This is a genomic window from Rathayibacter sp. AC182 (assembly GCF_979253875.1).
This window is the reverse complement of sequence record NZ_CEEDEK010000005.1, coordinates 2,106,684-2,164,354: the sequence shown is the minus strand read 5'-3', so window position 1 is coordinate 2,164,354 and position 57,671 is coordinate 2,106,684. Positions and strand designations below refer to the sequence as shown.

Sequence of the window (57,671 nt, the reverse complement as noted above, 5' to 3'; positions counted from 1 at the left end):
GGTCGCGCGGGAACCCGTCGCGAGGCCGTCGAGCGAGGCGTCGTCCGGGGCGACCACGACGAGCTGCAGAACGGGCGCGGCGAGCGCCGAGGCCAGCGCGAGCACGGCGCCGAAGCCCATCGGCTGCCCGAGGGCGCCCGGAGCCACCGCGGCGACCACCGCCTCGGCCGCCTCGCGGTAGCGCCGCTCCCCCGTCAGCAGGAAGAGCTCGTGCGCGGCGCGCGCCGTCGCCGAGAGGCCGGAGGGGTACGCACCCTCGGACGGATCCGCCGCGAGCAGCAGTCCGCGCGCGGCGAGCGCCAGGTCGCCGCCGCCGGGGAGCGCGAAGGGCGGCCATCCCGAGGCGGCGTCGAGCGCGCCGTCGAGGAGCGACCGGGCGGCCTGCGCGTAGCGGGGCGTGCCGCCGGCGAGTGCCAGCTGCAGGAGTCCGCCGGCGAGCATGCCGAGGTCCTCGAGCGCCGGGCGGGCGGTCGAGACGCGGTCGTCGAGCGAGGCGCGGACGACGAGGACCCCGTCGACGACATGGCGGGAGAGCAGGAAGTCGGCGGCGCGGCGGGCGGCGTCGAGCCACTCCGGCCGTCCGAGGACACGACCGGCGCGCGCGAGCGCCTGGATCGCGAGGCCGTTCCATCCGGTGACGACCTTCTCGTCGAGCGCGGGCGGCTCGAGGCCCGAGCGGTCCTCGGCGAGGTAGTAGCCGCCCTCGGAGCGCCGGCCGTCGACGATGCTCTCCGGAGTCCTGCGCGCTCGCGAAGCCGCCGCCGGGGCGCTGCAGGGTGGTGATCAGGAAGGAGGCGATGCCGTCCGCGACGCCCGCCAGGGCGTCCCGGTCCCGGACGTCGGAGCGGCCGAGCAGCAGGGCGGCGACGTCGAGCAGCTGCGCGTTGTCGTAGAGCATCCGCTCGTAGTGCGGCTCGCTCCAGTCTCCTCGGGTCGCGTAGCGGAAGAAGCCGCCGTCGCGATCGCGCAGCGGCGAGGCGGCGACGGTCAGGAGAGTGCGCTCGGCGAGCTCCGCACCGCTCGCCCGCGAGGCGAGGAAGCCGAGGACGGGGGCCACCGGGAACTTCGGCGCCCCGCCGAAGCCGCCGTGCTCGCGGTCCTCCTCGGCGGCGAGGCGTGCGACGGCGGCATCGAGCGCGCCGTCGTCCGGCAGCGCGCTCGCGGTGGGCAGCGCGGCGGTCGCCTCGCGCAGCGCGTTCGCCAGCGAGCCCGCCGTGGCGTGCACCTCGTCGCGCCGCAGCCGCCAGGCCTCGCCGACCGCGTCGAGGACGTCCGAGAACGCGGGGACCCCGCCGACCGCACGGGGCGGGAAGTAAGTACCGGCGTAGAACGGCTCGCCGGCCGGAGTCGTGAAGACCGTGAGCGGCCAGCCGAGGTTCCGCGTGAACGCACTCGCCGCGGTGAGGTAGGCCGTGTCGACGTCCGGGTGCTCCTCGCGGTCGACCTTCACGGCGACGAATCCGCCGTTCAGGCGCTCGGCGAGCACGGGGTCCGAGAACGACTCGCGGGCCATGACGTGGCACCAGTGGCAGGTCGCGTAGCCGATCGACACGAGCACCGGCACGTCCCGCCGCTCGGCCTCGGCGAACGCCTCCTCACCCCAGGGGAACCAGTCGACGGGATTGTCCGCGTGGGAGCGGAGGTAGGGGCTGACACTCGAGCGCAGTCGTTCGGCCATGGCTCCACGCTAGACGCGAGCCCCGGCACGGTCACGGGGTTGCAGAAGCTCCGCCGGGAGGCGCGCTCGGCCACGATCGTCGCCGGCGCGCCCTCTCCAGCTCGGGTTCTGCTCCTCCACCGCCCGCGACGGCACGAGCGGCAGCTGCCAGGGCGGGCGTCAGCGCCACGATAGCGAAGGCGAGCGGATAGCCGACCAGGCCGATCAGCGCGCCGACAGCCGGCGCCGCGATCGCCGCCGCCGCGAACTGCCCGGTGTTCTGCGCCCCGAGCGCGCGGCCCGACCAGAAGGGCCCGGCGATCTCGGCGACGGAGGTGAAGGCGAGCCCGTTGTCGGCGACCGAGATCGTCGTCGCCGCGACGAACAGGACCGCGGCGACGGCCACCGCCCCGTCGACCGCGCTCGTGGCGGCCAGGAGGAGCAGCGCCGCGACTCCGGCCACCGCGACCCAGCGCAGTGGACGCAGCCGCGACCCGACGCGGTCGCTCAGCACCCCGACTCCGATGCGGCCGAACGCGCCGGCGAACTGCGCGACGGCCACCAGGACGCCGGCCGCCCACGGTTCCCAGCCCTGGTCGGCGATCAGCCAGACCAGGCCGAAGGTCGAGAGGGTGAACTGCGGCACGACCAGCAGGGCTGAGACGCCGTGGATCCGCCAGAGCGCGGCACCCGAGCGGTAGGGGTTCTGCACCGGAGCCGAGGCCCCGGTCCGGGGCGGACGGGGCGGATCGACGATGCCGATCGCGCAGGCGACGGCGAGCACGGCGAGCAGGACGACGGGCAGGGCCAGGGCGGCGGGCACCCCGCGGCACTCGCGAGCGGCGGCACCGTGAGCGAGGCGACCGCGACTCCGAGCGGCTGGCTCATCTGCCGGATGCCCATGGCGAGCCCGCGGCGATTCCGGGGGAACCAGCCGATCACGACGCGGCCGCTCGCCGCGTTGACGCTGCCGGACGCCATGCCTCCGAGGAGCAGGAAGACCCCGAGGAGCACGAGATCGCCCGTGAGCATCGCCCCGACGCCCGCGAGCGCCGTCGCGGCGACACCGGTGGCGAGGACGATCCGCTCGCCGTACCGATCGGCGAGAGCGCCCCACGCGACGAGGGTGAGCACGAGCCCCACGTTCGGCGCCGCGGCGAGCAGTCCCGCCTCGGCGAGCGAGTAGCCGTACTGCGTGTGCAGGAGGGGGATCAGGAACGGCGGCACGGACACGAACACGGTCGTCGCGGCCTGCGCGGCCACTCCGATCGCGAGCATCAGCCAGGGGCGGGGAGTGCGGGGCACGGTGCTCCAGGGATCACGGGCGGGACGGTGCCCAGGAGGCTACCGGTGCGACCAGGTGCGGCGAGGCGGGAGTCGCTCCGCGTCAGCGCTCGAAGAACCAGCCGCTCGGTCGCTGCGGCCCGCTCGGTGAGGCACCGCCTCCGATCCGCCCGCCCCGGCGGCCGAGGACCAGGTACGCGATGCTCCCGACGAACGGCGCGATCACGATGAAGGCGACCCAGCCCACCTTGCCGACCCGGCCGAGGCGCGGGTTCGCCAGCACGCCCTGGATCGCGAACAGCAGCAGCACGATGTTCACGACCACGAGCAGGGACTGCGGATTCACGGCCGTGCTCTCCGCTCGGGGTCTGCACCCTCCGGCGGATCTCGCGGGGGGACCTGGGCATTGTGCCACGGCGCCGTAGGATGGAGGGCTCATGTCAGACGTCCTCAGCATCCACTACCCGCCCGAACTCCCCGTTTCGGGACGGCGCGACGACATCGCCGCCGCGATCCGCGATCACCAGGTCGTCATCGTCGCCGGAGCGACCGGGTCGAGCAAGACCACCCAGCTCCCCAAGATCTGCCTGGAGCTGGGACGCGAGAGCATCGCGCACACGCAGCCGCGGCGGATCGCCGCGCGCACGATCGCCGAGCGCATCGCGGAGGAGCTCGACGACGAGGTCGGCGGCCTCGTCGGCTACCAGGTCCGCTTCACCGACAAGGCGAGCGCGTCGACGCGGATCAAGCTGATGACCGACGGCATCCTGCTCAACGAGATGAACCACGACCGGCTGCTCGGCCGGTACGACACGATCATCATCGACGAGGCGCACGAGCGCAGCCTCAACATCGACTTCCTGCTCGGCTACCTGCACCGTCTGCTGCCGCAGCGGCCGGACCTCAAGGTGATCATCACCTCCGCGACCATCGACCCGCTCAGCTTCGCCGCTCACTTCGCCGACGCCGAGGGGAAGCCGGCTCCGATCATCGAGGTCTCGGGGCGCACCTTCCCGGTCGAGGTCCGCTACCGCCCCCTCGTGGCCGAGGAGCCGGAGGAGGACGACGACACCGACACCCCGGACGCCACCGCGGGCAGCCGCGACCTGATGACCGGCATCGCCGACGCGCTCGCCGAGCTCGCCCGCGAGGATCCGGGCGACGTGCTGGTGTTCCTCTCGGGCGAGAACGAGATCCGCGACGCCGAGGACGCGATCCGCGGGCTCGCCCTGCCGGGCACCGAGGTGCTGCCGCTCTACGGGCGGCTGTCGGCCGCCGATCAGCACCGCGTCTTCGAGCGCTCGCGCACCCCGGGCGTCCGCCGCGCGTCGTGCTCGCGACCAACGTCGCCGAGACGAGCCTGACGGTGCCGGGCATCCGCTACGTCATCGACGGAGGAACGGCGCGCATCTCGCGCTACAGCGCGCGCTCGAAGGTGCAGCGGCTGCCGATCGAGGCGGTGTCGCAGGCGTCGGCGAACCAGCGCTCCGGCCGCTCGGGCCGCACCAGCGACGGCATCGCGATCCGCCTCTACTCGGAGGAGGACTACCTCCGCCGTCCGGAGTTCACCGACCCCGAGATCCTGCGCACGGGTCTCGCGGCGGTCATCCTGCAGATGATCTCGCTGGGCCTCGGCGACATCGCCGAGTTCCCCTTCCTCACTCCGCCCGACTCGCGCGGGATCAAGGACGGCCTCGACCTGCTGACCGAGCTCGGCGCGATCCGCACGCCCGGCGCGCCCTCCTCCGATGCCGCCTCCTCGGGCGCCCCCTCGCGAGATGCCACTCCGGTCCGCAACACTCGGCAGAAGGCGAGCCGGAGTGGCATCCCGCGGAAGGAGCAGGGCCCGCAGCTTCACCCGCATCGGCCGCGACCTCGCCCGCCTGCCCATCGATCCGCGGTTCGCCCGCATGGTGATCGAGTCGCGGACGCACCACACGAGCCGCGAGGTCATGGCGATCGTCGCCGGCCTCACGATCCAGGACGTCCGCGAGCGCCCGCTCGAGCGCCGCGCACAGGCCGACCAGCAGCACGCGCGCTTCGTCGACCCGACCAGCGACTTCCTCACGCTGCTCAACCTCTGGAACTACGTGGAGGAGAAGCGGCAGGAGCTCTCCTCCAGCGCCTTCCGCCGGCTGTGCAAGGCCGAGTACCTCAACTACCTGCGGGTGCGGGAGTGGCAGGACGTGTTCCGCCAGCTCCGCCAGCTCGCGAAGCCGCTGCGCCTGGAGCTCGGCGAGCCGCGCGTGGACCCCGACGGGATCCACCGCTCGATCCTGGCCGGGCTGCTCTCGCACATCGGCGTGAAGGACACGACCTCCCAGCAGGCGCAACGAGCCGCCAAGAGCCGCGAGCGCCAGAACGTGCAGTACGTCAGGGCCCGCAACGCCAAGTTCTCGATCTTCCCCGGCAGCGCGCTCGCGAAGAAGCTGCCGGATGCGGTGATGAGCGCCGAGCTCGTCGAGACGAGCCGCCTGTTCGCGCGCTCGAACGCCGCCATCGACCCGGCGTGGGCCGAGGCGATCGCAGGCGACCTCGTGAAGCGGCAGTTCAGCGAGCCGCACTGGGAGAAGGCGCAGGGCGCGGCCGTCGCCTACGAGCGCGTCACCCTCTACGGGGTCCCGCTCGTCGCCCCGTCGCCGTGTGCAGTTCTCGCGGATCGATCCGTCCTACGCCCGCGAGCTCTTCCTCCGCCACGCTCTTCGTCGAGGGCGACTGGGAGTCGCGGCACGCGTTCGACCGCAAGAACCGGGCCCTGCGCGCCGAGCTCGAGCGCCTCGAGGAGCGCACCCGCCGCCGCGACCTCCTCGTCGACGACGAGGCCGTGTTCGACTTCTACGACCGGCGCATCCCGCGCGACGTCACCTCGGTCCGCTCCTTCGACTCCTGGTGGAAGACGAAGCAGCACGACGAGCCCGACCTGCTGACCATGACGCAGCAGACGCTCCTGCCCGAGGACGCGGAGGAGATCGACGAGACCGCGTTCCCCACGCAGTGGCGCCAGGGCGACCAGCGCTTCCGCCTCTCGTACCGGTTCGAGCCGGGCACGGAGGAGGACGGCGTGACCGTGCACGTGCCGCTCGCGCTCCTGCCGCGCGTCACTCCGCTGGGCTTCGACTGGCTGGTGCCCGGCCTGCGTGCCGAGCTCGTGACCGCGATGATCAAGGCGCTGCCCAAGCACCTGCGCCGGAACGTCGTCCCCGCGAACGACTGGGCGAAGCGGCTCACCGCCTCGCTGCCGCAGGACGTGCCGAACCCGCCGACGGAGTCGTTCGCGGCGACGCTCGCCGGTGCGATCCGCCGCGAGGCGGGCGTGGTGATCGACGCCTCCGACTTCGACCTCGAGCGGATCCCGGCGCATCTCCGGGTCACCTTCGCCATCGCCGACGAGCGCGGCCGCACGATCGCCGCCGGCAAGGAGCTGGCCCCGCTGGCCGAGCGCCTGCGCGGACGGGTGCGCGACGAGGTCGCCCGCGTGGTCGAGGCCCGCGTGCCGGACGCGCTGGAGCGCCGGGGCCTGAAGACCTGGGACATGCCCGAGCTGCCGCGCACCACCGACACCCGTCAGGGCGGCAGCACCATCCGCGCGTACCCCGCGCTGATCGACGACGGCGACTCGGTCTCGATCCGCCTGATGGCGACACCCGAGGACCAGGCCCGCGAGCACCCTCGCGGCGTCCGGCGGCTCCTGCTGCTCGCGACGCCGAGCCCGGTCGCCTACGTGCAGCAGCACCTCAGCTCGAACGAGAAGCTCGTGCTCGCGCAGAGCCCGTACCAGAACACGACGGCCCTCTTCACGGACTGCCTGCTGGCCTGCGTCGACGCGGTGCTCTGGCGGATGAAGCCCGACGGCATGCTGTTCCTCCGCGCCGAGTTCGACGCCGTGCGCGACCGGGTGTCGGCGAGCGTCATGGACTCGATGTTCGAGACGGTCAAGACCGTGACCACGGTGCTCACGACCGCTCGGGCGGCCGAGAAGGCGCTGAAGAACTCGACCAGCATGGCGCTGCTGCCGGCGCTGACCGACGCGCGCGAGCAGCTGTCGGCCCTCGTGCATCCGGGCTTCGTCTCGGCGACGGGGCTCGAGCGGCTGCGGCACCTGCCGCGCTACCTCGCCGCGATCACCGAGCGCTTCGGCAAGATCGCCGAGAACGTGGGGCGCGACCGCGTCTGGCTGAACGAGGTGCAGGCGGCGCTCGAGCTCTACCGCTCGGCGGGCGGCGTCCTGCCGCTGCCGCCGCACTCCCCGAGAACCTGCAGCGGGCCCGGTGGATGATCGAGGAGCTGCGCGTGAGCTTCTTCGCGCAGTCGCTCGGCACCGCCGAGAGCGTCTCCCTCCAGCGCATCCGCAAGGTGCTCGCGGGCTGACGCCCGTCCTGCGCCGAGGAACCCCGACCCGTCGAGGGAGCCTGCGGAAGCGGGTTCCCCGGACCGTCCGGGGTTCCCTCGCGGGGCGCTAGTGTCGTCCGGTGGGCAGCTACACCGAACTCCTCAGAACCCCCGGGGTGGGGCGCATCATCGCCGCGCAGCTCACCGCGCGCTTCCCGTTCGGGATGCTGTCGCTGGCCTTCCTGCTCCACGTCGAGCACGTGCACGACTCCTACGCGGCCGCAGGGCTCGTGCTCGGCTCGATGTCGATCGGGCAGGCGATCGCCGGGCCGCTGACCAGCCGCCTGATGGGCCGGCTGGGCATGCGCCGCGTGCTCACGCTCACCCTGATCGTCTGCGCCGTCGCGATCATCGCGATGGCGGTGCTCCCTCGAGATCTGGCAGTTCGTCGCCGTCGCCTTCCTCGCGGGCCTCAGCATGCCGCCGGTGCAGCCGGCGGTCCGCACCATCTACCCCAAGATGGTGCCGAGCTCGCAGCTCACCCCGCTCTTCTCGCTCGACGCCTCCGCGCAGGAGATCATCTGGGTGCTGGGACCCGTGCTCACGACGTTCGTGTCGATCCAGATCTCGACGGTGGCCGGCATCCTGACCGCCGCGGTGTTCCTCATCGGCGGCGGCATCTGGTTCATCGCCTCGCCCGAGGTCGGTCGCGTCCGCATCCCGCGCTCCCGGCGCAGGCTCGGCGTCGTGCTGACGAAGCCGCCGGTACTGCTGGCGACCGTGGTCGGCTTCCTGCTGGTGGGCGCGTGCGCCGCGCTCGAGGCCGGCGTCGTGGCGGTGTTCGGCGAGGGCGGAGTGGAGTCGGGCGTCGTGCTCGCGATCTTCGCGGCCGGCTCCCTCGTCGGCGGTCTGACCCTCGGGCACATCCCGATCAGCCGCTGGGCGACCGCCCGCCGCATGCTGATCGTGACCGTCGGCATGGCGCTGGCCGCCTTCTCGACCGACTTCTGGTGGCTCTCGATCACGCTGTTCCTGGCCGGCGTGGGTATCGCTCCGGCGCTCGCGGCGCTCTTCACGATCACCGCCGCCAGCGTCAAGTTCTCGGACACCGCCGAGGCCTACGGCTGGGTCGGCACCGGCCAGCTGATCGGAGCGGCGCTGGGCTCGGCGATCGCGGGCGTCCAGATCGACGGCAACGGCCCGACCGCCGCCGTCGTGGTCGCCGCGGTGTTCTCCTTCGTCGGCTTCGTGGTCCCCGCGCTCGGCCGCCGCTACCACCCCGACCTCCGCGGCCGCGACGCGAGCCCGCTGCCGGACACCGAGCCGGTGCAGCTGCCCACCTGATCCTTCCCAGCCGCCGTCGAGCGGGCATCCAGCGCCGCAGCCGTAGGGTGGGCCGCACCCGACCGGGAGCGAGGCGACCATGGGACTGCGCGAGGACGCCGAGGAGCTCGTCCGAGCCCACCGGCGTGCCGCCGAGCGGGCCGAGCGGACGGACCCCTGGTCGGATCCCGAGACGCCGGAGTGGTGCGGGGAGCTCACCGCGGCGCTGTGGCAGGGCTCGTACCGGCCGAGTCCCGTGTACTACCGGGCCGAGGACCTGTCGCACGCCTGGCGCGGACCGCATCCGGTGCGCCTGAACCACCTCGGCTTCGGCTGGCAGATCACGGCGCGGCGGATGCACGAGGGCGCTCTCGCGTCGAGCACGGCCGTCGTCCTCGAGACGGGATCGCTGTGGCTCGGCCTCGGACCCGGTCGACGGCCGCACCGCGGCCTCCTCGCGCTCGCCGACTCCGAGAGCGTCGAGGGTCTCCAGCCGGGTCACGACCACTACTTCGCCGTCCGCCGCTTCCCCGACGCCGACGAGGAGCAGGCCGCCGAGCGGCGCCTGCTGTTCGGAGTCGCGGGGCTCGCCGCGCTGATCGAGGACGCCGTCGCGATCGGTCCGCAGGGCGAGCTCGAGTGGACCGTCTGAGCGGACCCTCCGCAGGGACCCTCGGGACGGTGCCCCCAGGACCGCATGCCAGCATGGAGGGCATGAGCGTCCCCCTGATCCCCCTGAACGACGGCCGCGCGATCCCGCAGATCGGGCTCGGGGTCTACAAGGTCGACGACGACGAGGCCGCGCGCACCGTCGCGACGGCTCTCGAGGCGGGCTACCGCCACGTCGACACCGCCACGCTCTACGCCAACGAGCGCGGCGTCGGCGAGGGGATCCGTGCCAGCGGGATCCCCCGCGAGCAGGTGTTCGTGACCACCAAGGTCTGGAACGACGACCACGGCTTCGACGAGACGCTCGAGGCGTTCGACCGCAGCCTCGACCTGCTCGGGACCGACTACGTCGACCTCTACCTCGTGCACTGGCCGATCCCCTCCCGCGACCGCTACGTCGAGACCTACCGCGCCCTCGAGAGGCTGCAGCAGGAGGGCAGGGCGCGGTCGATCGGCGTGTCGAACTTCGCCGTCGAGCACCTCGAGCGCCTCTCGGCCGAGACCGCGGTGGTGCCCGCGGTGAACCAGGTCGAGCTGCACCCGCGCCTGCCGCAGGAGGAGCTGCGCGCGTTCGGCGACGCCCACGGCATCGTCACCGAGGCCTGGTCGCCGCTCGCGCGCGGCCGTCTGCTGCAGGAGCCGGTGCTCGAGCGGATCGCCGCGCGGCACGGCGTCTCCGCCGCGCAGGTCGTCCTCCGCTGGCACGTGCAGAACGGGGTCGTCGTGATCCCCAAGTCGGTCACCCCCGAGCGGATCCGGGAGAACATCGACGTCTTCGGCTTCGTGCTCGACGACGAGGATCTGGCGGGAATCCGCGCTCTCGCGACCGGCGAGCGCACGGGTCGCGACCCCGCCTGGACTGACCCGCCCGAGGGCCTGACGAACACGATCTCGCGTGCTCGACAGGCCCTACCCTGGCCGCATGACGACGCGCACCGCTCTCCTCCTGCACGGCCTCGGCGGCTCCTCCGGCACCTGGTGGCGCGTCGCCGAGGCGCTGGGCAGTGCGGGATGGAGCGTCACCGTCCCGGATCTGCGGGGCACGGCGCAGGAACGCGCGGCGGAGCGTCCGGTCACGACGACTACGCCGACGACGCACTGGCTCTGCGCCCCGACTCCGGCGCGTGGGACCTCGTCGTCGGGCACTCGCTCGGCGGGGCGATCGCCGTGCGCGCCGCCGCCCGCGACGGCGGCTGGGCGACGCGGCTGGCACTGCTGGATCCGGTCCTGCGCCTCGAGGACGGGCAGCGGACCGGGATCCGCGCCGGGGAGCTGGCCGATCTGGAGACCTCGGCCGAGGAGCTGGCCGCGGGGACCCCGCACTGGTCGGAGCGGGACCGGCGGGAGAAGCTGCACGCGGCACGCGCCGCGGATCCGCAGGCCGTCGCCGCGACGATCGACGCGAACGACCCGTGGGATGTGCTCGAGGACGTGCCGCGGCTGAGCGCCCGGGTGCTGGTGCTGGCCGGCGATCCCGGAGTCGTCACGCTGTTCCCGCCCCGGCACGCCGCCGCCGCGCTGCGGGCGAACCCGCTCGTGCGCTACGCGGTGGTGTCCGGAGCCGGCCACAGCCCGCACCGGGATCGGCCGGACGAGACCCTCGCCATGCTGCGCGAGTGGGCCGAGAGCGACGCGACGGCCTAGGACCTGGTGAACACGATCTCGCGTGCTCGCGACGGCGATCTCCTGTTCAGCAGGCTCTCGGCGGGCACCCCTGAGGCGCGGCCGTGGCAGCCGCCGCTCCGTGTTTCGCAGTTGTGAAATCGGCCCCGGAAGGGTGTCCTTCCGCGTCTCCTGAGAATAGCCTCGCCAGAAGCGCCGCCCGTTCACAGGAGTTCGGGAGCGCCGGTCGCCGTTCCCGGCGGCCTCTGTCATCGACGAAGGGACACCCCTGTGGCGAACAGCACCTCAGGAGCACCAGGCGCACGGCGCCGCCGCTCACTCCTCGGCACCAGCGCGATGATCGGAGCAGGCGCGCTCGTCGCCGGCTTCCGCATTCGCACCGACGGCCAGCGCCGTCGAAGCCTCCGACTTCGCCGATGCCGTCACGGTCGACGGCATCATGGAGCACCTCGAGGCGTTCCAGGCGATCGCCGACGCGAACGGCGGCAACCGCGCCATCGGCACCGAAGGCTACGAGCTCAGCGGCCAGTACGTCGAGGCGGTCCTGAAGGCCGCCGGCTACGAGACCGAGCGCCAGGACTTCACGACCACCACCCAGACCATCGACGAGTTCTCGCTCACCACGACCCCCGCGGTCGAGGGCATCCCGATGTCGTTCACGCCCTCCACACCCGAGGGCGGGGTGACCGGCGAGCTCATCCAGCCCGCCGACCCGCTCGGCTGCACGGCGGACGCCTGGGCCGGACTCGACGCGACCGGCAAGGTCGCCCTCGTCAGCCGCGGCACCTGCTCCTTCTCGGAGAAGAGCGCGGCGGCCGGCGCCGCGGGCGCCTCGGCGATCCTGATCTACAACAACGTTCCCGGTGAGGCCCTGAACGGAACGCTCGGCGCTCCGGACGACAGCTACATCCCGTCGGTCGGCATCACCCTCGAGGAGGGGCAGGCGCTCATGCGGCGCTGCCGACGACGGCGACGCTGGTCCTCGAGCAGACGACCACCGACACCGAGACCTTCAACATCATCACCGAGACCGAGGGCGGCGACCACGACAACGTGGTCATGCTCGGCGCGCACCTCGACGGTGTGCCGGAGGGTCCCGGCATCAACGACAACGGCTCCGGATCGGCGACGCTCCTCGAGACCGCCGTCGAGCTCGCCGAGGCCGGCGAGACCACCAACGCCGTGCGCTTCGCCTGGTGGGGCGCCGAGGAGGTCGGCCTGGTCGGCTCCTACGAGTACGTCGACTCCCTGACCCAGGAGGAGGCCGACAAGATCGCGACCTACATGAACTTCGACATGGTCGCCTCGCCGAACTACGTCATCTCGGTCTACGACGCGAACGAGTCGACCTACGAGGCCCCCGTCGAGGTGCCCGCCGGCTCCATCGCCACGGAGAAGGCGTTCACGGACTACTTCGACTCCATCGGCCAGCCGTGGATCGACACCGCGTTCGACGGACGCAGCGACTACGACGGCTTCATCTCGGTCGGCATCCTCCTCGGGTGTCTTCACCGGCGCCGACGACATCAAGACGGAGGAGGAGGCCGCGCTCTTCGGCGGCACCGTCGGCATCCCGCACGACCCGAACTACCACTCGGAGGGCGACGACCTGGCGAACATCAACCAGGAGGCGCTCGGCATCACCTCGAAGGCGATCGCGTACGTGACCGCCTCCTTCGCCGAGGACACCTCGGCGATCGACGAGGAGAAGAACCCGACCCCGCCGTCGCCGACCCCGACGCCGATCACGCTCCCGACGCGGGCCGAGGTGCTGCGACTGCTGACCTCCGGTCTGTCGTACCGCGAGATCGCCGCTGAGCTCGGAGTCACCGGCGACAACGCCGAGCAGTACCTCGACGCCGTCCTCGACGAGGTCGGCATCAGCCGCGCCACCGCGGAGCGCCTGGTGCGCGAGTACCTCGACGACCGCGGACTGCTGACGGGAGCCGCGCTCTAGCGCACGACCGTCTCGTCCAGGAACCCAGGGACGTCGAGACCCCCGCTGCTGCGGGCTCCCTCGACGGACCGGGGTTCCCTCGCGTGGAGGGGGGTCCTCGCGTGAAGGGGGTGCCGCGTCAGGCGCGGCGGGCGCGGCGGGCGCGGTCGAACGCCTCCTCGACGTCCTCCTCCGGATCGGCGAGGAGGCGGAGGGTGGCCAGGGCGTGGATCCGCCGCGGCTCCTCGGCGGACAGCGCGGCCGCCTCAAGGGGGCGGCCGCGGACTCGCCGAGCATCAGCAGGGCGCGGGTGAGGCTCTTCTGCACCGGCCGGTCGCCGTCGCCCAGGTGCTCGGCGAGCTGCCGGGCGAGCGCGGGCCGCTCGTGCTCGGGAGCGAGGCGGGCGGCGGTCCGCCACGCGGCCAGCGCCACCTCGAGGTGCTCGTCGTGCAGCAGCGCGGGAGTGATGGCGGGCCACGCCCTCGCATCGCCCACCTTCGAGAGCGTGTGCAGCGCCTGGCTGCGCGCCTGCGGCACCTCCGACACCAGCTCGGGCAGGAGCAGATCGACCGTGCGCGACGGGTCGTGGCGGATCAGCGCCCAGGTGAGCATCTCGCGCACGCCGAAGTCGGGTTCGACGCGGCAGCGCTCGATCAGGACGGGGATGTACTCGTCGGCCGGGCGGGTGCCCGCGCTCATCGCGGACCGCAGCCTCGAGGAGGCGTCCGAAGCGTGCAGCGCCGCGCGGAGCCTGTCGGCCGGCTGTGTCAGGTCGCTCATGCGGCCATCACACACCACGCCGCCGGGAGGACGGCGAGAGCGCGAGCGGCACCGGGAGCCCGCAAGGGCTTCCCGCGATGCGGCCGTCGGTGTTCACTGGTGCCCATGCGAGCGATCTGGAAAGGCGCGATCACCTTCGGCCTCGTCAACGTGCCGGTGAAGATCTACAGCGCCACCGAGGACCACGACATCGCGCTGCACCAGGTGCACGACCGCGACGGCGGGCGGATCCGGTACCAGCGCAAGTGCGAGGTGTGCGGCGAGGTGGTCTCCTTCGACCACATCGACAAGGCCTACGACGACGGCGAGCACACGGTGGTGCTTACCAAGGACGAGCTGAAGGCGCTGCCCGAGGAGCGCGACCGCGAGATCGACGTGGTGCAGTTCGTGCCGAGCGAGCAGGTCGACCCCATCATGTTCGACCGCGCCTACATCCTCGAGCCCGACTCCTCCTCCCCCAAGGCGTACGTGCTGCTGCGCCGGACGCTCGAGCAGACCGACCGCACGGCGATCGTCGAGTTCGCCCTGCGCCAGAAGACGCGGCTCGCCGCACTGCGCGTGCGCGGCAAGCTGCTGATGCTGCAGACGCTGCTCTGGGCCGACGAGGTGCGCGAGGTCGAGTTCCCCTCCCTCGAGGGCACCACCCGCATCGCCGCCCGCGAGCTCGAGATGTCCTCGCACCTGGTCGACTCCTACTCCGAGGACTTCGACGCGTCCAAGTTCACCGACGCGTACCAGGAGGAGCTGCGGACCCTCATCGACGCGAAGATCGAGCAGGGCGACGCCCTCGACACGGCGGCCACCTTCGGCGAGAAGCCCGAGGCGGAGGGCGGCGGCGAGGTGCTCGACCTGATGGAGGCGCTCAAGCGCTCCGTCGAGCGCAGCCGCGGGGCGAAGGGGCGGCGCCGAAGGACGACGAGGCTCCGAAGCGGAAGCCCGCCGCGAAGAAGGCATCGGCGAAGAAGAGCGTCGCCGAGGAGGCCGAGCCGGAGGCGGAGAAGCCCGCCGCGAAGAAGAAGACGGCCGCGCAGAAGAAGGCTCCCGCGACGAAGACCGCCGCGGAGAAACCTGCGGCGAAGCGCTCGAAGGCCGAGGACGCACCGGCCGAGAAGGCCGCGTCCTGACGGTCGGACGGCTCAGACGAGCTCGTCGACGTCGTCGAGATCGACCGACAGCGAGCTGACCAGCGCGAGGAGCGCCTCGGCGTAGGCGTTCTCGGCGACCTCGTCCTCGAAGACGCGCGTCGCTCCGGCCAGCTCGATCTCGACCGCGTAGCGCACGGGCTCCCCTGCGAGTCGGCGGAGCGAGCGGAACGTGCCGCGCAGGAGCTCGCGGAGCTGGTCCTCCCGCGGCAGCCAGAGCGAGTCGTCGAGCGAGACCGAGTCGAGCGCCCACTCGGTGGTGCCGTTGAAGCCGAGCACGGTGCCGCTGGGGTACTCGTGCGCCTCGATGGTCATGTCGCTCACGGTGAAGACGTCGCCGTCGAACCCCTCCCGCTCGATGCGGAAGCGGTCGCCGGTGACCGGGGACCAGCGCACGCCCGCGGTGCGCAGCGCCCGGGCCAGCTCGAAGGTGATCATGCCCCGATCATGGCCGCCGTTCCCGGACATCAGCCGCGAGCGGGCCGAGGTCGTCCCGATCGCGCGCTCACAGCTCCGCGTCGAGCACGAGCGAGCGCACCCGCAGGTCGGCGCGCCGCGCGTCGTCCTCCAGGCCGTCGACGACGACGGCCGCGCCGACCCACTCCGCTCCGGCGAGCTCGACGAGACGACGGCACGCGGCCGCCTGGGTGCCGGTCTCGATCCAGTCGTCGACGAGCAGCACGCGGTCGCCGGGTCCGAGCAGCGCGCGCCGCACGCGGAACAGGAGCGGATCGTCGCGGTAGTCGAGGGCGATCGCCGACTCCCACCAGTCGGCCGAGTCCTCGACCGGGGCCGACGCCTTGCGCGCCTCGACGAGCCCGACGCCGCGGTGCAGGGCGGTGAGGGCGGCGAGTGGTGTGCCGCGCGTCTGGGGGCCCAGGACGGCGGTGATCTCCTCCTCGGCGAACAGATCGCCGAGCCCCGGACCCAGAGCGGCCAGCAGGACCGGATCGCGCCACCAGCCCGTGACGTCGGAGGACGCGGAATCGCCCGCCCGATCCCGGAGTCGCCGTGCGCGCGGACCAGGCGGCCGCGCAGATCGTGGGGATCGGTCATGGCTCGACCGTAGTGGCGCGGACCGTCGGGTCCGGCACGACCGTGTGTCGGTGGCTGAGTTCACACTCATGAAACACCTGGTTCACGGACCGGGCATCTGAGCTGCATAGCGTGGCTGTTCGTGCCCCTTCGGGGCACGCACACCGCGCCGACGCGAGGCGCGACCGGCCGTCCCTCCCCGGACGGCGACCGAGAGGACAGCCATGAACGACGATCCGGTGCTCGACACCGCCACCCCTTTCCGCCGACGGAGGCGCTCCCTCGCCGTCGCCGCCCGCTCCGCCGCCGCGATCGGCGGTCTCGCCCTCGTCGCCGCTCCGCTCGTCGCGGCGCCCGCCTCGGCCGCGCCGTCCGGTGACGAGCTCGTGATCAGCGAGGTCTTCGCACGCGGAGGCTCCGCCGGCGCGATCTACAGCAACCGCTTCGTCGAGTTGCACAACCCCACCGGGTCCGACATCGCCCTCGGCGGCACTGAGCCTGCAGTACCGCTCGGCCACGGGCACCGCGAACCCCACCACCACCATCGCGCTGCAGGGCACGGTGCCGGCCGGCGGCCACTTCCTGGTGCAGGGCGCGAGCAACGGGACCAACGGCGCCGCACTGCCCGCCCCCGACCAGATCGCGGGCGGCCTCAACCTGGCCGCTGCGGGCGGCACCGTCTTCCTCGTCGAGGGCACCGCCCCGCTCGTCGCTCCGCCCACCGGGGCGTCGCCGCAGCCCGAGGCCGTCCTCGACCTCCTCGGATACGGCACGTCCAACACCTTCGAGACGGCGGCGGCACCGGTGCCGACGCTCACCGAGTCGCTCTCGCGCGCCGACGGCACCGCCGGCGACACCGATGTCAACAGCGCCGACTTCACCGTCGGAGCGGCCACCCCGCGCTCGAGCGGCGGCGGCACCGCGCCGACCCCCGGCCCGACGACCGCTCCCACGACCCCGCCGACGACCCCGCCCGCTCCCGCCGAGAGGGCGACCATCGCCGAGATCCAGGGCACCGGAGCCGCGTCGCCGCTCGTCGGCCGCACCGTCGTGACCACGGGTGTCGTCACCGCCCGCTACCCCTCCGGCGGCTACAACGGCTACGTCATCCAGACCCCGGGCACGGGCGGGAGCACGACGGGCCGCACCGCCTCCGACGCGGTCTTCGTCTACTCCTCCGCCTCGGTCGGCTCCGTCGCGATCGGCGACCACCTCGAGATCACCGGCGCCGTGAGCGAGTTCAACGGCCTCACCGAGCTCACCCCCACCTCCGCCGCGACCGTCGTGCGCCTCGCGGCACCGGCTGCGCCGGTCGTCCCGGCCGCCGTCGAGCTGCCGCGCACGGCGGCGGAGCGCGAGGTGCTCGAGAGCATGCTGATCGCCCCGCAGGGTCCGTTCACCGTGACCGACACCTTCGATCTGAACAGCTTCGGCTCGATCGGCCTCGCCGCCGGCACCTCGCCGCTGCTCACCCCGACCGAGGTCGCGCGTCCGGGCTCCCCCGAGCTCGCGGCGGTCGTCGCCGACAACGCGGCCCGCGCGATCGTGCTCGACGACGGAGCCTCGATCAACTTCCTCGGCTCGGCCGCCAACAAGGCGATCCCGCTGCCCTACCTGACCCCCGCCGAGCCGATCCGCGTCGGAGCCCCCGCGACCTTCACCGGTCCGGTCGTGCTCGACTACCGCAACAACGGCTGGTCCTTCCAGCCGACCACGCAGCTGACCGTCGAGAACGCCGCGACGGTGCAGCCGGCCGAGTTCGCCGACACGCGCACCGCCGCGCCGGAGGACGTGGGCGGCGACGTCGCGATCGCCTCCTTCAACGTGCTGAACTACTTCTCGACCACCGGCGACTCCGTCGCGGGCTGCACCTTCTACACCGACCGCGACGGCGACCCCGTCACGGTGAACAGCGGCTGCGACGCCCGCGGTGCCGCGAACGCCGACGACCTCAAGCGGCAGCAGGCCAAGATCGTCACGGCGATCAACTCGCTCGGCGCCGGCGTCGTCTCGCTCGAGGAGATCGAGAACTCCGCCAAGTTCGGCAAGCCGCGCGACGAGGCCCTCGCCACGCTGACCGCGGCCCTCAACGCGGCCGCAGGCTCGGAGGTCTGGGCCTACGTCGCCTCGCCCGCCGCGCTGCCCGCGCTGGCGGACGAGGACGTCATCCGCACCGCCTTCATCTACAAGAAGGCCGTGATCGAGCCCGTCGGCGAGTCGGTCATCCTGAACGACACCACCGCGTTCTCGAACGCGCGCAAGCCGCTCGCCCAGGAGTTCCGCCTGATCGGCGTCGCCGAGAGCGAGTTCGTGGCGATCGTGAACCACTTCAAGTCCAAGGGCTCCGGCTCGGGCGCCGACGCCGACCAGGGCGACGGCCAGGGCGCTTCGAACGCCTCCCGCGTCGCTCAGGCCACCGCGCTCGTCGCGTTCGCCGACCGTCTGCAGGCCGAGAAGGCCACCGAGCTCGTCTACCTGCTCGGCGACTTCAACGCCTACTCGCAGGAGGACCCGATCCGGGTCATCACCGACGCGGGCTACCTCGACCAGGGTGCGAAGGACGGCGGGGAGTACTCCTACTCCTTCGACGGCGCGGTCGGCTCGCTCGACCACGTCTTCGCCTCGCCGGCAGCCGACGCGATCGTCACCGGCGTCGACACCTGGAACATCAACAGCGGCGAGTCCGTGGCGCTGGAGTACAGCCGCTACGACTACAACGCGACGATTTTCTACGACACGTCGGCCTTCCGCTCGAGCGACCACGACCCGGTGATCGTCGGTCTCGACCTCCCCGAGGCCCCGACCACGAGCATCGACGTCGCGACCAGCGCCGAGACGGGTGCCCGTGGGCCCTTCGCGACGGTCACCGTCACCGCGGTGAACAACGGTCCGGAGGAGGTCGCCGTCGTCGTCTCGACCGACTACGGCACGAAGTCCACCAAGAAGTTGAAGCCCGGTCGCGAGTTCAGCGTCACCTTCAACACGCACGAGCGCTCGATCGACGCGGGAGTCGCGACCATCGACGTCACCTCGCGCGACGGGTCCACGCGCAGCTACGAGGAGGCGTACCCCGCTTCCTGAGTGGGCCTCCCTGAGAAGGGCAGGAGCCGCACCGCCTAGAGTGCGGCTCGTGCCCGAGGGAGACAGCGTCCACCGTCTCGCCGCCCGGCTCCGTCGGGCGGCGGACGGCCGCCTGGTGGAGGACGGGGAGCTCCGATCGGGAGACGCCGCCGGAACCGCCCTCGCCGGCCTGCGGATCCTCCGCCACGAGACCCACGGCAAGCACCTGCTGACCCGCCTCGACGAGGGCTGGACCCTGCACACCCATCTGCGGATGCAGGGCTCCTGGACCGTCACCGCTCCCGGCCGCGCGATCCCCCGGCGGGTGCAGCCCGACGTGCGCGTCCGCCTCCGCCTCGACGACGGCACGACACTCTGGGGACTCGAGCTGCCGGTGGTCGAGCTGCTGCCCGATCGCGACCTCGCGACGGCGATCGGGCACCTCGGTCCCGATCCGCTCCGCGACGACTGGGACGCCCAGGAGGCGGTCGCCCGTCTCTCGCGCGATCCCGACCGCCCCGTCGTCGCCGCGCTGCTGGATCAGCGGAACCTCGCGGGCCTGGGCAACCTCTGGGTGAACGAGGTCTGCTTCCTCCGCGGCCTCTGGCCCTGGCGCCCGATCGGCTCCCTCGACGTGCGCGCCCTCGTCGCGACGTCGGCTCGAGCCCTGCGGGCCTCCGTCACGATCCCCGGCATGTTCCAGACCACGACCGGCGACACCCGGCAGGGAGAGCGGCACTGGGTGGTGGGCCGCGCGGGCCGGCCGTGCCTGCGCTGCGGCACCACCGTGCTCGTGCGCGCCGAGGTCCGCGACGATCCGGAGCGGCGCCGCACCTGGTGGTGCCCGCACTGCCAGCCGGAGGCGTCCCGACCCGGCGGCTCACGGGACGGGGCCTACCCGACTCCTCGGAGCGCGGCATAAGCTCGAGGAATCGGGCGCTGCGGAGCATCGCCCTGCGCAATGACAGGCGACTCGTCGAGGAGGAACCGTGTACGACCCCGCTCTCCTCCGGACCTTCCTCGCGGTGGCCGAGACGCGCGGGTTCACCCGCGCCGCGGCGCAGCTCGGGATCAGCCAGCCGACGGTGAGCCAGCACGTGCGCCGACTCGAGGAGGCGGCGGACCGCATCCTCGTGCTGCGCGACACCCGCGAGGTCGAGCTGACCGACAACGGAGTGGCCATGGCCGGCTTCGCACGGACGATCCTCGCCGCGCACGCCGCGGCCGAGAACTACTTCAGCGGCACCGCCATGCAGGGCCGGCTGCGCTTCGGATCGGCGGACGACCTCGCGATCACGCAGCTGCCCCGGATCCTCCGCCACTTCCGCCAGCTCCACCCGCAGGTGAAGCTCGAGCTGACCGTCGACCAGAGCGGGCCGCTGCGCCGCCGACTCGACGCGGGGCACCTCGACCTCGTGTTCGTGAAGACCGCACCGGGATCCACGGACGGCCGCCTCGTCCGCCGGGACGCCATGGTCTGGGTCGCGCACGAGAACACCGTCCTCGAGCACGACGAGACGGTGCCGCTCATCGCCTACCGGGGTCCGAGCGTGTCGCGGCAGATCGCGATCGACGCGCTCGAGGCCGCGGGCCGCACCTGGCGCATCACCTGCAACACGCGGGAGGTGAACGGCGTACTCGCGGCGGTCCGCGCCGGCATCGGCATCGCCGTCTTCCCGCGCTCGCTGATCCCCGGCGATCTGGTGACCGTCAGCGACCGGTTCGGCCTGCCCGAGCTCGAGGACATCGAGTTCCGGCTCCTGGAGAGCGCGTCCGCCGCGCGCGAACCGGTGGAGGCGCTGACGACGGCCATCATGGAGCGCACCCACGTCTAGGGCCTGGTGGACAAGAGATCGCCGTCGCGAGCACGGCCTGGTCGTGCGAGCTGCAAGGAGGAAGCCGAAGGTCGATGCGGGCATCGACCGAGGATTCCGACGCCGCAGATCGTGCGATCAGGCCGAGCGGAGCACGCGAGATCGTGTTCACCAGGTCCTAGGGCCTGATGCGGCACTCCGTGCTCGTGCGTAGTCTGGACACGACGGAGGGGGCCGGATGAGCGACGAGTGGGGATCCCCGGATCCTGCAGCACGACGGGACGCGACGGGGGCCGCCGTCGAACCGGCCTCGGGATCGGCCGCCGCCGTCCCCGAGGCGGCGCGGGTCGAGGACGCCGACCGGGCGCTGGCTGTGCGCGAGATCAAGCGCCGACGCGACTTCGCCGGCACGGTGGGCGGCTGGGCGAGCGTCTCGGCCATCACCACGACCGTCTGGATCGCAGGCGGCGCCGACGGCTACTTCTGGCCGATCTGGCCGATGCTGGGCATCGGGATCGGAGTCGTGGCGCAGGCCGCCGCGATCTGGGGGCCGATGAAGAAGGAGATCACCGAGGACGACATCGCCGCCGAGATGCGCAAGCGGGAACTCCGCGGCCGCTGACCGACGATCGCCGGACAGCCTGGGCGTCCCTCCGGGAGCGGCTGCTAGGGTGCAGACCGAGCGCTCCGACAGCCCGACGGCGGCGCTCACGGCACAGCGTTGCGCGCCGGACCTGCGGCGTGCCGCCTCCGGCACCGCCCACTGACGGTTTGGACACCCTTGGCCGACTCCACTCGCCTCCCGCCCGACGACGCCGACCACTCGGCCGACGCGACCCCGTTCGACGGGAGCTTCCACGAGCTCCCTCCGCGCAGGCCCAGCCGCCGCGCCGTGATCCTCGGCGCCGTCGGCACCGGCCTCGGCATCGCCGCGCTCGGCGGTGCCGGCTACGCCGCATTCCGCGCCTTCGCGCCCGACACCGTGCGCGTCCCGGGCGACCCGGACGCCGAGGCCCGCGAGCTCGACCTGCTCGCCGGCGTGCCCGAGCCCGTCGCCTCCTTCGGCCCCAACGGCACGCACTGGCCCTCGCTCACCCCGTGGATCACGGGCGACGTCGACCTCGAGGTCGAGGTCGAGTGCTCGTGGGCCGCGATCAGCGAGGCCATCACGAGCGCCGTGTCCGAGGTCGGCCCGTCCGACACGGTGCGGATCCTCGTCGCGCCGGGCGAGCTGCCGGGAGGCGGCGCCGGCTCGAGCTCCTCGCCGATGATGCAGGACGTGGGGTCGCTGGAGCGCGAGAACCGCATCCTGGTCTACCCGCGCGACGGCTTCGGCACGGTCACCACCGCGAACTCGTGGCGGCTGCTGCGCGTGAACGGAGTGGCCCTCGGCGGCATCGTCACGAACGGCGCGTTCCTCGCGAGCGGCTGCAGCGGCTCCGCCTTCGCTCGCATCACGACGAACGCCTACAACGTCTACGGGGTCGACGGGGTCGAGTTCACCGAGAACGTCGAGCTCGTCGAGGTCGTGGTCCCGGACGCGCAGCTGCGCGACGAGGACGTCTCGAGCATGCGCACGCCGACCCAGGGCGCCGGCGGCCTGCGCTTCATCTACCGCATCGGCTGCTGGACCGCTCCCGCCTACAAGGAGAAGGGCTCGAACGCGCACACCGACACCGTGCAGTTCTCGGGTCAGGGCGGCAACTACTACGGCGAGATCACGAGCATCGACTGCATCGACTTCGCCTCGAGCAACACCGCCTTCCAGATCGGCTCCGCCTCGGGCGTGCGCTACGAGCACTGCCTCGTCGTGGGCGCCGACGTGGTCAAGCGCGTCTTCCCGCTGCCCGACGCGGCCGACACCGAGGGCGGCTTCGGCGCCTCGAACGGCCCGGGCACCGAGTTCGGCTGCTCCGCGGTCGACAGCACGTTCATCGGGCCGATGGGCGCCGCGACCTGGGCGTCGGTGACGAACTCGGTCGCCGGCTACGAGACCACCGGCGCCGCTCCCGAGGAGGGCGAGTGGACCATCGATCCCTCGATCCTCGAGTGGACCGCCGACGACGTGCACGAGCGCAGCCCTCAGGTCACCGCCGAGTACCTCGCGCAGATCTGGGCCTGAGCGCTCGTCCGAGCGCCGCGTCCAGGCGTGAGCGCCGAGTGACTCAGCCCGCGTGCCGGCCGCGGCGCGCGGGCCGGGCGAGCGCGACGAGCGCCGCGGGCACGCTGAAGAGCGGGTCCGTCGGGATCCGGGCGAGCAGCGACCTGATCGCGAGCGAGAGCGCGACGATCGCCGCCGTGACGGCGAGCGGGTAGGCGAGCTCGGCCAGCGGGTTCCGGAGGAGCTCCACGAGCCCGGTGCTCGCGGGCTCCGCGACCAGGGACAGCAGTCCGAGCAGCGGAACCTGCAGGAGGTAGATCGGCAGCGTGCGCCGTCCGATCGCCGATCCGAGCCGCGCGGCCGGCTCCCAGCGGCACAGGAGGCGCTGCGCACGCGATCGCCAGCGGGATCGCGCTCGCGCTCGCGACGAAGCCGAGGACGTCCTCGGCGCGCCCCTGGACCACGCGTCCTCCGACGACCGCGACGGCGAAGACGCCCAGCGGTGCGAGCAGGGCGATCGGGCGCGGCTGGGAGAACCAGCGCAGCCGCTCCGCTCCCAGCACGCCGAGCGCGAAGAAGACGAAGTTCGCCAGCAGGGCGTCGCCGAAGAGGATCACGCGCAGATCCGCCGCCACGAACCACGCCGCGGCGCCCAGCAGCAGGATCCCCCACCACGGCACGCGCAGCGCCCGCAGCAGCACGAACACCACGGGGTAGACCGCCAGCGCGTAGAGGAACCAGAGCGTGGTCGTCGGCAGCACCGCCTGCAGCGCGAACTGCTGCAGGGTGTCGATCGAGTGGGGGAAGCCGGGGCGGGCCAGCACCGCGAAGAAGACGCCGTAGAGCACCACCCAGACGACGTAGAGGTAGCCGTTCGAGACCAGGCGCAGCCGTGCCGTGCCGCCGCGCCAGCCTCGCAGGAGCCCGCGGGAGGCGAGCAGCCCCGACAGCGCGAACAGGATCGGCATGCGGATCCGGCCGAGCGACCCGCCGACCTGGTCCCAGAGCCCGCTCACCGCGGAGCGGCCGTCGACCAGCAGGTCGTGGTTCCAGATCAGGACGTGGAAGAGGACCACCGCGAGGACGCCGAGCCCGCGCGTCGTGTCGACCCATGCGAGCCGCTCGCGGGCGGTCGCGCTCGCTCCCGTCCCCCCTGTCACCCTCCCGAGTATGCGGGAGTCGGGCCGCTGAGCAGGCATCGACGGGCTCAGGTTACTGTCCCCCGTCCAGGCGTCCTACGGCCGTGACCCGCACGACCGCGGCGCCGGCCTCGTCCGACTCGGCGAGGTCGACCCTCGCCGAGATCCCCCAGTCGTGATCGCCCGCGGGGTCGTCCAGGATCTGGCGGACCCGCCACTCGGTCGGCGTCTGCTCGACGAGCAGCATCGCCGGTCCGCGGGCGTCGGGCCCCGCGCCGATCGTGTCGTGCTCGTCGTAGTAGTCGTCCAGGGCCTCGCCCCAGGCGTCGGAGTCGAACCCGGCCGCCGCGTCGAGCTCGCCGAGCGCCTCGTGGTCGTCGAGCGCCGCGAGGGTGACCCGGCGGAACATCTCGTTGCGCACGAGCACGCGGAAGGCGCGCTGGTTCGCCGTGAGGCGGCGCGGCGCAGGCGGCACGATCGCCTGGTCGGCATCGTGCAGAGCGGGGTTCACCAGCTCCTCCCACTCGTCGACGAGCGAGGAGTCGACCTGGCGGACCAGCTCGCCCAGCCACTCGATCAGGTCGTGCAGCTCCTCGTTCTTGATCTCGTCCGGGATCGTCTGGCGGGCCGCGCGGAACGCGTCCGACAGGTAGCGCAGGACGAGACCCTCCGATCGCGAGAGCTTGTAGAACGCGGTGTACTCGCCGAACGACATCGCCCGCTCGTACATGTCGCGCACGACCGACTTCGGCGACAGCTCGAAGTCGCGCACCCAGGGCTGCGCCGCCGTGTAGGTCGCGAACGTCGCGTCGAGCAGCTCCTCGAGCGGCTTGGGGTGGGTGACCGACTCGAGCAGCTCCATCCGCTCCTCGTACTCGATCCCCTCCGCCTTCATCGCGGCCACCGCGTCGCCGCGCGCCTGGAACTGCTGGGCACCGAGGATCTGCCGCGGATCGTCGAGCGTCGACTCGAGCACCGAGATCACGTCGAGTGCGAAGGTGGGCGACTCGGGGTCGAGCACGTCGAACACCGCCAGGGCGAACGGCGAGAGCGGCTGATTGAGCGCGAAGTTGGGCTGCAGATCGACGGTCAGCCGGATGCGCACCACGCCGTCCGCACCGACGCTCTGCTCGACCACGCCCGCCTCGCGCAGCGTCCGGTAGATGCCCAGCGCGCGCCGGGCCAGCTGGAGCTGCCGCTTCCACGGCTCGTGGTTGTCGAAGATCAGCGCGTGCACGTTCGCGAAGGCGTCGCCGCCACGGGCGATCACGTTCAGCAGCATCGCCGAGGTGATCGTCATGTGCGAGGTGAGCGTCTCGGGCTCCGCGTCGACGAGCTTGCGGAAGCTGGGCTCGCCCCAGCTCACGAAGCCCTGCGGCGCCCGCTTCGCGACCCACTTCCTGCGCTTCTTGGGGTCGTCGCCCATCTTGTCGAGCGCCTTGCGGTTCTCGGACTCGTGCTCGGGCGCCTGGACGACCACGGTGCCCGCGGTGTCGTAGCCGGCGCGGCCGGCTCGGCCCGCGATCTGGTGGAACTCGCGCGCCGAGAGCTGGCGCATCCGGGTGCCGTCGTACTTGGTCAGCGCGGTCAGCAGGACCGTGCGGATCGGGACGTTGATCCCGACGCCGAGGGTGTCGGTGCCGCAGATCACCCTGAGCATGCCCTGCTGGGCGAGCTGCTCGACGAGGCGGCGGTACTTGGGCAGCATGCCGGCGTGGTGCACGCCGATGCCCAGCCGCAGCAGCCGCGAGAGCGTCTTGCCGAACGCGGTGGTGAAGCGGAAGCCGCCGATCACCTCGGCGATGCGGTCGCGGTGCTCGCGGCTGGCGATGTTCGCGCTGGTGAGCGCCTGCGCGCGCTCGAGGGCGGCGGCCTGCGAGAAGTGCACGACGTAGACCGGCGACTGGTTCGTCGCGAGCAGCTCCTCGATCGAATCGTGGATCGGCGCGATCTCGTAGAAGTAGTGCAGCGGCACCGGACGCTCGACGCCGGTCACCCGCGCCGTCTCGCGTCCCGTCCGCCGGGTGAGGTCCGCGGCGAGCGCCGTCACGTCGCCCAGCGTCGCCGACATCAGCACGAACTGCACATGGGGAAGCGTGAGGAGCGGGACCTGCCAGGCCCAGCCGCGCGAGGGGTCGGCGTAGAAGTGGAACTCGTCCATCACGACCTGGTCGACGTCGGTCTCGGGCCCGTGGCGCAGCGCGAGGTTGGCGAGGATCTCGGCCGTGCAGCAGATGATCGGGGCGTCGGAGTTGACGGAGGAGTCGCCCGTGACCATGCCGACGTTCGCGGCCCCGAAGACGTCGACGAGGGCGAAGAACTTCTCGGACACGAGCGCCTTGATCGGCGCCGTGTAGTAGCTGCGCTTCCCGGCGGCGAGCGCCGCGGCGTGCGCGCCGATCGCGACCAGCGACTTGCCGGTGCCGGTCGGGGTCGACAGGATCAGGTTCGCTCCGGAGGCGATCTCGAGCATCGACTCGTCCTGCGCGGGGTAGAGCGGCAGCCCCCGCGCCTCGGCCCACTCCGTGAACGCCAGGTAGACGGCGTCGTCGTCCACGCGCCCGTCGGCGTCGGGCGTCGGCATCCGTTCGAGAAGCGTCGGGTTCATCCGTCCATCCTCCCAGGCCGCACCGTCGCCCCGGGTGGATGCGGGATGCGCGTCGGCGGTGCGGGCTAGGCTCCCCGGATGCGCGCCGCGATCCCCGCTCCCCGACTCGATCCCCTCCGCCTCGACGCCCTCGCCGAGGGGTTCGCCGGTGATCTCGGCGCCCGCGAGCACGCCGAGGGCCTGCGCTTCGACGGGGTCGACCTCACGGGCGCCGACCTCACCGCCGTCTCGATCAGCGAATGCGTGCTCTCCGCCGCCGTTCTCTCAGGAGCTCAGCTGCGCGCGGCCTCCGTCGTCGAGTCGCGCGTCGAGCGGATCGACGTGCCCGGCCTCTCCGCGGCCCGCAGCCGGTGGCGCTCGGTCGAGCTGCTCGGCTCGAGGCTCGGCTCGGCCGAGCTCTACGAGAGCACCCTCGAGCAGGTGCGGATCGCCGACTGCAAGCTCGGCTACGTCAACCTGCGCGGAGCCGCGCTCCGCGACGTCCTGCTCGAGCGCTGCACGATCGACGAGCTCGACCTGGGAGGGGCGACCGGTGCCCGGGTCCGCCTCGTCGACTGCGACGTCCGCTCCCTCGAGCTCGGCGGAGCCCGCCTCGAGCACCTCGATCTGCGCGGCGCCGAGCTGCACGTGCTCGGCGGGCTCGACGGCCTGCGCGGAGCGGCGCTGACCGAGCTGCAGCTGAGCCTGATGCTGCCGCTGTTCGCCCAGCACTTCGGCGTGCAGGTGCTGGGCTGAGGGTCAGCGGCTCCTGACGAGCCTCGTGAGAGCCCGCCGCCCGAGGAGGAACGCACCGAGCACCAGCGCGGTGACGATCACGAAGCTCCACTGCACGCCCTGCTGCGAGACGATGCGCAGCAGGAGTCCGACGACGACCGCGCCCGCCCAGACGATCAGCCCGGTGGGCACGATCCGGTCGGGAGCGCGCCACGAGCGCGCGAGCGCCCAGCCCGCGAGCAGTCCCGCGAGGAACGGCCAGAAGGTGGTCAGGAAGCCCAGCAGCTCCGCGCCCTCCTCGTGGCTGCGACGGCCGATCAGGACGAACACCGCGACGAGGAGGACGTCGAGCGCGAGGGCGACCGCGACTCTCACGCCGGTTCCGTCACGAAGTCGATCAGCTGCTCCACCCGTCCCAGCAGCGCGGGCTCCAGGTCGCGGAACGTGGTGACCTTCGACAGGATCCGCTGCCAGGCGCGCGCGATGTCGGCCTGCTCCTCGTGCGGCCAACCGAGCGCCGCGCAGATGCCGTGCTTCCACTCGATCGAGCGCGGGATCTCGGGCCAGCGCTCGAGTCCGACGCGGTCGGGCTTCACCGCCTGCCAGATGTCGATGTAGGGATGGCCGACGACCAGGACGTGCTCGCCGTGCGGGCCGGCGGCGACGGTGTCGGCGATGCGCGACTCCTTCGACCCCGGACGAGGTGGTCGACGAGCACTCTCGATGCGGCGGCCGGGGCCGGGGCGGAACGCTCGGACCAGCTCGTCGAGGTGGTCCACACCCTCGATGTACTCGACGACGACGCCCTCGACGCGCAGGTCGTGACCCCACACCTTCTCGACGAGCTCGGCGTCGTGCCGGCCCTCGACGTAGATGCGGCTGGGCAGCGCGACACGGGCCTTGGCGTCGGCGACGTGGAACGACCCGGAGGCGGACCGCGCCCGTCCGAGGTTCGCGTCGCGCTTGAGGCCCGGCGCCTTGAGCGAGACCGGCTTGCCGTCGATCAGGAACCCGGGACCGATCGGGAACACGCGGACCTTGCCGAACCGGTCCTCCAACCGCACCATCCGCATCTCGACGCCGAGCACGGCACCCACGAATCCGGAGGCGACCTCCTCGACCACGAGGTCGCGCACGGCCTCGACGACCGCCACCTCGACCTTGTGCTTCGCCCGCCAGTCCCCGGCGAGCACGTCCTGCCCGTACCTGTCGTCCATCCGACCGAGGGTAGCCGCCGCACGCCGCGCGCCCCGCTGCGCCGCACCCGTCCCGGCAGATCGGGCAGCCCCTCCACCTGCTGATCGAGCAGCCCGCGCAGCGGGCGTCTCCCTCGTTGATCGAGTAGCCCGCGCAGCGGGCGTATCGAGATCCACCTCCACCAGCCGTCCGCGCTCCCCTGATCCGGGCCGACTCGACCGCGGGCGACACGGAGACCGCCCTTCTGGGGACGTGGGTCTCGATACGCCCGTCCGGGGCTACTCGACCAGCAGGAAGACGAAAGTCCCCTGCCTCCCTGCTGATCGAGTAGCCCGCGCAGCGGCGCGTATCGAGATCCACGTCCACCAGCAGCCCCGCCTCTGGACTGCTCCTGTCGCGTTCCACCGCCGCCTGACGTGACGGGGCGGAGTCCTCGACCGGACCAGTCCCGCCGGACGACACCACCTCACGAGGCCGAGGGAGCCGGGTGCACCGCCCGGCACGCGGAGTTGCGCGCGCATCGACGACCCGCCCCCGGATCCGGTCATCGGTGGCCCCGCACCTCCGAGTGTGACGTGGGAATACCGCACCCCCACCCGCGTTGACCTAGGCTGAACGAGAAAGCACGTGCTCCGGGGTCGGTAGAGTCCGAACCGGCGGTGACAGTCCGCGAGCGGCCGACCACTTCGGTGGGGAGCTGTTGATCCGGTGGAATTCCGGGACCGACGGTTAAAGTCCGGATGGGAGGCAGCACGAGCGTCGCGCGCAAGCGCGGCGTCGAACGACGGTGCCCGCGCACCGACGATCGAGACCCCGGAGTTCGGCGACGAACGGAAGACCGGGAATGACGATCGATTTCGAGCACGCGATGCGCAGAGCGCTCGCGATCGCCGAGCACGGTCCCGCCCGCGGAGTGAATCCGCGCGTGGGCTGCATCCTTCTGGCGCCCGACGGCACCGTCCTCTCCGAGGGCTGGCACCACGGGGCGGGCACCGCGCACGCCGAGGTCGATGCGCTCTCGAAGCTCGCGCCGGGCGTCGCCGCGGGCGCGACCGCGATCGTCAGCCTCGAGCCCTGCGATCACACCGGCCGCACCGGTCCCTGCAGCCGAGCCCTCATCGAGGCCGGCGTCGCGCGCGTGGTCTACGCGGTGAACGACCCCGGCTCGCGCTCCGGTGGCGGCGGCGACACCCTCCGCGCCGCCGGCATCGAGGTGATCGAGGGCGTCCTCGCCGAGGAGGGCGAGGAGTTCCTGCACGTCTGGCTCACCGCCGCCCGCCGGCACCGCCCCTTCGTCACCCTCAAGTGGGCGTCGACCCTCGACGGCCGCACCGCCGCCGCCGACGGCAGCAGCCGCTGGATCACCGGCGCCTCCGCCCGGCAGCGCGTCCACGAGCAGCGCGCCGCGAGCGACGCGATCCTCGTCGGCACCGGCACCGTCCTCGCGGACGACCCGAGTCTCACGGCCCGCGGCGACGGGGGGAGCTCCTCGCCCACCAGCCGGTCCCCGTGGTCGTCGGCACCCGCGCGATCCCCGAGGACGCTCACGTGCTCCACCACCCGCATCCGGCCCGCCTCGAACGCCATCACGACCTCGAGGCGGTCCTCGACCGCCTCTACGAGTCCGAGGTCCGCCACGTCTACGTGGAGGGCGGGCCCACCCTCGCCTCCGCGCTGGTCGCCGCGGGGCTGGTCGACGAGTACCTCGTCTACCTCGCTCCGGCGCTGCTCGGCGGACCCCGCCTGGCGCTCGGCGACATCGGAGTCACGGGCATCGCGGACGCCCGCCGTCTCCGCATCCACTCGGTCGAGGTCCTCGGCGACGACCTCCTCGTGACCGCGCGCCCCGTCGCGCACCCCGCGGGCGGCGCCGGCGAACCGGCCCGCCTCCCCCACGCCCTGCAGATGGAGACGCACTGATGTTCACCGGAATCATCGAGGAGATCGGCGTCGTCACGGCGGTCGATCCGGGGGCGGACGCGATCCGGCTCACCGTCCGCGGACCGCTCGCCGTCGAGGGCGCCCGGCACGGCGACTCCATCGCGGTCTCCGGCGTGCGCCTGACGGTCGTCGACCAGTCGGACGAGGGCTTCACCGCCGACGTGATGGCGCAGACGCTCCGCATGTCGACCCTCGACGGCGTCGCCGCCGGCGACTCGGTGAACCTCGAGCGGGCCGCCCGGGTCGGCGACCGGCTCGGCGGCCACATCGTGCAGGGCCACATCGACGGCACGGCGACGCTGCTCGCGATCACCCCGGGCGACGCGTGGCGCGTGCTGCGCTTCTCCCTCCCCGCCGCGGCGGCTCCGCTGGTCACCGACAAGGGGTCGATCGCCGTCGACGGCGTCTCGCTCACCGTCTCGGCGATCAGCCCCGCGGCAGAGCCCGAGCAGTGGTTCGAGGTCTCGCTCATCCCCGAGACCCTCGCCGCCACCACCCTGGGCGTCCTCGCCGTCGGCGGCCGGGTCAACATCGAGACCGACATCCTCGCCCGCCACGTCGAGCGGATGCTCGCACTGCAGGCCGTCGCGATCCCCGCGCACGCCCTTCCCGTCACCCTTCCCGGAGGTGGGGCATGAGCCTCTCCAGCATCCCCGAGGCCGTCGCCGCACTGCGCGAGGGCCGTCCGATCATCGTCGCCGACGACGAGGGCCGTGAGAACGAGGGCGACGTCATCGTCTCGGCGCAGCTCGCCAGCCAGGAGACGATCGCCTGGATGGTGCGCAACTCCTCCGGCTTCATCTGCGCGCCGATGACCAACGAGATCGCCGATCGGCTCGAGCTGCCGCTGATGGTCGTCGACAACGAGGATCCGCGCGGCACGGCCTACACGCTCTCGGTCGACGCCGCCGACCGCCTCTCGACCGGCATCAGCGCGTCCGACCGGGCGCACACCCTGCGGGTCCTCGCCGATCCGGAGGCGACGCCGTCGCGGCTGCACCGGCCGGGCCACATCCTGCCGCTGCGCGCGGTCGAGGGCGGCGTGCGCGAGCGCGACGGCCACACCGAGGCCGCGGTCGACCTGATGAAGCTCGCCGGGCTCTACCCCGTCGGCGCGATCTCCGAGATCGTCGCCGAGGACGGCGAGATGATGCGGCTCCCCGGCCTGATCGCGCTCGGCGAGCGCGAGGGCGTCCCGGTCACCACGGTCGCGGCCCTGATCGAGTACCTGCAGGAGTTCCACTGCGACACGGAGGTGCCCCTCACGGTCCCCGTGCCCGAGTCCTCGCGCGTGAGCTTCGAGGTCGAGACCACCGTGCCGACCACCCACGGCCCGTTCCAGGTGCGCGCCTACCGCGACCGCCAGACCGGTGCCGACCACGTCGCAGTCGTCGCGGGAGGCCTCGGCGGCACTCGTCCGCCGCTGGTGCGGGTCCACTCCGAGTGCCTGACCGGCGAGGCCTTCGGCTCGCTCAAATGCGAGTGCGGTCCGCAGCTCGACGCCGCTCTCGACACGATCCAGCGCGACGGCGGAGTCGTCGTCTACCTGCGCGGGCACGAGGGCCGCGGCATCGGCCTGATCAACAAGCTGCGCGCCTACCGCCTGCAAGAGGACGGCCTCGACACGCTCGACGCGAACCTCGCGCTGGGCCTGCCCGCCGACGCGCGCGACTACGGAGCCGCGGTCGGGATCCTCGAGGACCTCGGCATCCGCGACGTGCGCCTGCTCACCAACAACCCGAGAAGGTCCGCCAGCTGACCGACCGCGGCATCACCGTCTCCGAGCGCGTGCCGCTCGTGGTCGGCGTCGGCGCGTTCAACGAGGGCTACCTCGAGACCAAGCGCGACCGCATGGGCCACGACATCGAGAACCTCGGCGATCTTGCCGGGCTCGGACACCTCGACGCCGGGATCGCCGGCGCGACGACGAAGGAGTGACAGCATGGCCGGTTCCGGCGCCCCCACCACCTCCCCCTCGACGGATCGGGACTGCGCGTCGTCGTCGTCGCCGGGACCTGGCACACGCAGATCTCCGACGGTCTGATCGCCGGTGCTCGCGCCGCCCTCGACGAGTCCGGCGCCTCGTGGTCGCTCGTGCGCGTCCCCGGCTCGTTCGAGCTGCCCGTCGCGGCGAAGGTCGCTCTCGACGCGGGAGCCGACGCCGTCGTCGCGCTCGGCGTGATCATCCGCGGCGGCACCCCGCACTTCGAGTACGTGTCGGACGCGGCCACCTCCGGCCTGACGACCGTCAGCATCCAGACCGGCAAGCCCGTGGGCTTCGGGGTGCTCACCCTCGACACCGAGCAGCAGGGCATCGACCGCGCCGGCCTGCCCGGGTCGAAGGAGGACAAGGGCCGTGAGGCGGCGGAGGCGGCGGTCGCGACCGCGCCGCTGCTGCGCGAGCTGCGCGGCTGACCCGCACGCGAGCGTCCGGCCCCCTTCCGCGGGCCGCTACAGCACGAAGCTGGGTGAACACGGAGTAAAGTGGTCGGGCCGTCACGAGCGGCCCGACTCCTCCTCCCCACCGCCATCCGGTCCGCGACGCCCGATCGACGCCTCGCCCGCCGGCACGGGGACCCCTGTCTACCGGAGCAACTTCCCTCCCATGTCTCACGCACCCGCCACCGCCGACGCTCCCTCCGCCCCGCAGAACTCCCGCGGCCGCGTCATCCTCGCGAGCCTCATCGGGACCTCGATCGAGTTCTACGACTTCTACGCCTACGCGACCGCCGCCGTCCTGGTCTTCCCGGCCCTCTTCTTCGTGAACCAGGACCCCGCGACCGCGCTGCTCGCCTCCTTCGCCGTCTTCGGAGTCGCGTTCATCGCGCGGCCGATCGGCTCGATCGTCTTCGGTCACTTCGGCGACCGCGTCGGCCGCAAGGGCACCCTCGTCGCCTCCCTGCTCACCATGGGCATCGCGACCTTCCTCATCGGCTGCCTCCCCACGGCGCTCACGCCCGGCTGGGAGTTCCTCGCGCCCTTCCTGCTCGTCGTGATGCGCTTCTGCCAGGGCCTGGGCCTCGGCGGCGAGTGGTCCGGAGCGGCCCTGCTCGCCACCGAGAACGCCCCCGCGAACAAGCGCGCGATCTACGGCACCTTCCCGCAGCTCGGCGCGCCGATCGGCTTCATCGTCGCCAACGTCCTGTTCCTGGTCCTCGCGAGCTCGATGGACGACGAGACCTTCGCCGCGTGGGGCTGGCGCGTGCCGTTCCTCGCGAGCGCCGTCCTCGTGATCATCGGCCTCTACGTCCGATTCAAGCTGGTCGAGACCCCCGCGTTCCAGAAGGTCGTCGAGAAGGGCGAGGTCGCGAAGCTCCCCCTCGCGCGCGTCTTCGTCCCGAGCTGGCGTCCGCTGATCCTGGGCACGTTCATCATGCTCGCGACCTACGTGCTCTTCTACCTGATGACCACGTACACGCTGACCTACGGCACCGCGCCCACCGACGGCCCGGTCGCCGGCCTCGGCTACACCCGCAACGACTTCCTGATCATGCTGATCGTCGGCGTCGTGTTCTTCGGCATCTTCACGCTCGTCTCCGGCCCGCTGGCCGAGAAGTTCGGGCGTCGGAAGCTCCTCATCACGGTCACCTCGGCGATCATCGTGTTCGGCCTGCTCTTCGTGCCGCTCTTCGGCGGCGGCTTCGTCGGAGTGATGGCCGTGCTGATCCTCGGCTTCACCCTGATGGGCCTGACCTTCGGCCCGATGGGCGCGGTCCTGCCCGAGCTCTTCCCGACCAACGTCCGCTACACCGGCTCGGCGATGTCCTACAACCTCGCGTCGATCCTCGGAGCGGCCGTGGCGCCGATCATCGCGGTCGCGCTGTGGCAGGCAGCGGGCGGCAGCCCGGTGCTCGTGGGCCTCCTACCTCAGCGCCGCGGGCGTCCTGACGCTCATCGCGCTGATCCTCTCGAAGGAGACGAAGGACCTCCTCGTACACCGACAACGTCTCGTAGTCGTCGGCACGACCGCCGATCGCTCGGCACCCTCTCGTTCGGCCCGCCGGTCCTCCGGCGGGCCGAGACGCGTCTCCGGAGCGTCAACCACTGTTGACGAGGGGCTCGCGAACGTCTAGGGTCGTCAATCTAGGTTGACCTCTCCGGCCGCACGGACGGCGGGCTCCGCAGCGACGAGGAGGCAGAATGGACGACGGCACGATCGCGACTCTCGCGGGTGACGCGGCCGCGGACGATCCGCTCACAGCACTCCGGGCGATCCACCGCCTCCGCGGCGAACTCGACCGCACCGAGGCGATCGCCGTCAGGCGGGCGCGCAACGCGGGTGCGTCGTGGCAGCTGATCGCGCTGTGCCTGGAGGTGAGCCGCCAGGCGGTCCACAAGAAGTACGGCAGGGCATGAGCGGGAACGGACGGTCGATGAGCACCAGCACTCGAAGCGCACGAGGCGGACGGCGCGGCGGACGCGGTGCCGACGACGGGCCCCGCGCCTCCTTCTCGCAGCTCGCCCTACCTCCTCGAGCACCGCGGCATCCTCGGCGTCGTCGTCGTGCTGAGCCTCTTCGGAGCCGCGGCGAGCCTCGCGCAGCCGCTGGTCGTCGGCCAGGTCATCACCCGCGTGCAGGAGGGTCTCGACCTCGGTCCGCTCGTCTGGGCGCTCGTCGCCCTCGTCGTCGCCTCCGGCCTCATCTCGGGCTTCGCCCACTACCTCCTCCAGCGCACCGGCGAGGGCATCGTCCTCTCGAGTCGGCGCCGCCTGGTCGCGCGCCTCCTGCGCCTGCCGATCCGCGAGTTCGACGCGCGCCGCACCGGTGACCTCGTCTCGCGCGTCGGCTCCGACTCCACGCTGCTGCGCGCCGTGCTCACCCAGGGCCTCGTCGACTCCATCGCCGGCTCGCTCGTCTTCGTCGGTGCGATCATCGCGATGGCGATCATCGACTGGGTGCTGCTGATCATCATCGTCGTGGTGGTCGCCGCCGCTCTCGGCCTCGCGCTGACGCTCGGGCGCGGCATCCGCGTCGCGAGCCGCAAAGCGCAGGAGAAGGTCGGCGACCTCGCCGCCGCGGTCGAGCGCGCCATCAGCGCGGTGCGCACCATCCGTGCGGCCGGCGCCACCGACCGCGAGATCGCGGTGGTCGACACCCACGCGACGGAGGCGTACCGCCTCGGCATCCGCGTCGCCCACATCTCGGCCCTCGTGGTCCCCGTCGCCGGCATCGCCCTGCAGGTCGCTTTCCTCGCCGTCCTCGGCGTCGGCGGCTATCGGGTCGCCTCCGGCTCGATCGACATCGCGCAGCTGGTCTCGTTCATCCTGTTCCTCTTCATGATGGTGATGCCGCTGGGCAACTTCATCGGCGCGATCACCTCGGTCAACTCGGCACTCGGGGCGCTCGGACGCATCCAGGAGATCATCGACCTCCCCGTCGAGGGCGACGGCGACCGCGCCGGAACGGTGAGCGGCCTCGGCGTCGGAGTGGGCGAGGACGCCATCGCGTTCGAGGACGTCGTGTTCTCGTACGAGCAGACGGCGTCCGTCGACGGAGCCGAGCCGGTGGCGGAGGAGCGCGACCGCACCGTCCTGCGCGGCGTGTCCTTCACCGTCCCCCGCGGCAAGCGGACGGCGCTCGTCGGCCCGTCCGGCGCCGGCAAGAGCACGATCCTCGCGCTCATCGAGCGCTTCTACGACCCCGAGGCGGGAGTCGTCCGACTCGGTGGCGTCGACATCACCGCGGTCGACCGCGACGCGCTCCGCGCCCAGATCGGCTACGTCGAGCAGGACGCGCCGGTCCTCGCCGGCACGATCCGCGAGAACCTCGTGCTCGGGCGCCCCGACGCGGACGACGCCGACTGCCTCCGCGTGCTCGAGGCCGTGAACCTCACCGACGTGCTCGAGCGCAACCCGCTGGGCCTCGACGCCCCTGTGGGCGAGAGCGGCGTGATGCTCTCGGGAGGCGAGCGCCAGCGCCTCGCCATCGGCCGCGCGCTGCTGGCCGCGCCGCCCATCCTGCTCCTGGACGAGTCCACCTCGAGTCTGGACGGGCTGAACGAGCAGCGCCTGCGCCTCGCGATCGACGCGGTCGCCGAGGACCGCACTCTCCTGGTCATCGCGCACCGCCTGTCGACCGTCGTCGACTCCGACCGCATCGTCGTGCTCCAGAAGGGCGAGGTCGTGGGCGTCGGCACGCACTCCGAGCTGGTCGAGTCGACTCCGCTCTACCGGGACCTGGCGAAGCACCAGCTCCTGGTCTGACGCTGCCGGTCCCCGCGCTGACGCGGGCTCAGCGCGGCAGCCCAAGGCCGGGCTCAGCGCGGCGGCAGCCGCAGCGCCCCGTCGAGACGGACGACCTCGCCGTTCAGCATCGGGTTCTCGACGATGTGGCGCACGAGCGCGGCGAACTCGGACGGACGGCCCAGCCGCGCCGGGTGCGGGGTCGCCCCGCCGAGCGACTCCCTGGCCGCCTCGGGCAGGGCGGCCAGCAGGGGCGTGTCGAAGGTGCCGGGAGCGATCGAGACCACGCGGATCAGCACCGCCGCGAGCTCACGGGCCAGCGGCAGCGTGAGCGCCGCGACGGCGCCCTTCGACGCGGCATAGGCGGCCTGGCCGATCTGGCCCTCGAACGCGGCGACGGACGACGTCGTGACGAGCACGCCGCGCTCCCTCGATCGGCTCGCGCTCGGCGATCGACGCCGCGGCGAGACGGAGCACGTTCAGGGTGCCGACCGTGTTGACCCGGAGCACCCGCTCGAAGTCCTCGAGGGCGAGGGGGCCGTCGCGGCCGAGCAGGCGGCCCGGGGTGGCGATCCCGGCGCACGACACCGCGATGCGCAGCTCCCCCGCGGCGGAGACGGCGCGGGCGACGGCCTGCGAGTCGAGCACGTCGCCCGGCGTCGCCCGGACGCCCTCCGGCAGGTCCGCCCGATCGAGTGCGGCGGGCAGATCCAGGACGTGGACCCGCGCCCCCGCCTCGTGCAGGGCGACCGCCGTCGCCGCTCCCAGGCCGGACGCACCGCCCGCGACGAGCACGGGCATCCCGTCGAGTCGCATGCTCAGGACCCCGGCACCGGTGCGGCCGTGGACAGCGCCTCGGCCGAGCAGGTGGTCAGCGTCTCGTCGTACTGCTGCGCGAGCCGGATCGCCTCGTTCCGCTCCTCCTCGTCGGCGGTCGCCGCGGGCGCCGGCGGGCGCTCGCCCAGCCCCCAGCGGGCGAGGCAATCGGTGATGCGGCGGGTGACGGACGCGGTGTCGTCGAGGGCCGGGTCGACGGAGGGAGCGTCGTCGGAGGACTCGTCCGGGGAGGAGGGTGAGCTCGTGCTCGGTCGCGGCTCCGCATCGTCGGGCACCTCGGCGAGGGGCTGCCGCACCCGCTCACGAGAGCGAGCACGAGGGCCGCGAGGGCCGGCAGCGCGAGCAGGCGGCCGAGCGGACGCGGGGCGCCGCGGTCGGCGACACGGGGCTGGGGCATGTCGACCTCGTTCGGACGCGGCGGGACGGGACGGCTGTCACGGTACCCCAGCGACGGCCGCCCGCGGGAGCGCGGCGCGCATCGGCGGATGCTGCCGCACGATCCGCAGAGAGGACGGGCGGGCCGCTCAGTCCGGATCCGCGAGCGCCCACATCGCGACCGCGCTGGCCGCCGCGACATTGAGCGAGTCGATGCCGTGCCGCATCGGGATCTGCACCGCGACATCGGCGGCGGCGAGCGCCTCGTCGCTCAGACCGGCCCCCTCCGTCCCCAGCACCAGGGCCACACGGTCCGGGGCCTGAGCGGCGAACGTCCGCAGCGGCACCGCGCCGGGCGTCAGCGCCATCGCCGCGATCGTGAAGCCCGCTGCGTGCAGGAGCGACGCCGTCGCGCTCCAGTCGCCCACCCGCGTCCACGGCACCTGCAGCACGGTGCCCATGCTGACGCGGATCGCCCGGCGGTAGAACGGGTCGGAGCACCGCGGCGTGACGAGAACGGCGTCCGCGCCGATCGCCCCGACCGAGCGGAAGATCGCGCCGACGTTGGTCGGATCGACGACGTCCTCGAGCACCACGATCCGGCGCGCACCCGAGATCAGCTCGGCGGGATCGGGGAGGACGGGGCGGTCCATCGCCGCGATCAGCCCCCGATGGAGCACGTAGCCGGTCAGCTCGGCGAGGAGCTCCCCGGACCGGTGAACACCGGCACGTCGTGGTCGCCCACGAGGCGCTCGGCCTCCGCCGCCGAGGAGCCCAGAGCGAGGACGGAGCGGGGGCGGTGCCCCGCACGCAGGGCGCGCTCGAGCACCAGCGCCGATTCCGCGATGTAGAGGCCCTGCGCCCCGCGCGCGTTCTTCAGCGCCACGTCCGTGGCGTGCGCGTAGTCGCGCAGGCGCGGATCCTCGAGAGGAGACCTCGACGAGCTCCACGGATCAGGCGAACGGGTCGGGGGTGAGCGTGTACTTCGTGCTGAGGTACTCGCCGATGCCCTCGAGACCGCCCTCGCGGCCGAGACCGGAGTGCTTCACTCCACCGAACGGCGCCGCCGCATTGGAGACGACTCCGACGTTGAGCCCCATCATCCCCGTCTGCAGGCGCTCGATCATGCGCTGGCCCCTCGCGAGGTCGCGCGTGAAGACGTACCCGACCAGCCCGAACTCGGTGTCGTTCGCGAGGCGCACGGCCTCCTCCTCGTCGCGGAACGGCATGATCGCCAGCACCGGCCCGAAGATCTCCGTGCGCAGCAGCTCGCTGCCCTCCGCGACCCCCGAGAGCACCGTCGGCTCGTAGAAGTGCCCCGCACCCTCGATCCCGTGCCCGCCGACCCGCACCCGGGCGCCGCGCGAGACGGCGTCGTCCACGAGCGAGCCGGTCTTCGCGACCGCCCGGTCGTCGATGAGCGGGCCGATCCCGACGCCGGGCTCGGTGCCGCGTCCGACCCGCAGCGCGCGGACCCTCTCGTCACGCGGGCCGCGAACTCCTCCGCGATCGACTCGTGCACGAAGAAGCGGTTGGCCGCGGTGCACGCCTGGCCGATGTTGCGGAACTTCGCGGCCATCGCACCCTCGACCGCCCGGTCGAGGTCGGCGTCCTCGAAGACGACGAAGGGCGCGTTGCCGCCGAGCTCCATCGAGGTGCGGAGGACGTTCGACGCCGCCTGCTTCAGCAGCGTCTGCCCCACGGGGGTGGATCCCGTGAACGAGACCTTGCGCAGTCGGGGATCGGCGAGGATCGGCTCCGACACCGCCCCGGCGCTCGAGGTGGTGACCACGTTGACGACACCCGCGGGGACCCCCGCCTCGGCGAGCAGCGCCGCGAACGCGAGCGTGGTCAGCGGAGTGAGCTCCGCCGGCTTCACGACGACGGTGCAGCCCGCCGCCAAGGCGCGGCGCGATCTTGCGGGTCGCCATGGCGAGCGGGAAGTTCCACGGGGTGATCAGGTAGCACGGCCCGACGGGGTGCTGCGAGACGATCATCCGCCCCGTCCCCTCGGGGTTGACCCCGTAGCGACCCGAGATGCGCACGGCCTCCTCGCTGAACCAGCGGAGGAACTCGCCACCGTAGGCCACCTCGCCGAGCGCCTCGGCGATCGGCTTGCCCATCTCGAGCGTCATCAGCAGCGCGAACTCGTCCTTGCGCTCCTGGAGCAGGTCGAAGGCGCGACGGAGGATCTCCCCGCGCCGACGGGGCGCCGTCGCCGCCCACGCGTCCGCGGCGTCGGCAGCGGCGTCGAGGGCGCGCAGCCCGTCCTCCGGAGTCGCGTCGGCGATCGTCCGCAGGACCTCGCCGGTCGCCGGGTCCTCCACGTCGAGGGTCCCGCCGCCCGAGGCATCGATCCACTCGCCTCCGATGTACAGCTGCGCCGGAGTGCGCGCGAGGAGGGCCGTCTCGGAGGCGGCGCGGGTGTCGACGGAATCAGTCACAGTATCGCTCTTTCTCTGCGGATCACGGCGCGGAGGGCGCTCGCGGGGAGAGGATCACCTCTCCGATGGTACTCGCCGTGCCGCGGCCGCTCGGGGGCGGAGCGGCGGATCCCGATCAGGCCGACGGCTCGATGCGGACCCCTGCGGCGGCGAGCTCGCGCAGCGCCGCCGCGCTCGCCTCGTCCGACACCCCGGCGACGAGATCGTCGAGGACCCGCACCTCGAGCCCCGCCGCCCGCGCGTCGAGCGCCGAGGCGCGGACGCAGTGATCCGTCGCGAGACCGACGATGTCGAGCTCGGTGACGCCCAAGCGCGCGAGGACCTCGGGCAGAGCGTCGCCGTCGGACGTCGTGCCCTCGAACGCCGAGTACGAGGGACGGCCCTGACCCTTCCAGACGTGCACGTCGACGGTGTCCGTCCGCAGCGCCGGGTGGTACTCGGCCCCGGGGTCCCCGCCACGCAGTGCACGGGCCAGCTGTCGACGAAGTCGGGTGCGGAGGAGAAGTGGCCGCCGTTGTCGGTGCCGCCGTCGTGCCAGTCGCGCGAGGCGAGGACCGTCCGGTACCCGCTCGGGGTGGGCGGTGAGGTAGGTGGAGACGTCCTCGGCGACCCGGGCGCCCCCGGCGACGGCCAGGGCACCGCCCTCGGTGAAGTCGTTCTGCACGTCGACGATCAGGGAGCGCGGTGGTCATGGTGGGTCCTTCCGGGACGGGTGGCGGGGAGTCGGGGGCGGGAGTCGGGGAGTCGGGGGCAGGAGTCGGGGATCAGGAGTCGGAGAGCGAGGCGCCGCAGCGGTAGAAGCCGGTGACGAGCGTGTCGATCGCGGACTTGGCGGAGTCGGCGACGTCGCCGAGGGCGTAGACCGCGAAGGTCAGCACGGTGCCGTCGGCCGCGGTGACTGACGCCCGCGAGCGTGTAGCCGGTGTCGATCCAGCCGGTCTTCGCGAGCACCGCGCCGTCGGCCACGGCGTTGTCGCCCGCGAACCGGTCGGCGTACGAGAGCGAGCCCGTGCGTCCCGACACGGGCAGCCCGTCCAGCACGATGCCCAGATCGCCCTCGCGAGCCTGGACCTTCCGCAAGAGCTCAGTGAAGTACGCGGGTGCGACGGAGTTGTCGTCGCTCAGCCCCGAGCCGTCCGCGACGACGATGCCGGTGGTGTCGACGCCGTAGCCCGAGAGGCCCTGCAGCACCCCCGCCTGCTCTGCCGCGAACGTGCTGCCGGCTCCGGTGCGGATCGCGACGAGCCGGGCGAGCATCTCGGCGATCGCGTTGTCCGAGACAGAGCAGCATCTGCTGCACCAGATCCCGGACCGGAGCGGACTCGACCGTGCCGAGGACCGCGGCTCCCGCCGGCGCCGTCCCCGTGCTGACGGTCGGCGATCCGGGCAGCTCGCCGGCGAACGCGGAACCCGCCCGCCCGATCGGGTCCGTGCCGCGGACCGAGGTGGACGCGGTCGGATCGGCGCGGTCTCCGTCGACCTGCAGCGCCGTGATCTCGGGCATGTAGCCCTGCGTCTGCTCCTTGCGGTTCCACGACGGCTGCCAGGTGTCGCCGGTGAAGAGGAGGAGTCCAGGACCAGCGAGGTGATCGGAGCGCCGGCCGTCGCGGGGTCGGCCGCCCATGCGCTCCCGACCTGCGCTGCGAGGTCGTCGAGGTGCGCCGCTCCCGGGTAGAACGACTCCTGCCCGCTCGGCAGCCGGCTGAGGGTGAGGTCGCCGCCGCCGACGAGCACGACGGAACCGGGCGCCTCCCCGCGCACCACGGTCGTGGCGATGCGCGTGTCGGGTCCGAGCACCGCCAGAGCGGAGGCGGCGGTCAGGATCTTGAGGGGCGCTCGCGGTGCGCGAGGGATGAGTCCTCCGCGGTCGAACAGCACCTGGCCGGTCGCCGCGTCGACGACGCGCGCCTGCATCGACCCGAGCCGCGGGTCGGCCGCCGCGTCGGCGACGGAGCAGGTGCGCAGGGCGGACGTGATCTCCGCGGCGGTCGGCCGGGCGGAGGGAGTGGGAGTGGCGGTCGGGGCGGCGGTCGCGGTCGATGACGGGGTCGAGGTGGCGGCCACCCGGGGCGCGTCACCGCCGATCGCCGCTCCGACGGCGACCGCGCCCGTCCCCAGCAGCACGGCGACGACGGCACCGGACACGGCGAGCAGCCACGGCCGTCGGCGGGCGGCGTCGGTCGGTCTCGGCTCGGTCATCCACGACATGGTAGTCGCGGCTCGCGAGCGGCTCCTGGAAGCCGGATCAGCGGGATCGTGCGACCGGCTGCACTCCTGGCTGCACGTGCAGGAGCAATGTGGAGCCGCCTGTGGAGAATCGAACCCACGACCTTCTCATTACGAGTGAGACGCTCTGCCGACTGAGCTAAGGCGGCGTGAACAGAGGGCCTGAGCCCCGGACACGAGTACACAGCATACCCGCTGCCGAGCCCGGTCGTGAACACGACGGCCGGCACGGCCGCCCCTCACGCGAGGGCGGCGCGGAGCTCCTCGAAGGACGCGGCCACACGGCCGGCGAGGGCCTCGCGTCCGTCCTGGTCCGCCCAACCCGCCCAGGCGTGCCGCATCGCGGCGAGTCCGACGAGGGTGAGCATGCGGGCGCGGCTGCGCGCGCGTTCGACATCGGGCTCGGTGCGCGAGAGGCGGTCGGCCACGAGCTCCTCCACCGCGATCTCGAAGTCGCGCATCCCCGCGATCTTGAGACCGACGAGCTGCGGGTGCTCGCGGAACAGCTCGCGCCGGAGCAGGTGCAGCTCGCGGTCGTCCTCCATCGGCTCCTCCACGGCGGCGACGAAGACGCTCTGCAGCGCCTCGAGCACCGGGCCGTCTCCCCGGAGGAAGTCGGCGGCGGTGTCGTCGGTGATCACGGGGAGACCGCCGACGAGGGCGTCCTCCTTCGAGGCGAAGTAGTTGAAGAAGGTCCGGGTCGAGACATCGGCCTGCCGCGAGACGTCCTCGATCGTCACGCGGTCGGGGCCGCGCTCGGTGGCCAGGCGGAGCACCGCCATCTCGATGGCCCGTCGGGTGGCGAGCCGCTTGCGCTCGCGGAGGCCGGGGCGGGCGCCCGGGGCGCCGGTCTCGTTCAGCACTGCGGATCCTCCTCCGGCACGACGCCCTCGAGCAGGTAGGCGTCCACCGTGTCGTTCACGCACGCGTTCGACTTGTTGTAGGCGGTGTGCCCCTCGCCGGTGTAGGTGAGGAGCCGGCCCTCGGCCAACTGCCCGGCAAGTGCCTCGGCCCAGACGTAGGGCGTGGCGGGATCGTTGGTGGTGCCGACGACCAGGATCGGCGCGGAGCCCTCCGCCGCGATGGGCGCGCGGGAGCCCTCGAAGGCCGCCGGCCACTCGCTGCAGAGGATGTCGCCGTAGGCCATGTAGCGCCCGATCGTGGGAGCCGCCTCCTCGAGGGCGGCGGCGTCGGCCCGCATCACGGCGGTGTCACCCGTGTAGGAGTAGTCGACGCAGTTGATCGCGAGGAACGCCTCGGTCGCGTTGTCCCGGTAGCCGCCGTCGGCGTCGCGTCCGTTGTAGGCGTCCGCGTACTGGAACGCGGTCTCCGCCGCGCCCTTCCGCACCTCCGCCAGCATCTCGCTCAGTGCGCCCCACGCCCCCGCGTCGTAGAGCGGGTAGACGATCGCGGTGAAGAGGGTGCTGGAGCCGAGGACGCGCCCGTCGGCCGCGCGGATGGGCGACGCGTCGACGCGCTCCAGCATCGCCCGGACCTGCGCCATCCCGTCCTCGACCGAGCCCGTGAACGGGCAGGCCGCGGTGCCGAGGCAGTCGGCGAGGTAGGCGCGCAGGGCGCTCTCGAAGCCCTTCGCCTGCTCGCGCACGACGTCGAGCGACGACGCGGCCGGATCGATCGCCCCGTCGAGCACGAGACGCCCCACGCGGTCGGGGAAGAGTCCCGCGTACGTCGCTCCGAGGAACGTCCCGTAGGAGTAGCCCAGGTAGTTCAGCGACTCGTCGCCGAGAGCGGCGCGGAGCACATCGAGGTCGCGCGCGGCGTTCGGCGTGCCGACCTCGCCGAGGAGCGCGCCGCTGCGCTGGGCGCAGGCGTCGGCGAACGCCGCGGCGGCGGTCCGCTGCGCCGCGATCCACTCGTCGCTGCCGCGCTCCCCCGGCGTGATGTCGTACAGGTAGGAGTCGAGGCCGGCGTCGTCGAGGCACGAGACGGCGGTGGAGGCGCCGACGCCGCGCGGATCGAAGCCCACGACGTCGTACCGGGCGGCGAGCTCGTCGTCGACCGCGTAGTCGACGCTGTCGCGGATGAAGTCGACGCCCGAGGCGCCCGGGCCGCCGGGATTCACCAGCAGCGAGCCGAGCGCCGGCTGCTGCTCGGCGGGGTGGCGGACCAGCGCGATCGACGCGGTCTCCCCCGTCGGGTCGTCCCAGTCGAGCGGCACGGTCGCCTCGGTGCACTGCGCGTCGTCGCCGCAGTCGTCCCAGACGAGGACCTGCCCGTAGTACGGCTCGGGACCGGCGTCGACCGACTGCGGGCGGGAGTGGACGTCGTCTCCGCGGGGCCCGGCGCGAAGCAGCCGGCGAGCAGCGCGGTCGTCGCGAGCACCGCGGAGACGCCGAGGGCGCGGCGGGCGCGCGTCACGCGGCCACCGGGCGGCGTGCGGCGACGACGAGCATCGCCTCGAGGGCGAGGACGGGCGACACGTTGGCGTCGATCCGCTGGCGCGCGGTCGAGACGGCCTCGAGCACGGCGAGTGTGCGCTCGGGACGGGTGGACTCGGCGAGCGCGGTCATCTCGGCGCGGACCTCCTCGTTGATGACGCCGCCGGGAGCGCCGAGCTGGAGCCGGACGACGTCGCGGTAGAGCGAGAGCAGGTCGACGAGGATCCGGTCGAGCCCGTCGCGCAGGCTGCGGGTGGCGCGGCGCCTGGTCCTCCTCGAGAGCGCGCAGCTGCGACCGCAGCTGCGGCGGGATCGTGCCCCGGCTCCACCCCGAGCGAGCGGAGCGCCTGCGCGCGCTCGACCTCGTCGCGCTCGAGCGTGATCGCCTTCGCGTCCTCCGTGGCGACCTCGATGAGGCGGGCCGCCCCGAGGACGGCGTCGGAGACCCCGCGCAGGCGCAGAGCGATGCGGAGGGTCTCCTCGCGCCGCTCGCGCGCGTTCGCGTCGGTGGCGAGGCGGTGCGCCATGCCGATGTGGCTCTGCGCCTGGCGCGCGGCGCGCTCCGCGGTCTGCGCGTCGACTCCGTCGCGCCGCTCGAGCAGCCCGGCGACGTCCTCCACGCTCGGCACGCGCAGGCGGACGGAGCGCACACGGGAGCGGATGGTGGGCAGGAGATCGGCCTCGCTGGGCGCGCAGAGGATCCAGACGGTGCGTTCCGGCGGCTCTTCGAGCGCCTTCAGGAGCACGTTGGACGTGCGCTCGCTCATCCGGTCGGCGTCCTCGATCACCATCACGCGGTACCGCGAGACGGACGGCGAGTACTGCGAGCTCGGGACGAGCTTGCGCACCTCCTCGATCGAGATGATCACGCGCTCGGTCGCGAGCACCGACAGGTCGGGGTGCGAGCGCGCGGCCACCTGGCGGCAGTCGGGGCACTCGCCGCAGCCCCGTTCCGGCACAGCAGCGCGGAGGCGAACGCGTAGGCGAGGTTCGACCGGCCGGAGCCGGGGGGCCCGGTGATCAGCCACGAGTGCGTCATGGACGCCGACTCGTCGCCCGAGGCGGTGCGCGGCGTCGAGGCGTCGCGGAGGGCGCCGATGGCGTGCTCCTGACCGACGAGCTGGCTCCAGACGTTCACGGGACCACGCTACCCGCGAGCACCGACAGGGCCGCCGCCCTCGGAGCGCCGGCGCTCGAGGAGCTCCTCGACGCGGGAGCGCACCGCTGCCGCGAGCTCTTCGACGGGCAGGGTCGCGTCGAGCACGAGGAAGCGCTCGGGGTCGGAGTCAGCGATCGCGAGGAAGCCGCTCCGCACGCGCTCGTGGAACTCGGCCTTCTCCGCCTCGAGCCGGTCGAACCTGGTGCGAGCGGCGTCGAGCCGCGAACGGGCCGCCGCTGGATCGAGATCGAGCAGCACGGTCAGATCGGGGCGGAAGTCGTGCGTCGCCCACTCCGAGAGGCGTCTCACCTCGCCCGCGTCGAGCACGCGCCCGGCGCCCTGGTAGGCGACGGAGGAGTCGATGTAGCGGTCCTGGACCACCACCTCGCCGCGCTCGATGGCCGGTCGCACCAGGGTGCCGATGTGCTGGGCGCGGTCGGCCGCGTAGAGCAGGGCCTCGGCGCGCGGGTCGATCTCGCCGCGATGGTGCAGGACGATCTCGCGGATCTGCACCCCCACCTCGGTGCCGCCCGGCTCGCGCGTGCGCACGACGGTCTCGCCCCGCGAGACCAGCCACTCCTCGAGCAGCCGGGCCTGCGTGGTCTTGCCGGCGCCGTCCCCGCCCTCGAGGGTGACGAACAGCCCGGTCACTCCGTCGCGCCCGTCGCCTCCGACGCGGCCGCGGGCTTCTTCGCGGCCGGCTTGCGCGCGGTGGTGGACTTGGCCGCAGTGGTCTTCGCGGCGGTCGTCTTGGCAGCCGTCGTCTTCGCAGCCGTCTTCGTGGCAGCCGTCGTCTTCGCCGCAGTGGTCTTCGCCGCGGTCGTCTTCGCCGCCGGCTTCTTGGCCGGAGCGCGCTTCGCCGGGGCCTTCTTGACCGGTCCCTTGGCGCGCTTGTCGGCGAGCATCTGCACGGCCTGCTCGAAGTCGATCTCCTCGATCGTCTGGCCCTTGGGGATCGTGACGTTCGTCTCGCCGTCGGTGACGTAGGCGCCGAAGCGGCCGTCGCGGATCCGGATCGGCTTGCCGCTGACCGGGTCCGCCTCGAATTCCTTCAGAGCGCTCGACGCCCGCTTCGCTCCGTACTTGGGCTGCGCGAACACCTCCAGCGCGGTCGGCAGATCGACCTCGAAGATCTGGTCCTCGCTCGTGAGCGACCGGCTGTCGGTGCCCTTCTTGAGGTAGGGGCCGTAGCGGCCGTTCTGAGCCGTGATCGGCTCGCCCGTCTCGGGGTCCTCGCCCACTGTGCGCGGGAGGTCGAGCAGCCGGAGCGCGGTCGCCAGGTCGATCGACGCGACGTCCATCGACTTGAAGAGGAGGAGGTGCGCGGCTTCACGACCGCGGGCTTCTTCGCTCCCCGCTTGGCCGGCGCGGGCTCGACGACCTCGCCCGTCGCCGGGTCCGCGGTCGTCTCGGGCTCGGGGTCGACCTCGGTGACGTACGGGCCGAAGCGCCCGTCCTTCACGACGACGGTCTTGCCGCTGTCGGGGTTGCTGCCGAGCACCCGGTCGGTCTGGACCGGGGCGTCGATGAGCTCCTGCGCCTTGGCCGGCGTCAGCTCGTCGGGGGCGAGCTCGAGCGGCAGGTTGACCCGGCGCGGCGTCTCCTGCCCCTCCTCCTCGGCGACCTCGAGGTACGGGCCGTACTTGCCGATCCGCAGCGTGATGTCATCGGTGATGCGGATGGAGTTGATGCTCTTCGCGTCGATCTCGCCGAGGTTGTCGACGACGTTGCGGAGTCCGGGGTGCGCACCGCCGCCGAAGTAGAAGCGGTTCAGCCAGTCGACCCGGTCCTCCTCGCCGCCGGCGATGCGGTCGAGGTCGCCCTCCATCTCGGCGGTGAAGTCGTACTCGACGAGGTCCGAGAAGAAGTCCTCGAGCAGGCGGACCACCGAGAACGCGATCCAGTTCGGCACGAGGGCCGTGCCGCGCGGAGTGACGTAGCCGCGGTCGACGATGGTCGAGATGATCGACGCGTACGTCGAGGGGCGCCCGATCCCCAGCTCTTCGAGCGACTTGACGAGGCTCGCCTCCGTGTAGCGCGGGGCGGCGAGGTCTCGTGGCCCTTCGCCTCGACCTCGGCGACCACTAGGGACTGGCCGACCTCGAGCACGGGCAGCTTGGCGTCCTTCTCGTCGCGGGCGCCGTGGCGCTCCTCGTCGCGGCCCTCCTCGTAGGCGAGCAGGAAGCCGCGGAAGGTGATGACCGTGCCGGACGCGGTGAACTCCGCGCTGCGGGCCGTGTCGCCGGCCGGGTTGGCCTCGGAGTGACGGTGGCGGTCGAGCCCTTGGCGTCGGCCATCTGCGAGGCGACGGTGCGCTTCCAGATCAGGTCGTAGAGGCGGTGGTCGTTGCCGCGGAGGGTGCCCGCGAGCTGGTCGGGGGTGCGGAAGGTCTCGCCGGCGGGCCGGATCGCCTCGTGCGCCTCCTGCGCGTTCTTGTTCTTGCCGGAGTAGAGGCGCGGCTTGTCGGGCACGGTCTCGGCGCCGTAGAGCGCGGTCGCCTGCGAGCGCGCCGCGGTGATCGCCTGCTGCGACAGGTTGGGCGAGTCGGTCCTCATGTAGGTGATGAAGCCGTTCTCGTACAGCGACTGCGCCACGCTCATGGTCTGGCGAGCCGAGAAGCGGGAGCTTGCGCGCCGCCTCCTGCTGGAGCGTCGACGTGGTGAACGGAGCGGCGGGCCGGCGCGAGTAGGGCTTGGACTCGAGGTTCGTGACGCGCACGAGCGTCGCCGGATCGCGCAGCGCCGTGGCCAGGGCGGTGGCGCTGGTCTCGTCGAGCACGGTGACGTCGCTCTTGAGCTCTCCGCGGTCGTCGAAGTCGCGGCCGCTTCCGATGCGCTTGCCGTCCAGGCGCGCCAGTCGGGCGTCGAAGCCCGCCGAGGCGTCGGCCTCGGGGCGAGCACCGTCGCCAGGTCCCAGTAGCTGGCCGAGACGAAGGCGAGACGCTCGCGCTCGCGGTCGACGACGAGGCGGGTGGCGGCGGACTGCACGCGTCCGGCCGAGAGCCCGGGTCCGACCTTGCGCCAGAGCACGGGCGAGATCTCGTAGCCGTAGAGGCGGTCGAGGATCCGGCGGGTCTCCTGCGCGTCGACGAGGGAGGTGTCGATGTCGCGGGTGTTCTGGCTGGCCTTCTGGATCGCGTCCTTGGTGATCTCGTGGAAGACCATGCGGTGCACGGGGACCTTGGGCTTGAGCTCCTCGAGGAGGTGCCACGCGATGGCCTCGCCCTCGCGGTCCTCATCCGTAGCGAGGAAGAGCTCGTCGGCGTTCTTCAGCGCGCGCTTGAGATCGGCGACGGTCTTCTTCTTCTGGTCCGACACGACGTAGTAGGGCTCGAAGCCGTTGTCGACGTCGACCGAGAACTTGCCCAGCGGGCCCTTCTTGAGCTCGGGCGGGAGGTTCTTGGGCTCGATGAGGTCGCGGATGTGGCCGACGGAGGCGAGCACCTCGTACCCGTCGCCCAGGTACTGGGCGATGGTCTTGGCCTTCGCCGGCGACTCGACGATCACCAGCTTCTTCGTGCCGGACACAGTTCTCCTCGGTTGATGCTGTCGGGTCGGACGAACAGGGTGTCCGACGGGTCCCCGTCCAGGGAGGCGGTGCGCGGCGACCGCACGGGGAACGGTCATCCGTTCACGTGGGCTGCAGGCGCCCGACAGGCACACCATACACACCGAGTCCGGGGACGGAGGCCCGGTCGGGGGCCGGATGAGGCTGAGAGCGAACCCTGAGCGCGCCGAACGCCGCCCGACCGGAAGGCCCTCTCCTGGTGACGCGGCGCCCGGATCGGCGCATGATGTGGTGCATGGCAACGACGCTGACTCCTTTTCTCCCGCCCTCTCCGCGTACACCGCGAAGCTCACCGACGGACCGCTCGAAGGCAAGACCCTCCGACGGCCGTACGGCGACGAGCAGGCCCCGGCCGCTCGCCTCGAGATCCCCACCGGCCGGAACGGCTCCCGCTGGATCTACCTGCTCGCCGGGTCCCTCGAGCACGACGAGGGCGCCGGCTCCCTGCCGACCGCCGCCGCCTACCGGTACCAGCGGCTCAGCTCCGACTGATCCGCCGCCGGGGCCGCCGCGTCACGGCGGCGGCCCTGCCCGGGAGCGCGCCGGCAGCACGACCGGCCCGACGGACACCACGACCTCGACGGTCGCGACTCCTTCGTCCACCGCGCACTCCGAGATCCGCGCCGCACCCGCCCGGGCCACCCGGTCGGCCGCGCCGCACGGCTCCCCGGCAGGAGTCCCGACGCGACGTCGGCCGCGGCGAGCGCCGCGCCGTCGGCCGCCGCGACCGCGCGCTGATGCCCGACCAGACCGCCGCACCCGGCGAGGACCGCCGCGGTCACGAGGATCGCGCCCGCCACCACTCCGATCGCCGCCGTGGCGGCCGAGCCGTCCCTCCCCTGCGCGCACCCGCACCGGGCCTCCCCAGCGACCGGTCACCCTCCGCTCCCGAGAGCGCACGAGCGGATCGCGACCGGCACCTCGAGAACGGGCAGGGGCCGGAGCCGGGCCGCCACCTCGACGCAGACCAGACCGCCCTCCGTCGAGACCCCCACCTCGGCCTGCGGATCGACGCGACCCACCGGAGGGGCCGGGTCGTCGCCCCGGGCCGAGGACCGGGCGCTGTCGGCCGCCGCGTCCACCAGCCGCACGTACTGGGCGGATGCGGCGACCGAGCCCAGGCAGAGCGCGAGCACCACGACCACCGCGGGCAGGACGACGGCGAGCTCCGCGCTCGCGGACCCCTCCTCCTGCGCGGCGCACCGCACGAGGCGCCGCGTCCAGCCGCTCACCCGCCCGACGTCAGAGCGCGGGTGACCAGGTCGGTCAGGATGCCCCTGACCTCGTCGCCCTTGAGGATCACGACCAGCAGCCCCGCGAAGCCGACCGCGGCCATCGTCGCGATCGCGTACTCCGCGGTCGCCGATCCCTCCTCGTCGGCCAGTCGCGCTCCCCAGCCGCTCCACCCCGCCGTCGCGCCGCCCCGCAGGCCTCGTCCGTCGAACCCGTTCATCTCCGCTGCTCCGTCCCGCCCCCTGTGCCGTGCCCCGGGACGAGCATCGCGGAGCCGCTCCGGCACCGCGGACGAGCCCGTCGCGATCCGTGCAGAGGTCGCCCGGACCGCGGTTGGGGAGGAGCGCCGTCACGACGTGGCCGCGAAGGTCGACAGCAGCACCGACACGATCATCGGAGCCACGCCCAGGAGGAGGAACGCGGGCAGCACGCAGACCCCCAACGGCAGCATCAGCATCACTCCGAGCCGCGCCGCCCGCTCGCGGGCGAGACCCGCCGTGCGCAGGCGCACGAGCGTCGCCTCGCTGCGCAGCAGAGCGACCCGCCGGCACCCCCGCACCGCTGGAGAGCGCGAGGATCGCGTCGGCCCCCTCGAGAGCCCGGGCGTCGGACGCGAGACCGCACTCGGCGAGCGCCGCGAGCACCTGCGCTCGCGCCCGGTCGATCGCGCCGCCGCCTGCGAGGGCGACCGCGAGCAGGTCCAGCGCGAGCCCCGGAGCCGCGCCGCCGGGATCGGCCCCGCGGACGAGCCTGCGCGTCCAGAGCTGCGCGAGGACCATCAGGCCCGCCCCGGCTCCCAGGCAGACCAGCCCCGGAGCCGTGCCCAGGAGCACGCCGACCACGTCGAAGCCGAGCACGGAGCCGAAGCCGAGGCCCACGAGCGGGAGCACCCCGACGACCCGGCCGGTGGCCGCGGGACCGGCCAGCGCCACGTCGATGTCGCGACGGGCCCGACCCGACTCGCGCATCGACTCGGCCAGTTCGGCCAGAGCCGCCGCGACCGGTGCTCCGGAGTCGGCGGCCACCCGCCACGACGCGGCGAGCGCCGCCCACGCGGCCTCCTCGCCGTCGTCGCGCCGGGGAGCGGCGCCGCTCGCCCGAGCGACGGGAGGCGGGCACGCCCCGCAGGAGCGCCTCCGTCACGTCCCCGCCCCGCGCCGCCTCGAGCGCGACCGCGCGGAGCAGCCTCCTGCGACGAGCGGCCCCGGCCGCTCCCGCCTCCCCCGCCGAGGCGAGGTGCCCGAGAGCGGACGCCGGCGCCACCCCTGCGGCCAGCAGCACCGAGAGCCGGTGCACGACCGCGGCGACCTCGTCCAGGCCGTCCGCCGAGCGCCTCACCGCCGGGACCGGGCGCGCGCGGGCAGCACTCCCTCGTCGATCCTCAGGCGCCCCTCCGCATCCAGCGCGAAGCACCCCAGGACGACAGCCGCCGCCGCCCGTCGCCCCGCTCGAGATGCAGCACGAGATCCAGAGCGCTCACCGCCTGCCGGGCGACCGCCTCCGGTCCGAGCCCCGCGAGGGCGCCGAGCGCCTCCAGCCGCGCCGGCACGTCGGCGAGGGAGTTGGCGTGGATCGTGCCGGCTCCGCCGTCGTGACCGGTGTTCAGCGCCGAGAGCAGCTCTCGGAGCTCCGCTCCGCGGCACTCGCCGAGCACCAGGCGGTCGGGGCGCATGCGCAGCGCCTCGCGGACCAGCCGGTCCAGGCCCACGCCCCCGCCCCTTCGAGGTTCGGCTGGCGGGACTCGAGCGAGACGACGTGCGGATGCGCGGGTCGGAGCTCCCCCACGTCCTCGATCGCGACGATGCGCTCGTGCGGGGTGCGCAGCCCAGCAGCGCCTGGAGCAGTGTGGTCTTGCCGGACCCTCCCGCCCCCGAGACGAGCAGGTTCCACCGCGAGGCCACCGCGCGGCGCAGCAGCGAGTCCTGCCCCTCGTCCACCATCCCCGCCGAGCACAGGTCGTCGAGGCTCCAGGCCGCGGACTGCGGCACGCGCACCGAGATGAGCGCTCCGGCCGTCGCCACGGGCGGGAGCACGACGTGCACGCGGACACCGTGCCGGAGCCGCACATCGACGCAGGGGCTCGCCTCGTCGACGTGCCGACCTCCCGCCGCGACGAGGGACACGGCCAGGCGGCGCACCGCCGCCGCGTCGAACGTCCACTCGGGCTCCCGCACGGCGCCGCTCCCGCGGTCGACCCAGAGACCGGCGCCGCCGTTGACGAAGAGGTCCGTCACGGCGGGATCCGCGGCGAAGGGGGCGAGCAGCCCGAGGGCGGCGGCACCGGGGCGGACGACGGGCGGCGGAGCAGGCGGCGCCGGCGCGGGCGGGGCCTCGCTCCGGTACGCAGCGGGGACGAGCGGGACGAAATCGGCGATCATCTCGGCACGGTAGAGCGGGGATCGGCTCGGACGATCGGGCCGGCCCGGATCGGTGGAGGCACGCCGGTCGGACGAGGCTGGGGAGGACGACCGAGCGCCCCGCGACGCCGGCCTCGTGCGATCGCGGTTCCGCGAGCTCAGCGCTCCAGCGGCGATCCCGCCTCGCAGTGCAGCTGCTGCACGGGGCGTTAAGAGAAGGGGGCGGCACCCATTGGGGGGAACAGGTGCCGCCTCGGCGGCGCGGGATTGGGGGGAATCACTTGCGCCGCTGAGACCGAAGTTCATTCGGCCGTATGCAACAGTACGGCACGACGCCCTGATCACCAAGCTCGGATCCCGCATTCGAGCGCCTCTCAGCGATAACCGACGAGTGCCGCGTGGATCGGAGTCGCCGCCGCGGTCTCCGCTGCGCGCTACGGTGGAGCGAGATCGGCCGGCAGCGGCCGTGCCGGTGCACTCGCGAAGGAGCGAATCGCAGATGACCACTCCCCGGACGAACTCGCAGCCCCGGCCTCCGAGACCATCGACAACCTCCTCCACGAGACGCGCCGGTTCCCGCCCCCGCCGACTTCGCCGCGCAGGCCGTCGCGACCGCGCACCTCTACGACGAGGCCGCCGCCGACCGCCTCGGCTTCTGGGCCGACCGCAGCCGCGAGCTGCTGCACTGGCACCGTCCCTTCACGCGCACCCTCGATTGGAGCGAGGCGCCCTTCGCGAAGTGGTTCGACGACGGCGAGCTCAACGTCGCCTACAACTGCCTCGACCGGCACGTGCTCGCCGGCCACGGCGACCGCGTCGCGATCCACTGGGAGGGCGAGCCCGGCGACACGCGCACCCTCACCTACGCGCAGCTCACCGCCGAGGTGAAGCGCGCCGCCAACCTCCTCACGAGCCTCGGCGTCCACGCGGGCGACCGCGTCGCGATCTACCTCCCGATGGTCCCGGAGGCGGTGATCGCCATGCTCGCCGTCGCCCGCATCGGAGCCGTCCACTCGGTCGTCTTCGGCGGCTTCAGCGCCGAGAGCCTCCGCGCGCGGATCGACGACGCCGAGGCGAAGCTGGTCATCACCGCCGACGGCGGCTGGCGCAAGGGCTCGGTCTTCCCGCTCAAGCCCGCGGTCGACGCGGCGCTCGCGATCGGCGGCGAGGACTCGCCCTCCACAGTCGAGCACGTGCTCGTCGTGCAGCGCGGCGGCAACTCCGTCGACTGGCGGGAGGGTCGCGACCTCTGGTGGCACGAGGAGATCGTCGCGGTCGACGCCGACCACACGGCGCGCGCGTTCCCCGCCGAGCAGCCCCTCTTCATCCTCTACACGAGCGGAACCACCGGTAAGCCCAAGGGGATCCTGCACACCAGCGGCGGCTACCTCACCCAGGTCGCCTACACGCACCGCGCGGTGTTCGACCTGCATCCCGAGACCGACGTCTACTGGTCGACCGCGGACGTCGGCTGGATCACCGGCCACAGCTACGTCGTCTACGGCCCGCTCGCCAACGGAGCGACCCAGGTGATGTACGAGGGCACTCCCGACACGCCCCACACGGGCCGCTGGTGGGAGATCGTCGAGAAGTACGGGGTGACGATCCTGTACGCGGCGCCCACCGCCATCCGCTCGTTCATGAAGCTGGGTCGGCAGATCCCCCATCGCTTCGACCTCTCGAGCCTGCGGCTGCTCGGGTCGGTCGGCGAGCCGATCAATCCGGAGGCGTGGGTCTGGTACCGCGACGTCATCGAGGCGGGCGCACGCCGATCGTGGACACGTGGTGGCAGACCGAGACCGGCGCGATGATGGTTTCCCCGCTGCCCGGGGTGACGACGCTGAAGCCGGGCTCCGCGCAGGTGCCGCTCCCCGGGATCTCGATCGACGTCGTCGACGAGGCCGGGCGCTCCGTCGGTCAGGACTCCGGCGGCCTGCTCGTGATCACGGAGCCCTGGCCCGCGATGCTCCGCGGCATCTGGGGCGATCCGGAGCGCTACGTCGAGACCTACTGGTCGAAGTTCGGCGACCGCTACTTCGCCGGCGACGGCGCGCGAGTGGACCGCGACGGCGATCTCTGGCTGCTGGGCCGCGTGGACGACGTGATGAACGTCTCCGGTCACCGGCTCTCGACGGCCGAGATCGAGTCGGCCCTCGTCTCGCACCCGGTGGTCGCCGAGGCGGCGGTCGTGGGCGCGGCCGACGAGGCCACCGGCCAGGCCGTCGTCGCGTTCGTCATCGCGAAGGCCAGCCAGGCCGAGACCCTGGCGGGCGGTCACGACGAGCTGGTCGCGACGCTCAAGGCGCACGTCGCCGAGCACATCGGGGCGATCGCCCGGCCGAAGCGGATCCTGATCGTGCAGGAGCTCCCCAAGACGCGCTCGGGCAAGATCATGCGCCGACTGCTGCGCGACGTCGCGGAGGGACGTGCCGTGGGCGACACGACGACGCTCGCGGACACGCAGGTCATGAACGTCATCTCGTCCGCGGTCGCCGCGGACTGACGGCGGGGCCGGGTCCTTCGGGCCCCGCCGCCGGGATCAGGCGAAGGCGACGACCAGCTCGACCTCGACGGGAGCGCCGAGCGGCAGCTCCGCGACTCCGACGGCCGAGCGCGCGTGGCGGCCGGCCTCGCCGAAGACGTCCCCGAGCAGCTCTGACGCGCCGTTGATCACTCCGGGCTGGCCGGTGAACCCGGAGGCGGAGGCGACGAAGCCGGTGAGCTTGACGATGCGCGTGACGCGGTCGAGCGAGCCGATCGCGTCGGCGACCGCGGCGAGGGCGTTGAGCGCGCAGACGCGGGCGAGCGCCTTCGCCTCCTCGGGATCGACGAGACCGTCTCCCGAGCCGACCTTGCCGGTCGCGGGCAGAGCGCCGTCGACGAAGGGGATCTGCCCGGCGGTGAAGACGAGATGCTCGTGCACCACCGCGGGGACGTACGCGCCGGCGGGGGCGGCGACGGCGGGCAGCTCGATCCCGAGCTCGGCGAGGCGCTCCGCGACGGAGGGCCCGCTCACGCGCCGGCCTCGACGACGGGGCGCTTGAGGTAGGCGACGAGCCCGCCCTCGGGACCGGTCACGATCTGCACCAGCTCCCAGCCCTCGGAGCCCCAGGTGTTCAGGATCGCCGTGGTGTTGTGGATCATCAGCGGGGTGGTGACGTACTCCCAGCGCGGAACGGACATGGCTCTCCTCGAGTGAAGGGCGCGCCGCCGCGAGGCGGTGCGGGCGGACGTCGGCCGCGTCCGGTGCGGTCGCGGCGACTACGCTGATTCTATGTCGGGGGCAGGCGGGACCAGGGTCGTCAAGTCGATCGGAGGCGCCGTGGGCGGCCTGATCGGAGTGGTGGCGATGAGCGTCATCGCGGGGGTCCTGGTGGCCGCGTCGATCACCCCGGCGATCGCGCTCGGCGGCATGGCCGCGAACAACGGCGTGCAGATGTTCGACAACCTCCCCGGGTACCTCGAGATCGGCACCCTCGCTGAGAAGAGCAACATCTACGCGAAGGACGCCGCCGGCCAGGACGTCCTGCTCGCGTCCTTCTACGCGCAGAACCGGGTCGAGGTCGGCTGGGACGACATCTCGCCGTTCGTGAAGGACGCGGTCGTCGCCTCCGAGGACCCGCGCTTCTACGAGCACGGCGGCATCGACCTGCTCGGCACCGTGCGCGCCGCCGCGACGACCGCCGTCGGCGGGCGGGTGCAGGGCGGCTCCTCCATCACCCAGCAGTACGTGAAGAACGTGCTCGTGCAGAAGGCGGAGGCCCTCTCGGACCCGATCGAGCGCGACGCCGCCTACCGGGAGGCGACCGAGACGACCCCGGAGCGCAAGGTCGCCGAGATGCGGCTGGCCATCGGCCTCGAGAAGCAGTACCCCAAGAACGACATCCTGCTCGGGTACCTCAACATCGCGCTGTTCGGAGGAACGGTCTACGGCATCGAGGCCGCCGCGAACTACTACTTCGGCGTCAGCGCGCGCGACCTGACCCTCGCGCAGTCCGCGGCGCTCGTCGCGATCGTCAACAACCCCGAGAAGTTCCGCTTCGACCGGCCGACCGACCCCGCCAATCCCGCCGCCGCGGGCTACCCCGAGACGCTCAACCGGCGCAACTACATCCTCACGCAGATGAACAAGGAGTCGAAGGCGACGCCGGAGCAGATCGCCGAGGCGGCCGCGACGCCGGTGGCCCCGTCCATCACCGAGCCCAGCACCGGCTGCCAGACCGCCGGCATCGCCGCGTTCTTCTGCGATTACGTCACCTGGGTGATCAAGAACGACGACGCCTTCGAGCGAGCCAGGACGAGCGCGACGCGACCTTCAAGCGCGGCGGCTACCAGATCTGGACGACCCTCGACACGGAGCTCCAGCAGGCCGCGGTCTCGGCGACGGACGCCTGGGTGCCCAAGTCGATGGCGTCCGTCGACATCGGCAGCTCCAGCGTCTCGGTCGAGGTCGGCACCGGCAGGATCCTGGCGATGACGCAGAACAAGGACTACTCCAACGACCCGGACGTCGCGGGCGCCAACTACACGAGCGTCAAC

42 protein-coding genes, 1 tRNA gene, 20 pseudogenes and 1 riboswitch (2 of these 64 cut by a window edge) are annotated in these 57,671 nt (G+C 72.7%); of the genes and pseudogenes, 27 read left to right on the top strand and 36 right to left on the bottom strand.

All coding sequences use genetic code 11. The features are described 5' to 3' along the window. The 4 genes and pseudogenes from AC0CII_RS23435 to AC0CII_RS23420 form a co-directional block, all read right to left on the bottom strand. A protein-coding gene (locus tag AC0CII_RS23435; protein ID WP_465230754.1) for a thioredoxin domain-containing protein crosses the window boundary here: on the bottom strand, positions 1–1,678 show its 5' portion. The gene continues 233 nt to the left of window position 1, outside the view; the window shows 1,678 of its 1,911 coding nt (coding positions 1–1,678); its start codon is at positions 1,676–1,678; its stop codon lies beyond the left edge, outside the window. Positions 1,679–1,709: 31 nt separating this feature from the next. Then, complete coding sequence (locus AC0CII_RS23430; RefSeq protein ID WP_465230753.1) at positions 1,710–2,441, bottom strand: MFS transporter; 732 nt, start codon at positions 2,439–2,441, stop codon at positions 1,710–1,712. Positions 2,442–2,539: 98 nt separating this feature from the next. Further along, positions 2,540–2,935 (bottom strand): annotated as a pseudogene (locus tag AC0CII_RS23425) (MFS transporter); the annotation flags it as partial. A gap of 109 nt (positions 2,936–3,044) precedes the next feature. Next, positions 3,045–3,287 (bottom strand): PLDc N-terminal domain-containing protein, encoded by a 243-nt coding sequence (locus AC0CII_RS23420; protein WP_465226287.1) that lies wholly within the window; start codon positions 3,285–3,287, stop codon positions 3,045–3,047. Positions 3,288–3,378: 91 nt separating this feature from the next. On the opposite strand from AC0CII_RS23420, the pseudogene hrpA reads away from it, so the two are divergent. From hrpA to AC0CII_RS23390, 6 genes and pseudogenes are all read left to right on the top strand, one after another. Beyond that, positions 3,379–7,309: pseudogene (gene hrpA, locus AC0CII_RS23415) on the top strand (ATP-dependent RNA helicase HrpA). Between the two features lie 101 nt (positions 7,310–7,410). After that, positions 7,411–8,614: pseudogene (locus AC0CII_RS23410) on the top strand (MFS transporter). A 79-nt stretch (positions 8,615–8,693) separates the two neighbouring features. Then, on the top strand, positions 8,694–9,245 hold the full coding sequence (locus AC0CII_RS23405) for a hypothetical protein (RefSeq protein ID WP_207403488.1): 552 nt from the start codon (positions 8,694–8,696) through the stop codon (positions 9,243–9,245). Between the two features lie 53 nt (positions 9,246–9,298). Next, positions 9,299–10,072 (top strand): annotated as a pseudogene (locus AC0CII_RS23400) (aldo/keto reductase); the annotation flags it as partial. A gap of 112 nt (positions 10,073–10,184) precedes the next feature. Further along, positions 10,185–10,274 (top strand): annotated as a pseudogene (locus tag AC0CII_RS23395) (alpha/beta fold hydrolase); the annotation flags it as partial. Then, a complete protein-coding gene (locus AC0CII_RS23390; protein ID WP_465231072.1) occupies positions 10,274–10,906 on the top strand; it encodes an alpha/beta fold hydrolase in 633 nt (210 codons plus the stop codon). The pseudogene AC0CII_RS23395 and the gene AC0CII_RS23390, both read left to right, overlap by 1 nt. Positions 10,907–11,200: 294 nt before the next feature. Here AC0CII_RS23390 and AC0CII_RS23385 read toward each other — a convergent pair whose 3' ends face one another. Continuing rightward, positions 11,201–11,326: a hypothetical protein gene (locus AC0CII_RS23385; protein ID WP_465230752.1), complete on the bottom strand. Its 126-nt coding sequence runs from the start codon at positions 11,324–11,326 to the stop codon at positions 11,201–11,203. On the opposite strand from AC0CII_RS23385, the pseudogene AC0CII_RS23380 reads away from it, so the two are divergent. From AC0CII_RS23380 to AC0CII_RS23370, 3 genes and pseudogenes are all read left to right on the top strand, one after another. Continuing rightward, positions 11,325–11,822 (top strand): annotated as a pseudogene (locus AC0CII_RS23380) (PA domain-containing protein); the annotation flags it as partial. The gene AC0CII_RS23385 and the pseudogene AC0CII_RS23380 overlap by 2 nt on opposite strands. A 122-nt stretch (positions 11,823–11,944) precedes the next feature. Continuing rightward, entirely contained in the window at positions 11,945–12,703 is a 759-nt protein-coding gene (locus AC0CII_RS23375; protein WP_465230751.1) for a M20/M25/M40 family metallo-hydrolase, read from the top strand. Further along, positions 12,654–12,842, top strand: a complete 189-nt coding sequence (locus tag AC0CII_RS23370; RefSeq protein WP_465230750.1) for a hypothetical protein — start codon at positions 12,654–12,656, stop codon at positions 12,840–12,842. The genes AC0CII_RS23375 and AC0CII_RS23370 overlap by 50 nt, the downstream gene beginning before the upstream one ends. Positions 12,843–12,960: 118 nt before the next feature. Here AC0CII_RS23370 and AC0CII_RS23365 read toward each other — a convergent pair whose 3' ends face one another. Further along, entirely contained in the window at positions 12,961–13,299 is a 339-nt protein-coding gene (locus AC0CII_RS23365) for a hypothetical protein (RefSeq protein ID WP_465230749.1), read from the bottom strand. Continuing rightward, a pseudogene (locus AC0CII_RS23360) lies at positions 13,299–13,433 on the bottom strand (HEAT repeat domain-containing protein); the annotation flags it as partial. The gene AC0CII_RS23365 and the pseudogene AC0CII_RS23360, both read right to left, overlap by 1 nt. A gap of 273 nt (positions 13,434–13,706) precedes the next feature. On the opposite strand from AC0CII_RS23360, the gene ku reads away from it, so the two are divergent. Beyond that, on the top strand, positions 13,707–14,810 hold the full coding sequence (gene ku / locus AC0CII_RS23355) for a non-homologous end joining protein Ku (RefSeq protein ID WP_465230748.1): 1,104 nt from the start codon (positions 13,707–13,709) through the stop codon (positions 14,808–14,810). Here the strand turns inward: ku and AC0CII_RS23350 are convergent. After that, positions 14,738–15,181, bottom strand: coding sequence for a pilus assembly protein CpaE (locus AC0CII_RS23350; RefSeq protein WP_207403493.1), 444 nt, complete (start codon positions 15,179–15,181; stop codon positions 14,738–14,740). The genes ku and AC0CII_RS23350 overlap by 73 nt on opposite strands. Positions 15,182–15,248: 67 nt before the next feature. Then, positions 15,249–15,869, bottom strand: a complete 621-nt coding sequence (locus AC0CII_RS23345; RefSeq protein WP_465230747.1) for a phosphoribosyltransferase family protein — start codon at positions 15,867–15,869, stop codon at positions 15,249–15,251. Between the two features lie 470 nt (positions 15,870–16,339). On the opposite strand from AC0CII_RS23345, the gene AC0CII_RS23340 reads away from it, so the two are divergent. From AC0CII_RS23340 to AC0CII_RS23320, 5 genes are all read left to right on the top strand, one after another. Beyond that, positions 16,340–18,859, top strand: a complete 2,520-nt coding sequence (locus tag AC0CII_RS23340) for an ExeM/NucH family extracellular endonuclease (RefSeq protein WP_465230746.1) — start codon at positions 16,340–16,342, stop codon at positions 18,857–18,859. 49 nt (positions 18,860–18,908) lie between these two features. Then, positions 18,909–19,760, top strand: coding sequence for an Fpg/Nei family DNA glycosylase (locus tag AC0CII_RS23335; RefSeq protein WP_207403496.1), 852 nt, complete (start codon positions 18,909–18,911; stop codon positions 19,758–19,760). A 67-nt stretch (positions 19,761–19,827) separates the two neighbouring features. Beyond that, positions 19,828–20,673, top strand: a complete 846-nt coding sequence (locus AC0CII_RS23330; RefSeq protein ID WP_207403497.1) for a LysR substrate-binding domain-containing protein — start codon at positions 19,828–19,830, stop codon at positions 20,671–20,673. Positions 20,674–20,890: 217 nt separating this feature from the next. Beyond that, positions 20,891–21,274, top strand: coding sequence for a 2TM domain-containing protein (locus AC0CII_RS23325; protein ID WP_207403498.1), 384 nt, complete (start codon positions 20,891–20,893; stop codon positions 21,272–21,274). Positions 21,275–21,433: 159 nt separating this feature from the next. After that, positions 21,434–22,774 (top strand): hypothetical protein, encoded by a 1,341-nt coding sequence (locus AC0CII_RS23320; protein WP_465230745.1) that lies wholly within the window; start codon positions 21,434–21,436, stop codon positions 22,772–22,774. Here the strand turns inward: AC0CII_RS23320 and AC0CII_RS23315 are convergent. After that, a complete protein-coding gene (locus AC0CII_RS23315) occupies positions 22,735–23,913 on the bottom strand; it encodes an acyltransferase family protein (RefSeq protein ID WP_465230744.1) in 1,179 nt (392 codons plus the stop codon). The two genes, AC0CII_RS23320 and AC0CII_RS23315, sit on opposite strands and share 40 nt — an antisense overlap. Before the next feature lie 52 nt (positions 23,914–23,965). Beyond that, positions 23,966–26,500 carry a DEAD/DEAH box helicase gene (locus AC0CII_RS23310; RefSeq protein WP_465226299.1) on the bottom strand — a complete coding sequence of 845 codons (2,535 nt, stop codon included), beginning with the start codon at positions 26,498–26,500 and terminating at the stop codon, positions 23,966–23,968. A gap of 78 nt (positions 26,501–26,578) precedes the next feature. Here AC0CII_RS23310 and AC0CII_RS23305 point away from each other — a divergent pair, with 78 nt between their 5' ends. Next, a complete protein-coding gene (locus AC0CII_RS23305; protein ID WP_465226300.1) occupies positions 26,579–27,235 on the top strand; it encodes a pentapeptide repeat-containing protein in 657 nt (218 codons plus the stop codon). Between the two features lie 3 nt (positions 27,236–27,238). Here the strand turns inward: AC0CII_RS23305 and AC0CII_RS23300 are convergent, their stop codons facing one another. Next, positions 27,239–27,589, bottom strand: a complete 351-nt coding sequence (locus AC0CII_RS23300) for a DUF3054 domain-containing protein (protein ID WP_207403503.1) — start codon at positions 27,587–27,589, stop codon at positions 27,239–27,241. Beyond that, positions 27,586–28,431, bottom strand: coding sequence for a DUF3097 domain-containing protein (locus tag AC0CII_RS23295; protein ID WP_465230743.1), 846 nt, complete (start codon positions 28,429–28,431; stop codon positions 27,586–27,588). Before AC0CII_RS23295 ends, AC0CII_RS23300 begins: the two co-directional genes overlap by 4 nt. A 604-nt stretch (positions 28,432–29,035) precedes the next feature. Beyond that, positions 29,036–29,168, top strand: a riboswitch (FMN riboswitch). An 87-nt stretch (positions 29,169–29,255) separates the two neighbouring features. Between AC0CII_RS23295 and ribD the strand changes: the two are divergent. The 7 genes and pseudogenes from ribD to AC0CII_RS23260 all read left to right on the top strand — a co-directional run bounded on the left by ribD (position 29,256) and on the right by AC0CII_RS23260 (position 36,556). Next, a pseudogene (gene ribD, locus AC0CII_RS23290) lies at positions 29,256–30,331 on the top strand (bifunctional diaminohydroxyphosphoribosylaminopyrimidine deaminase/5-amino-6-(5-phosphoribosylamino)uracil reductase RibD). Beyond that, the gene (locus AC0CII_RS23285; RefSeq protein ID WP_465230742.1) at positions 30,331–30,990 is read left to right on the top strand and encodes a riboflavin synthase; all 660 of its coding nucleotides are present in this window, start codon (positions 30,331–30,333) and stop codon (positions 30,988–30,990) included. The pseudogene ribD and the gene AC0CII_RS23285 overlap by 1 nt, the downstream one beginning before the upstream one ends. Beyond that, positions 30,987–32,290 (top strand): annotated as a pseudogene (ribA, locus tag AC0CII_RS23280) (GTP cyclohydrolase II). Before AC0CII_RS23285 ends, ribA begins: the two are co-directional and overlap by 4 nt. 4 nt (positions 32,291–32,294) lie before the next feature. Continuing rightward, positions 32,295–32,767: pseudogene (gene ribH / locus AC0CII_RS23275) on the top strand (6,7-dimethyl-8-ribityllumazine synthase). Between the two features lie 190 nt (positions 32,768–32,957). After that, positions 32,958–34,306 (top strand): annotated as a pseudogene (locus AC0CII_RS23270) (MFS transporter). A gap of 186 nt (positions 34,307–34,492) precedes the next feature. Continuing rightward, a complete protein-coding gene (locus tag AC0CII_RS23265; protein ID WP_107575589.1) occupies positions 34,493–34,708 on the top strand; it encodes a hypothetical protein in 216 nt (71 codons plus the stop codon). 17 nt (positions 34,709–34,725) lie between these two features. After that, a pseudogene (locus tag AC0CII_RS23260) lies at positions 34,726–36,556 on the top strand (ABC transporter ATP-binding protein). Positions 36,557–36,609: 53 nt separating this feature from the next. Here the strand turns inward: AC0CII_RS23260 and AC0CII_RS23255 are convergent. The 15 genes and pseudogenes from AC0CII_RS23255 to topA form a co-directional block, all read right to left on the bottom strand. Further along, positions 36,610–37,351 (bottom strand): annotated as a pseudogene (locus AC0CII_RS23255) (SDR family NAD(P)-dependent oxidoreductase). Positions 37,352–37,353: 2 nt separating this feature from the next. After that, positions 37,354–37,668, bottom strand: coding sequence for a hypothetical protein (locus tag AC0CII_RS23250; protein ID WP_465230741.1), 315 nt, complete (start codon positions 37,666–37,668; stop codon positions 37,354–37,356). A gap of 228 nt (positions 37,669–37,896) precedes the next feature. Then, positions 37,897–38,660, bottom strand: a pseudogene (locus AC0CII_RS23245) (TrmH family RNA methyltransferase). 40 nt (positions 38,661–38,700) lie between these two features. Further along, positions 38,701–40,191 (bottom strand): annotated as a pseudogene (locus AC0CII_RS23240) (NAD-dependent succinate-semialdehyde dehydrogenase). A gap of 115 nt (positions 40,192–40,306) precedes the next feature. Further along, complete coding sequence (locus tag AC0CII_RS23235; RefSeq protein ID WP_465230740.1) at positions 40,307–40,855, bottom strand: isochorismatase family protein; 549 nt, start codon at positions 40,853–40,855, stop codon at positions 40,307–40,309. Between the two features lie 8 nt (positions 40,856–40,863). Continuing rightward, positions 40,864–42,399, bottom strand: a complete 1,536-nt coding sequence (locus tag AC0CII_RS23230; RefSeq protein WP_465230739.1) for a D-alanyl-D-alanine carboxypeptidase — start codon at positions 42,397–42,399, stop codon at positions 40,864–40,866. Between the two features lie 90 nt (positions 42,400–42,489). Next, positions 42,490–42,566, bottom strand: a tRNA-Thr gene (locus AC0CII_RS23225). Positions 42,567–42,656: 90 nt separating this feature from the next. Then, positions 42,657–43,280, bottom strand: coding sequence for a TetR/AcrR family transcriptional regulator (locus tag AC0CII_RS23220; RefSeq protein ID WP_465226308.1), 624 nt, complete (start codon positions 43,278–43,280; stop codon positions 42,657–42,659). Then, positions 43,274–44,596 carry an alpha/beta hydrolase gene (locus AC0CII_RS23215; RefSeq protein ID WP_465230738.1) on the bottom strand — a complete coding sequence of 441 codons (1,323 nt, stop codon included), beginning with the start codon at positions 44,594–44,596 and terminating at the stop codon, positions 43,274–43,276. The genes AC0CII_RS23220 and AC0CII_RS23215 overlap by 7 nt, the downstream gene beginning before the upstream one ends. Before the next feature lie 196 nt (positions 44,597–44,792). After that, positions 44,793–45,954, bottom strand: a pseudogene (locus tag AC0CII_RS23210) (DNA polymerase III subunit delta'). A gap of 9 nt (positions 45,955–45,963) precedes the next feature. Beyond that, positions 45,964–46,626, bottom strand: coding sequence for a dTMP kinase (tmk, locus tag AC0CII_RS23205; protein ID WP_465226310.1), 663 nt, complete (start codon positions 46,624–46,626; stop codon positions 45,964–45,966). Then, on the bottom strand, positions 46,623–47,075 hold the full coding sequence (locus AC0CII_RS23200) for a topoisomerase C-terminal repeat-containing protein (protein WP_465231071.1): 453 nt from the start codon (positions 47,073–47,075) through the stop codon (positions 46,623–46,625). The genes tmk and AC0CII_RS23200 overlap by 4 nt, the downstream gene beginning before the upstream one ends. 36 nt (positions 47,076–47,111) lie before the next feature. Beyond that, positions 47,112–47,276: pseudogene (locus AC0CII_RS23195) on the bottom strand (topoisomerase C-terminal repeat-containing protein); the annotation flags it as partial. Between the two features lie 155 nt (positions 47,277–47,431). Next, a pseudogene (locus AC0CII_RS23190) lies at positions 47,432–47,968 on the bottom strand (DNA topoisomerase); the annotation flags it as partial. A gap of 91 nt (positions 47,969–48,059) precedes the next feature. Further along, on the bottom strand, positions 48,060–49,502 hold the full coding sequence (gene topA / locus AC0CII_RS23185; protein ID WP_465230737.1) for a type I DNA topoisomerase: 1,443 nt from the start codon (positions 49,500–49,502) through the stop codon (positions 48,060–48,062). Between the two features lie 268 nt (positions 49,503–49,770). Between topA and AC0CII_RS23180 the strand changes: the two genes are divergently transcribed. Continuing rightward, complete coding sequence (locus tag AC0CII_RS23180) at positions 49,771–50,034, top strand: hypothetical protein (RefSeq protein ID WP_465230736.1); 264 nt, start codon at positions 49,771–49,773, stop codon at positions 50,032–50,034. Here AC0CII_RS23180 and AC0CII_RS23175 read toward each other — a convergent pair. The 6 genes and pseudogenes from AC0CII_RS23175 to AC0CII_RS23150 form a co-directional block, all read right to left on the bottom strand. After that, positions 50,004–50,345, bottom strand: a complete 342-nt coding sequence (locus AC0CII_RS23175) for a hypothetical protein (RefSeq protein WP_465230735.1) — start codon at positions 50,343–50,345, stop codon at positions 50,004–50,006. The genes AC0CII_RS23180 and AC0CII_RS23175 overlap by 31 nt on opposite strands. Before the next feature lie 72 nt (positions 50,346–50,417). Continuing rightward, positions 50,418–50,750 (bottom strand): TadE family type IV pilus minor pilin, encoded by a 333-nt coding sequence (locus AC0CII_RS23170; RefSeq protein ID WP_465231070.1) that lies wholly within the window; start codon positions 50,748–50,750, stop codon positions 50,418–50,420. 20 nt (positions 50,751–50,770) lie between these two features. Next, positions 50,771–50,971 (bottom strand): DUF4244 domain-containing protein, encoded by a 201-nt coding sequence (locus tag AC0CII_RS23165; RefSeq protein WP_465231069.1) that lies wholly within the window; start codon positions 50,969–50,971, stop codon positions 50,771–50,773. A gap of 153 nt (positions 50,972–51,124) precedes the next feature. Further along, positions 51,125–51,286: a hypothetical protein gene (locus AC0CII_RS23160; protein ID WP_465230734.1), complete on the bottom strand. Its 162-nt coding sequence runs from the start codon at positions 51,284–51,286 to the stop codon at positions 51,125–51,127. An 870-nt stretch (positions 51,287–52,156) separates the two neighbouring features. Then, positions 52,157–52,447 (bottom strand): ATPase, T2SS/T4P/T4SS family, encoded by a 291-nt coding sequence (locus tag AC0CII_RS23155; RefSeq protein ID WP_465231068.1) that lies wholly within the window; start codon positions 52,445–52,447, stop codon positions 52,157–52,159. A gap of 202 nt (positions 52,448–52,649) precedes the next feature. After that, positions 52,650–53,153 (bottom strand): annotated as a pseudogene (locus AC0CII_RS23150) (pilus assembly protein CpaF); the annotation flags it as partial. A gap of 471 nt (positions 53,154–53,624) precedes the next feature. Between AC0CII_RS23150 and acs the strand changes: the two are divergent. Continuing rightward, a pseudogene (gene acs / locus AC0CII_RS23145) lies at positions 53,625–55,635 on the top strand (acetate--CoA ligase). Positions 55,636–55,671: 36 nt separating this feature from the next. On the opposite strand, the gene AC0CII_RS23140 reads toward acs, so the two are convergent. Continuing rightward, positions 55,672–56,148, bottom strand: a complete 477-nt coding sequence (locus tag AC0CII_RS23140; protein ID WP_207406829.1) for a RidA family protein — start codon at positions 56,146–56,148, stop codon at positions 55,672–55,674. Beyond that, positions 56,145–56,315 (bottom strand): DUF4177 domain-containing protein, encoded by a 171-nt coding sequence (locus AC0CII_RS23135; protein ID WP_194609517.1) that lies wholly within the window; start codon positions 56,313–56,315, stop codon positions 56,145–56,147. Before AC0CII_RS23135 ends, AC0CII_RS23140 begins: the two co-directional genes overlap by 4 nt. Before the next feature lie 139 nt (positions 56,316–56,454). Here AC0CII_RS23135 and AC0CII_RS23130 point away from each other — a divergent pair, with 139 nt between their 5' ends. Together AC0CII_RS23130 and AC0CII_RS23125 are read left to right on the top strand one after the other, a co-directional pair. Next, complete coding sequence (locus tag AC0CII_RS23130) at positions 56,455–57,609, top strand: transglycosylase domain-containing protein (protein ID WP_465230733.1); 1,155 nt, start codon at positions 56,455–56,457, stop codon at positions 57,607–57,609. Then, positions 57,528–57,671, top strand: partial view of a penicillin-binding protein gene (locus tag AC0CII_RS23125; RefSeq protein ID WP_465230732.1) — the 5' end (the start) only. It continues 1,104 nt past the right edge of the window; the window shows 144 of its 1,248 coding nt (coding positions 1–144); its start codon is at positions 57,528–57,530; its stop codon lies off the right edge, out of view. The genes AC0CII_RS23130 and AC0CII_RS23125 overlap by 82 nt, the downstream gene beginning before the upstream one ends.

Bases quoted from the DNA above. Each gene is read 5' to 3' on its own strand.
- AC0CII_RS23405 (WP_207403488.1), top strand. From the start codon at position 8,694: ATGGGACTGCGCGAGGACGCCGAGGAGCTCGTCCGAGCCCACCGGCGT.
- AC0CII_RS23390 (WP_465231072.1), top strand. From the start codon at position 10,274: ATGGAGCGTCACCGTCCCGGATCTGCGGGGCACGGCGCAGGAACGCGC.
- AC0CII_RS23385 (WP_465230752.1), bottom strand. From the start codon at position 11,326: ATGATGCCGTCGACCGTGACGGCATCGGCGAAGTCGGAGGCTTCGACG.
- AC0CII_RS23375 (WP_465230751.1), top strand. From the start codon at position 11,945: ATGCTCGGCGCGCACCTCGACGGTGTGCCGGAGGGTCCCGGCATCAAC.
- ku (WP_465230748.1), top strand. From the start codon at position 13,707: ATGCGAGCGATCTGGAAAGGCGCGATCACCTTCGGCCTCGTCAACGTG.
- AC0CII_RS23350 (WP_207403493.1), bottom strand. From the start codon at position 15,181: ATGATCACCTTCGAGCTGGCCCGGGCGCTGCGCACCGCGGGCGTGCGC.
- AC0CII_RS23345 (WP_465230747.1), bottom strand. From the start codon at position 15,869: ATGAGTGTGAACTCAGCCACCGACACACGGTCGTGCCGGACCCGACGG.
- AC0CII_RS23325 (WP_207403498.1), top strand. From the start codon at position 20,891: ATGAGCGACGAGTGGGGATCCCCGGATCCTGCAGCACGACGGGACGCG.
- AC0CII_RS23310 (WP_465226299.1), bottom strand. From the start codon at position 26,500: ATGAACCCGACGCTTCTCGAACGGATGCCGACGCCCGACGCCGACGGG.
- AC0CII_RS23305 (WP_465226300.1), top strand. From the start codon at position 26,579: ATGCGCGCCGCGATCCCCGCTCCCCGACTCGATCCCCTCCGCCTCGAC.
- AC0CII_RS23295 (WP_465230743.1), bottom strand. From the start codon at position 28,431: ATGGACGACAGGTACGGGCAGGACGTGCTCGCCGGGGACTGGCGGGCG.
- AC0CII_RS23285 (WP_465230742.1), top strand. From the start codon at position 30,331: ATGTTCACCGGAATCATCGAGGAGATCGGCGTCGTCACGGCGGTCGAT.
- AC0CII_RS23265 (WP_107575589.1), top strand. From the start codon at position 34,493: ATGGACGACGGCACGATCGCGACTCTCGCGGGTGACGCGGCCGCGGAC.
- AC0CII_RS23230 (WP_465230739.1), bottom strand. From the start codon at position 42,399: ATGTCGTGGATGACCGAGCCGAGACCGACCGACGCCGCCCGCCGACGG.
- AC0CII_RS23155 (WP_465231068.1), bottom strand. From the start codon at position 52,447: ATGCGCCCCGACCGCCTGGTGCTCGGCGAGTGCCGCGGAGCGGAGCTC.
- AC0CII_RS23135 (WP_194609517.1), bottom strand. From the start codon at position 56,315: ATGTCCGTTCCGCGCTGGGAGTACGTCACCACCCCGCTGATGATCCAC.